This is a genomic window from Novosphingobium umbonatum, from assembly GCF_004005905.1.
In the GTDB taxonomy this organism is placed as follows: domain Bacteria; phylum Pseudomonadota; class Alphaproteobacteria; order Sphingomonadales; family Sphingomonadaceae; genus Novosphingobium; species Novosphingobium umbonatum.
This window is the reverse complement of the sequence record NZ_SACO01000002.1, coordinates 114330-172000: the sequence shown is the minus strand read 5'-3', so window position 1 is coordinate 172000 and position 57671 is coordinate 114330. Positions and strand designations below refer to the sequence as shown.

General features: G+C 62.3%; 50 protein-coding genes (2 of these 50 cut by a window edge). 20 read left to right on the top strand and 30 right to left on the bottom strand.

The window, feature by feature from the left end; translation table 11 throughout:
- A protein-coding gene (locus EOE18_RS03125) for an MFS transporter (RefSeq protein WP_127706138.1) crosses the window boundary here: on the top strand, positions 1–277 show its end. 956 nt of this gene lie to the left of the window's left edge; 277 of the gene's 1233 nt are visible here — the last part of the coding sequence; the start codon falls outside the window, past its left edge; it ends in the stop codon at positions 275–277.
- A 2-nt stretch (positions 278–279) separates the two neighbouring features.
- Here EOE18_RS03125 and EOE18_RS03120 read toward each other — a convergent pair whose 3' ends face one another.
- The 5 genes from EOE18_RS03120 to EOE18_RS03100 form a co-directional block, all read right to left on the bottom strand.
- Positions 280–888: a malonic semialdehyde reductase gene (locus EOE18_RS03120; RefSeq protein WP_127706136.1), complete on the bottom strand. Its 609-nt coding sequence runs from the start codon at positions 886–888 to the stop codon at positions 280–282.
- 75 nt (positions 889–963) lie between these two features.
- Complete coding sequence (gene rutA / locus EOE18_RS03115; protein ID WP_127706134.1) at positions 964–2046, bottom strand: pyrimidine utilization protein A; 1083 nt, start codon at positions 2044–2046, stop codon at positions 964–966.
- Between the two features lie 13 nt (positions 2047–2059).
- Positions 2060–3433, bottom strand: a complete 1374-nt coding sequence (locus EOE18_RS03110) for an amidase (protein WP_127706132.1) — start codon at positions 3431–3433, stop codon at positions 2060–2062.
- Positions 3430–3630: a hypothetical protein gene (locus EOE18_RS03105; protein ID WP_127706130.1), complete on the bottom strand. Its 201-nt coding sequence runs from the start codon at positions 3628–3630 to the stop codon at positions 3430–3432. The genes EOE18_RS03110 and EOE18_RS03105 overlap by 4 nt, the downstream gene beginning before the upstream one ends.
- Before the next feature lie 99 nt (positions 3631–3729).
- A complete protein-coding gene (locus EOE18_RS03100) occupies positions 3730–4737 on the bottom strand; it encodes a LacI family DNA-binding transcriptional regulator (protein WP_127706128.1) in 1008 nt (335 codons plus the stop codon).
- A 408-nt stretch (positions 4738–5145) separates the two neighbouring features.
- Between EOE18_RS03100 and EOE18_RS03095 the strand changes: the two genes are divergently transcribed.
- Positions 5146–7257 carry a TonB-dependent receptor gene (locus EOE18_RS03095; RefSeq protein ID WP_164852645.1) on the top strand — a complete coding sequence of 704 codons (2112 nt, stop codon included), beginning with the start codon at positions 5146–5148 and terminating at the stop codon, positions 7255–7257.
- A 115-nt stretch (positions 7258–7372) separates the two neighbouring features.
- Here the strand turns inward: EOE18_RS03095 and EOE18_RS03090 are convergent, their stop codons facing one another.
- From EOE18_RS03090 to EOE18_RS03055, 8 genes are all read right to left on the bottom strand, one after another.
- Positions 7373–8974 (bottom strand): GMC family oxidoreductase, encoded by a 1602-nt coding sequence (locus EOE18_RS03090; RefSeq protein ID WP_127706124.1) that lies wholly within the window; start codon positions 8972–8974, stop codon positions 7373–7375.
- Positions 8975–8989: 15 nt separating this feature from the next.
- On the bottom strand, positions 8990–10297 hold the full coding sequence (locus tag EOE18_RS03085) for an MFS transporter (protein WP_127706122.1): 1308 nt from the start codon (positions 10295–10297) through the stop codon (positions 8990–8992).
- A gap of 42 nt (positions 10298–10339) precedes the next feature.
- Complete coding sequence (locus EOE18_RS03080; protein WP_127706120.1) at positions 10340–11284, bottom strand: sugar phosphate isomerase/epimerase family protein; 945 nt, start codon at positions 11282–11284, stop codon at positions 10340–10342.
- A gap of 208 nt (positions 11285–11492) precedes the next feature.
- Positions 11493–13895 carry a TonB-dependent receptor gene (locus EOE18_RS03075; protein WP_127706118.1) on the bottom strand — a complete coding sequence of 801 codons (2403 nt, stop codon included), beginning with the start codon at positions 13893–13895 and terminating at the stop codon, positions 11493–11495.
- Between the two features lie 387 nt (positions 13896–14282).
- Complete coding sequence (locus tag EOE18_RS03070) at positions 14283–14918, bottom strand: isochorismatase family protein (RefSeq protein ID WP_127706116.1); 636 nt, start codon at positions 14916–14918, stop codon at positions 14283–14285.
- A gap of 3 nt (positions 14919–14921) precedes the next feature.
- Positions 14922–15551, bottom strand: coding sequence for a 3-isopropylmalate dehydratase small subunit (gene leuD, locus EOE18_RS03065; protein ID WP_127706115.1), 630 nt, complete (start codon positions 15549–15551; stop codon positions 14922–14924).
- Positions 15548–16975, bottom strand: coding sequence for a 3-isopropylmalate dehydratase large subunit (gene leuC, locus EOE18_RS03060; protein ID WP_220445961.1), 1428 nt, complete (start codon positions 16973–16975; stop codon positions 15548–15550). Before leuC ends, leuD (EOE18_RS03065) begins: the two co-directional genes overlap by 4 nt.
- A gap of 5 nt (positions 16976–16980) precedes the next feature.
- Positions 16981–17985, bottom strand: a complete 1005-nt coding sequence (locus tag EOE18_RS03055) for an alpha/beta fold hydrolase (protein WP_127706113.1) — start codon at positions 17983–17985, stop codon at positions 16981–16983.
- Positions 17986–18264: 279 nt separating this feature from the next.
- Between EOE18_RS03055 and EOE18_RS03050 the strand changes: the two genes are divergently transcribed.
- The 4 genes from EOE18_RS03050 (at position 18265) to EOE18_RS03035 (ending at position 23449) form a co-directional block, all read left to right on the top strand.
- Positions 18265–19737: a flavin monoamine oxidase family protein gene (locus EOE18_RS03050; RefSeq protein ID WP_246027235.1), complete on the top strand. Its 1473-nt coding sequence runs from the start codon at positions 18265–18267 to the stop codon at positions 19735–19737.
- A gap of 135 nt (positions 19738–19872) precedes the next feature.
- A complete protein-coding gene (locus EOE18_RS03045; protein ID WP_127706111.1) occupies positions 19873–20802 on the top strand; it encodes a polysaccharide deacetylase family protein in 930 nt (309 codons plus the stop codon).
- Positions 20799–21950 (top strand): FAD-dependent monooxygenase, encoded by a 1152-nt coding sequence (locus tag EOE18_RS03040; RefSeq protein WP_127706109.1) that lies wholly within the window; start codon positions 20799–20801, stop codon positions 21948–21950. The genes EOE18_RS03045 and EOE18_RS03040 overlap by 4 nt, the downstream gene beginning before the upstream one ends.
- The gene (locus tag EOE18_RS03035) at positions 21947–23449 is read left to right on the top strand and encodes an aldehyde dehydrogenase family protein (RefSeq protein ID WP_127706107.1); all 1503 of its coding nucleotides are present in this window, start codon (positions 21947–21949) and stop codon (positions 23447–23449) included. Before EOE18_RS03040 ends, EOE18_RS03035 begins: the two co-directional genes overlap by 4 nt.
- A 59-nt stretch (positions 23450–23508) precedes the next feature.
- Here the strand turns inward: EOE18_RS03035 and EOE18_RS03030 are convergent, their stop codons facing one another.
- The 5 genes from EOE18_RS03030 to EOE18_RS03010 all read right to left on the bottom strand — a co-directional run bounded on the left by EOE18_RS03030 (position 23509) and on the right by EOE18_RS03010 (position 30411).
- On the bottom strand, positions 23509–24303 hold the full coding sequence (locus EOE18_RS03030; protein ID WP_127706105.1) for an IclR family transcriptional regulator domain-containing protein: 795 nt from the start codon (positions 24301–24303) through the stop codon (positions 23509–23511).
- Between the two features lie 116 nt (positions 24304–24419).
- Positions 24420–25535, bottom strand: coding sequence for a zinc-binding dehydrogenase (locus EOE18_RS03025; RefSeq protein ID WP_127706103.1), 1116 nt, complete (start codon positions 25533–25535; stop codon positions 24420–24422).
- Between the two features lie 13 nt (positions 25536–25548).
- Positions 25549–26403, bottom strand: coding sequence for an isocitrate lyase/PEP mutase family protein (locus tag EOE18_RS03020; protein WP_127706101.1), 855 nt, complete (start codon positions 26401–26403; stop codon positions 25549–25551).
- 66 nt (positions 26404–26469) lie between these two features.
- Complete coding sequence (locus tag EOE18_RS03015; protein ID WP_127706099.1) at positions 26470–28347, bottom strand: hydantoinase B/oxoprolinase family protein; 1878 nt, start codon at positions 28345–28347, stop codon at positions 26470–26472.
- 15 nt (positions 28348–28362) lie between these two features.
- On the bottom strand, positions 28363–30411 hold the full coding sequence (locus EOE18_RS03010; protein ID WP_127706097.1) for a hydantoinase/oxoprolinase family protein: 2049 nt from the start codon (positions 30409–30411) through the stop codon (positions 28363–28365).
- A gap of 255 nt (positions 30412–30666) precedes the next feature.
- Between EOE18_RS03010 and EOE18_RS03005 the strand changes: the two genes are divergently transcribed.
- Positions 30667–32148 (top strand): aldehyde dehydrogenase family protein, encoded by a 1482-nt coding sequence (locus tag EOE18_RS03005; RefSeq protein WP_127706619.1) that lies wholly within the window; start codon positions 30667–30669, stop codon positions 32146–32148.
- A 59-nt stretch (positions 32149–32207) separates the two neighbouring features.
- On the opposite strand, the gene EOE18_RS03000 is transcribed toward EOE18_RS03005, so the two are convergent.
- Positions 32208–33557: an MFS transporter gene (locus EOE18_RS03000; RefSeq protein ID WP_127706095.1), complete on the bottom strand. Its 1350-nt coding sequence runs from the start codon at positions 33555–33557 to the stop codon at positions 32208–32210.
- Positions 33554–34411 carry an alpha/beta fold hydrolase gene (locus EOE18_RS02995; protein ID WP_127706093.1) on the bottom strand — a complete coding sequence of 286 codons (858 nt, stop codon included), beginning with the start codon at positions 34409–34411 and terminating at the stop codon, positions 33554–33556. Before EOE18_RS02995 ends, EOE18_RS03000 begins: the two co-directional genes overlap by 4 nt.
- A gap of 102 nt (positions 34412–34513) precedes the next feature.
- On the opposite strand from EOE18_RS02995, the gene EOE18_RS02990 reads away from it, so the two are divergent.
- The 9 genes from EOE18_RS02990 to EOE18_RS02950 all read left to right on the top strand — a co-directional run bounded on the left by EOE18_RS02990 (position 34514) and on the right by EOE18_RS02950 (position 43566).
- Positions 34514–35836 carry a M24 family metallopeptidase gene (locus EOE18_RS02990; RefSeq protein WP_246027234.1) on the top strand — a complete coding sequence of 441 codons (1323 nt, stop codon included), beginning with the start codon at positions 34514–34516 and terminating at the stop codon, positions 35834–35836.
- 41 nt (positions 35837–35877) lie between these two features.
- Entirely contained in the window at positions 35878–36669 is a 792-nt protein-coding gene (locus EOE18_RS02985) for an LLM class flavin-dependent oxidoreductase (RefSeq protein WP_246027233.1), read from the top strand.
- On the top strand, positions 36669–37898 hold the full coding sequence (locus tag EOE18_RS02980) for an LLM class flavin-dependent oxidoreductase (RefSeq protein WP_246027232.1): 1230 nt from the start codon (positions 36669–36671) through the stop codon (positions 37896–37898). Before EOE18_RS02985 ends, EOE18_RS02980 begins: the two co-directional genes overlap by 1 nt.
- Entirely contained in the window at positions 37895–38863 is a 969-nt protein-coding gene (locus EOE18_RS02975; RefSeq protein WP_127706088.1) for an alpha/beta fold hydrolase, read from the top strand. The genes EOE18_RS02980 and EOE18_RS02975 overlap by 4 nt, the downstream gene beginning before the upstream one ends.
- A gap of 242 nt (positions 38864–39105) precedes the next feature.
- On the top strand, positions 39106–40341 hold the full coding sequence (locus EOE18_RS02970; RefSeq protein WP_342772628.1) for an FAD-dependent oxidoreductase: 1236 nt from the start codon (positions 39106–39108) through the stop codon (positions 40339–40341).
- Positions 40342–40399: 58 nt separating this feature from the next.
- A complete protein-coding gene (locus EOE18_RS02965; RefSeq protein WP_127706084.1) occupies positions 40400–41146 on the top strand; it encodes a maleate cis-trans isomerase family protein in 747 nt (248 codons plus the stop codon).
- A 144-nt stretch (positions 41147–41290) separates the two neighbouring features.
- Entirely contained in the window at positions 41291–42505 is a 1215-nt protein-coding gene (locus tag EOE18_RS02960; protein ID WP_127706082.1) for a methyltransferase domain-containing protein, read from the top strand.
- Positions 42502–42861: a hypothetical protein gene (locus tag EOE18_RS02955; protein WP_127706080.1), complete on the top strand. Its 360-nt coding sequence runs from the start codon at positions 42502–42504 to the stop codon at positions 42859–42861. The genes EOE18_RS02960 and EOE18_RS02955 overlap by 4 nt, the downstream gene beginning before the upstream one ends.
- A 27-nt stretch (positions 42862–42888) precedes the next feature.
- Entirely contained in the window at positions 42889–43566 is a 678-nt protein-coding gene (locus EOE18_RS02950) for a hypothetical protein (RefSeq protein ID WP_220445960.1), read from the top strand.
- A 187-nt stretch (positions 43567–43753) separates the two neighbouring features.
- Here EOE18_RS02950 and EOE18_RS02945 read toward each other — a convergent pair whose 3' ends face one another.
- The 10 genes from EOE18_RS02945 to EOE18_RS02900 form a co-directional block, all read right to left on the bottom strand.
- Positions 43754–44662 (bottom strand): hypothetical protein, encoded by a 909-nt coding sequence (locus EOE18_RS02945; protein ID WP_127706078.1) that lies wholly within the window; start codon positions 44660–44662, stop codon positions 43754–43756.
- Between the two features lie 22 nt (positions 44663–44684).
- Positions 44685–45863 (bottom strand): CaiB/BaiF CoA transferase family protein, encoded by a 1179-nt coding sequence (locus tag EOE18_RS02940; RefSeq protein WP_127706076.1) that lies wholly within the window; start codon positions 45861–45863, stop codon positions 44685–44687.
- Complete coding sequence (locus EOE18_RS02935; RefSeq protein WP_127706074.1) at positions 45860–46777, bottom strand: hydroxymethylglutaryl-CoA lyase; 918 nt, start codon at positions 46775–46777, stop codon at positions 45860–45862. Before EOE18_RS02935 ends, EOE18_RS02940 begins: the two co-directional genes overlap by 4 nt.
- Positions 46774–47361, bottom strand: a complete 588-nt coding sequence (leuD, locus tag EOE18_RS02930) for a 3-isopropylmalate dehydratase small subunit (protein ID WP_127706072.1) — start codon at positions 47359–47361, stop codon at positions 46774–46776. The genes EOE18_RS02935 and leuD (EOE18_RS02930) overlap by 4 nt, the downstream gene beginning before the upstream one ends.
- Positions 47358–48740, bottom strand: coding sequence for a 3-isopropylmalate dehydratase large subunit (locus EOE18_RS02925; protein ID WP_127706070.1), 1383 nt, complete (start codon positions 48738–48740; stop codon positions 47358–47360). The genes leuD (EOE18_RS02930) and EOE18_RS02925 overlap by 4 nt, the downstream gene beginning before the upstream one ends.
- Complete coding sequence (locus EOE18_RS02920; RefSeq protein WP_127706068.1) at positions 48737–49753, bottom strand: zinc-binding dehydrogenase; 1017 nt, start codon at positions 49751–49753, stop codon at positions 48737–48739. The genes EOE18_RS02925 and EOE18_RS02920 overlap by 4 nt, the downstream gene beginning before the upstream one ends.
- Positions 49750–51351 carry an FAD-binding oxidoreductase gene (locus EOE18_RS02915; protein ID WP_127706066.1) on the bottom strand — a complete coding sequence of 534 codons (1602 nt, stop codon included), beginning with the start codon at positions 51349–51351 and terminating at the stop codon, positions 49750–49752. The genes EOE18_RS02920 and EOE18_RS02915 overlap by 4 nt, the downstream gene beginning before the upstream one ends.
- Before the next feature lie 109 nt (positions 51352–51460).
- A complete protein-coding gene (locus EOE18_RS02910; RefSeq protein ID WP_127706064.1) occupies positions 51461–52837 on the bottom strand; it encodes an FAD-dependent oxidoreductase in 1377 nt (458 codons plus the stop codon).
- On the bottom strand, positions 52834–53199 hold the full coding sequence (locus EOE18_RS02905; RefSeq protein ID WP_127706062.1) for a hypothetical protein: 366 nt from the start codon (positions 53197–53199) through the stop codon (positions 52834–52836). The genes EOE18_RS02910 and EOE18_RS02905 overlap by 4 nt, the downstream gene beginning before the upstream one ends.
- A complete protein-coding gene (locus EOE18_RS02900; RefSeq protein ID WP_127706060.1) occupies positions 53196–54428 on the bottom strand; it encodes a class I SAM-dependent methyltransferase in 1233 nt (410 codons plus the stop codon). Before EOE18_RS02900 ends, EOE18_RS02905 begins: the two co-directional genes overlap by 4 nt.
- Before the next feature lie 194 nt (positions 54429–54622).
- On the opposite strand from EOE18_RS02900, the gene EOE18_RS02895 reads away from it, so the two are divergent.
- The 4 genes in view from EOE18_RS02895 to EOE18_RS02880 are tightly spaced (each overlapping or abutting the next) and all read left to right on the top strand, a layout consistent with a single transcriptional unit that may run on beyond the window.
- Positions 54623–54931 carry an REDY-like protein HapK gene (locus tag EOE18_RS02895; RefSeq protein WP_127706058.1) on the top strand — a complete coding sequence of 103 codons (309 nt, stop codon included), beginning with the start codon at positions 54623–54625 and terminating at the stop codon, positions 54929–54931.
- On the top strand, positions 54928–55755 hold the full coding sequence (locus tag EOE18_RS02890; RefSeq protein WP_127706056.1) for an SDR family NAD(P)-dependent oxidoreductase: 828 nt from the start codon (positions 54928–54930) through the stop codon (positions 55753–55755). The genes EOE18_RS02895 and EOE18_RS02890 overlap by 4 nt, the downstream gene beginning before the upstream one ends.
- Entirely contained in the window at positions 55755–57116 is a 1362-nt protein-coding gene (locus EOE18_RS02885) for an MmgE/PrpD family protein (RefSeq protein WP_127706054.1), read from the top strand. Before EOE18_RS02890 ends, EOE18_RS02885 begins: the two co-directional genes overlap by 1 nt.
- Positions 57113–57671, top strand: partial view of a VOC family protein gene (locus EOE18_RS02880; RefSeq protein ID WP_127706052.1) — the 5' portion only. 323 nt of this gene lie beyond the right edge of the window; 559 of the gene's 882 nt are visible here — the first part of the coding sequence; the start codon lies at positions 57113–57115; its stop codon lies beyond the right edge, outside the window. Before EOE18_RS02885 ends, EOE18_RS02880 begins: the two co-directional genes overlap by 4 nt.

The following is a 57671-nucleotide window of genomic DNA, read 5'->3' as shown; positions in this document are numbered from 1 at the left end:
CTTTTTGGGCTTTTGCCTGTCGGGCTGGAACGGGGTCTGTATGTCGGAAATCGCCCGCAGCGCCGCTGCGCAAGACACTGGCCGCGTGATGGGCGGGGCGTTGGTCTATACTTTCATCGGGGTGATGATCGGGCCTGCGGCCTATGCGCTGATCTTTGAACGGCTGCACCGTTATGACAGCACCTTTGTCGTCGTTTCGCTGGCCATGCTGGCGGGTGCATCGATCACCGCATGGCAGGCTTGGCGGGAGAACAATGCCCCCGCCAAGCTGGCGTAAAATTACAGCAGCGAACAGGCTTCTTCGAAAGGCAAGCGCGGCAGGCGGTCTAAAGGCTCGTCAATGCCATGGCCCAGCGCGCAGAGGAAATTGCTCTGTACCCGCGTGCCGGCAAAGAAATCGGCGTCCAGCGCCGCCGCATCATAGCCTGACATCGGCCCGCAATCGAGGCCCAGCGCGCGGGCGGCCAGCATCAGATAGGCGCCCTGCAAAGTGCCATTGCGGAAGGCGGTGTCGGACTGCACCTTGGGATTGCCGAACCAGTGCTTTGCGCCCGGATTATGCGGGAAGAGTTGGGGGATCTTTTCGGCGAAATCCAGATCCTGCGCGATGATCACAATGGCGGCGGCATCGCGGCTCTTGGCCGCATTGGTGCCCGACATATATTGGCACACGCGGGCCTTGGCTTCATCCGACACGCAGAACACGAAGCGTGCGGGCGAGACATTGGCCGAGGTCGCGCCCATTTTCACCAGATCATACAGCTGTTGCCAGATGGCCGGATCAAGCGTTTCGGGCTTCCACGCATTGCGCGAACGGGCGGTCAGGAACAATTGGTCTAGCGCCTCGGGGGGCAGGGCATCACGCATGAAGGGCATATCCTTGGACATGAAAAGGCAAGCCTGAACCCTAAAGGCTCAGGCTTGCTAGGGTGGAGTTCAGATGGCGGTTGGCCGCCAGATGGATTATTCAGCGGCTTCCAGTACGTGCTGGCGGCATTGCATCAAGGGCTGCACTTTCTGGGCGAATTCATCGATGCCGGTCAGGAATTCGTCAAAGGTCAGCATGATGCCCTTGGTGCCCGGAATGCTGGCGGCTTCATCCAGCAATTTGGCCACGGTGGCATGGCTGCCGATGAAAGTGCCGATGTTGAAATTGATCGCGCCTTCGGGCAGGTTGATATGGCGCGAGGTGGAATTGGCGTCGGCGGTGGTGTCCTTCGATCCCTGATCGGCCATCCATGCCAGCGCGCCCATATCGGCGCCTGCCTTGTAATGTTCCCACTTGGCCATGGCTTCCTCATCGGTCTCGCCCATGATCACCATGCACAGGATATAGGCGCCCACATCGCGGCCCGACTTCTTGGACGCCTCGACCAGTTTCTCCACCGTGCCCTGATGCTGATAGGGCTTGTTGATCCCGCCGCAGGTGACAAAATTATAGTCGCCATAATTGGCCACGAAATCCATGCCGCGTTCGGACTGGCCCGCTCCCACGATCTCGATCTTGTGGCTGGGCTTGGGCCCCAGCTTGCAATCATCCATGGTGAAATACTGGCCCTTGAAATCGGACGAGCCCTTCTCCCACAGGTCCTTCATCACCTGCACATATTCTTCGGAATAGTCATAGCGATAGCCGAAATAGGCATCGCCCGGCCACAGGCTCATCTGGTCATATTCACCCTTGGCCCAGCCCGACACGATGTTCATGCCGAAACGGCCCGGTGCGATGGAATCGATGGTGATGGCCATGCGCGCGGCAATCGCGGGCGGCAGGGTCAGAACGGCGGTGGTGGCGAAAAGCTTGATCTTGGTGGTGACAGCGGCAAGGCCCGCCATCAGCGTGAAGCTTTCCAGATTATAGTCCCAGAACTCGGTTTCACCGCCAAAGCCGCGCAGCTTGATCATCGACAGGGCAAAGTCGAAACCGTGACTTTCGGCCTTTTGCACGATCGCTTTGTTCAGTTCGAAGCTGGGCATATATTGCGGGGCATTCTTGGAAATCAGCCAGCCATTGTTGCCGATGGGCACGAAAACACCAAGATCCATGGAGTTTCTCCTTTCAGGAGGGTTGGGCAGTTGTGAGAAGAGGGTTTCGGATGAGGCATGTGGCGCGCTCAAAAGCATGGCCCACGCGGCACAGCAGGGCCTCGGCACGCGGGCGGCCCACCAGTTGCAGCCCGATGGGCAGGCCGCGCGGGTCATAGCCCATGGGCGTGCTCAGCGCGGGCAGGCCCAGATAGGAAAAGCCCCGCGTCAGCGCGGAGAGGCCGCCGATGATCTGATCCATTTCCGGCCCGCCATCGGCATCGGCGTGCTGGGCCAGCGGCGTCAAAATGCGGCAGACCGGCAAGGCGATCACATCGCATTGCGCCAGCGGGCCAGCCATTACCTCGGCCAGATCGGCGGCGCGCAGGCGGCGCGCCTGCACATAGGTGGTGGCGGCCATGGATAGGCCATGCAGCAGGCGGTTGCGCACTTGCGGGCCGAAATCCTGTGGGCGATGGCGCAGGTGATCGAGGTGGAGCGCGGCGGCTTCCGGTGCCCAGACCAGACCTGCCATCGCCGCATAATGATCCAACGCAGGCAGGCGCAGCGCGATGATAGTCGCGCCCAGATCGCGCAGGGCAGCGGCGGCCTCGTCCAGCGCGGTGAGGGTTTCGGTCGCGCAATCGCCCAGATCCTGCTCCACCACCACGCCGATGGTCAGGCCTGTTAGCGGCAGGTTCAGCCCGCTTTCCATCGGCTCGCCGGTCAGGACGGACATTAGCCGTGCCACACTGCGTGAGGAGGTTGCCAAGGGCCCTGCCGTGTCGAGGCTTTCCGACAGCGGCATCATGGCGGCCGGTGTCAGCCGCCCATGGGTGGGTTTCAGCCCCACCACGCCGCAGAAAGAGGCAGGCAGGCGCACCGAACCACCGGTATCCGAACCCAAGGCCCCCGCCACAATCCGCGCGGCCACACTGGTCCCGCTACCTGATGAGGAGCCGCCGGAAATGGCATCGGGCAACCAGGGATTCTGGCAGCGGCCCAGATGGGCGTTATGGCCGGTGGGGCCCATGGCGAATTCGGCCATATGCAACTGGCCAATCTCGATGGCGCCCGCGGCGTCTAGTGCGGATAACAAGGTGCAAGTCTGGTCGGGGCGGAAGTCCTGCCGGATTTTGGAGCCGCAGCCGGTGATCTGGCCTGCGCGATAGAACATATCTTTATGCGCCAGCGGAACGCCATGCAGCGGGCCGAGTGGTTGGCCCGCAGCGCGGTGTTGATCGGCGGCGCGGGCGGCCTCCATCGCGGCCTCGGGTTGAATGCGGACAAAGGCGTTGAGGTGATTGTTCTGCGCGCGGGAAAGGGCGGCGGCGGTGGCCTGTTCGGCACTGATGTCGCCCGCTGCGATGGCCTCGGCCAGACCGACCAGATCGAGGTTGTCGATCATGGCTTGAGCATCCGGTCAAACGCGCCCATCGCCGTATCAAACAGCGCGGCTGCATTGGGGCGAGCGGCGGCGTGATCGAGCAAGGCGCGGTCGGCCTGCCAGTGGCGGGTGATGCGGGCGCTGTCCTTGGCGGCCTGTTCAGAGCAGGCGGGGGCTATGCCCTGCGCGCAAAATAGCCAGTTTTCGGGCTTGTCCATCGACCGTCACATCCTTTGCAACGCTTTTGATAACGTTTACATAGTGACGCGCGCCAAGAGTCGGGCAATTCGCAGTTTTACGCATAAGCAGGCATGGGGTCAGCCGCGGTAGGGGCGAGTGCTGTCGCGCTCAATCAATTGATGGGGCAGGATAACTTCGCGGCAGGCGCCATCGGCATCAATGGCGAAATCCAGCATCAGCCGCATTGCCTGTTCGCCAATCTGTGTGGTGGGCAGCGAAACCGTGGTCAGCGAAGGGTTGCTGAAAGCCGAGAAGCGGAAATTGTCGATGCCGATCACGCTGACGTCTTCCGGCACGCGCAAGCCCCGCGCGCAAAGCGCATGGATAGCGCCCAATGCCATCTCGTCATTTTCGCAAAGCAGGGCGGAAAATTTCTCGCCACGGTCCAGCAGGGCAAAGGCACCCGCAGCGCCTGATTCCAGCGAATAATCCCCCGCCGCGATCAGGTTTTCGGGCAACTCCAGTCCCGCGCGGCGCAGGCCAAGCCGGAACCCGCGCTGGCGGTCGCGGCTCATCCGCTGGGCGGCGGGCCCGGCGATACAGGCGACCTTTTTATGCCCCAGTGCCGCAATATGGGCGGCAACATCGGCGGCGGCATCGACATCATTGACGCGCACGCGGGGCTGGTCAAACCCCTCGCCATATTCGCAGGCCAGCACGACTGGCGGAGGGGGGGCGCCTTCCTTGCGGGCCAAGAGCGCGGATGGCACCGCCAGATCGAGCAGGATCATGCCATCGGCCTGTTTGCCCGCGATCATGTCATAATGGCGGTCGAGGATTTGCGTGTCGCCTTCGGTCAGCGCCAGCAGAACCTTGGTGCCATTTTCCCGCGCCACATTTTCCACCCCCTGCACAAAGGCCGAGGTGAAGGGGTTGTGGATGGATGGCACGGCAATGATCACCGCATCGGCCTTTTGCCGCCGCAGCGAGGCCGCCACCAGATTGGGCGTATAATCCAGCTCGCGGATGGCTTCTTCTATCCGCTTGGCGGTCTTGTCTTTCACCAGCGCTGGCTGGCGCAGGGCGCGGGATACGGTGGCGATGGACACGCCTGCCTTTGCGGCAATATCCTTGATGTTGGCCATAGTCCCACTGTCTCCTGCCGCGCTTTTTGCGCAAAGCGGGCCGATGGGCAAGGGGGGAGTTGGAAAGGGGCAAGCTGGCTGTGGCCGGTGGATAAATGAGATTCGTTTACATGGATTCGGTGAGGCCTTGGTCTAAATCCACGCTTTGAAACCCCGATCAGAGATATTTGCCCGCATTTCTGTTGATCATTTGGCCACACTAGCCAAATTGCGTATGCATTCAAGACGCAGAAAAGCGGGCTATTTGCGGGATTTTCGCTCCGAACCTGCCTCGCCTGTTGCATTCGCGCGCAAAGGCCATATGCTCATGAAAACGTTACCACCAAAAAGGCGCCATCCATGCCAAGAGCGTCGGCCCATTCGCAGGAGCCACCGGAACGTCTAAACGATAAGCCATGGGGAATATCGATGTTGATTAAAACCGCATTTGCTACTGGAACCGCGCTTGTCGCTCTGGGGATCACCTTGGCGCCAGTTGCCGCCTCGGCGCAACAGGCTGCTGCTTCGGGTCTGGGCGAAATTGTCGTTACGGCGGAAAAGCGTGAAAGCACCGCGCAAAAGACTCCGATCGCCATGACGGTCGCCACCGGCGCGGCGCTGGTGAAGGCGGGCGTGACCGATGTGAACGGCCTGTCCAATATCGCGCCGACGCTGAACATCGCCCAGAACAACCAGAACACGATGATCACCATTCGCGGCGTTTCCAGCCGTGACTATACCGAAACCGGCAATCCGGCGGTGGCGATCAGCATCGACAATTTCTATCTGCAAAATGGCACGGCGCTCAACGTCGGCTTCTTTGACCTTGACCGCATCGAAGTGCTGCGCGGGCCGCAGGGCACGCTCTATGGCCGCAACGCCACGGCGGGTGCGATCAATATCCAGACCGCCAAGCCGACCAAGAAGCTGGAAGGCTCGATCACCGGCGGTTTTGGTTACAAGAATGCGCTGGTGCTGGAAGGCATGATCAACGTGCCGGTCAGCGACACTTTGCGCGTGCGCGGCGCTTTCGCGGTGCATCAGCGTGACCCCTATCGCAACAATGGTTCGCTGACCACCAATGGTGGTCTGGTGACGCGCGGCGGGAATGATGATGTCAGCCAGGCCGCCCGTCTGCATGCGCTGTGGGAGCCGACCACTAATTTCAGCGCGCTGGTTACCGGCGAATATACCCATGTCGGTGGCGTGGGCGCGGTGCTGAAGGGCATTCTGGCCGGTCAGGAAAATGCTGATGGCACGCTGAAATTGGGCGATACCAAGAATTGGACGTTGAACAATCAGGGCTTTATCGACCTGACCATCCAGAACATCCGTGGCACGCTGAAATATGACTTCGGCGGGGCGAGCCTGACCTATATTGGTGGCTATCGCACGCAGCATCTGCGCCGCAACAATGATCAGGATGGCGGCACGGCCTATAATTATGGCTTCCCCACCGATGGCAAAACCGCCACGCAGAACCACGAATTGCGCCTCGCTTCCAATGGCGACGGGCCTTTCAGCTGGCAGGGCGGTCTGTATTATTTCCGTGAAGGCGGTCCGGCCACCACCTATTTTCAGGTTTTGGGCGGGGCCACGCCCTTCAATTTCTACACCTTTGTCTATGACACCAACGCCAAATCCTTCGCAGGCTTTGGGCAGGTGGCTTATAAGCTGACCGATACGCTCAAGCTGTCGGCCGGAGCGCGTTACACCGACGAGCGCAAGAGTCAGGTGGGTTACAGCGACATTGCCGGCACCTATAGCAAGGTGAACCAGCACTATAGCGGCGGCAAGGATACCTATCACCTTGGCCTCGACTGGCAGGTCGCCCCGCGCAATCTGGTCTATGCCAAGTTTGACACCGGCTTTAAATCGGGTGGTTTCCAGAATGGCTACAACTATGGCCCCGAAAGCATCCGCGCCTTTGAAGCGGGCAGCAAGAACCGCTTCCTCGACAACCATCTGGAGTTGAATGTCGACGGTTTCTATTATGACTACACCTCGCTTCAGGTGCAGCAGAATGATCCCGTTACCGCCATCAGCCGCATCTATAATGCGGGCAAGGCGCGGGTCTATGGTCTGGAAGGCGAGGCCAGCTATGCCATTACTCCGCAGGACCGGATCGATGCGAATATCAACTGGGTTCACGCCCGCTATACCGACTTCCTGAACAATGGCGTGCAATATGCAGGCAATAGCCTCGCTCAGGCGCCGGACTGGAGCTATGGCGGCGGTTATGCGCATGATTTCGAGCTGAACAATGGCAAGATCACGGCCCGCGTGCAGAGCCGTTATCAGAGCAAGAGCTATTTCGGTTTTGAAAACAAGAATTTCCAGTTGCAAAAGGCCTATACCAAAACCGACCTGATCCTTAGCTATACGCCTGAGGGCAAGGGTTTCTCGGCCTCGGCCTATGTTTATAATCTGGAAAATTCCACCATCCTGACCACCTCGGAAGCGGCTGGTTATGCCGGTGGCTATCTGGTGCAATTTGCTGATCCGCGCACCTATGGTGTGCGTCTGAGCTACAGCTTCTAAGCCGGAAGGGGCGGGGCCTGATATCAGGTTCCCGCCCTATCTTCTGGGTCGCAAAGAAAAGGCGCGTGAGGTTTGATCCCTCACGCGCCTTTTTGTGCCTGTAGGTTGGGCGGGATCACCCTTGAAGGATAATCTCCGCCGCGCGCCAGGCCACCGCCATGGCGGGGCCATTGGTATTGCCCGAAATGGGCGTGGGCATCACGCTGCAATCCACCACGCGCAAGCCCTCTACGCCATGCACCCGCAATTGCGCGTCCACCACGCTGTTCTGTCCGGCCTCGCCCATGCGGCAGGTTCCGGTGCCATGTAGGCCGGTGGACAGCATCCACCACAAGGCCTCGGCCAGGTCCTCATCGCTCTGCACCGCAGGCCCGGGCACGGTTTCCTCACCCACATAGGGCGCCAATGCGGGCGTGCGGGCAAAGGCGCGAATGGTTTTGACCATAGCCAGCGCGGCTTCCTTGTCGCGCGGATCGTCCAGCCATGCGGCATCGACCTGCGGCGGGGTGGCGGCGTCGGGACCGGTGATCTCCACGCGGCCACGGCTATGCGGGCGCAGATAGAAACCGACCATGGTGATGCCCGGCTGATCCTCGGTGGTGCCGCGACCAGCCTCTGGCTTGTCCTCTGCGCTGGTCTGCATGGAGAAGGGGGCGATGCCGATCTGCACATCGGGCCAATCGCCTTCGGCCATCACCGGCACCATGGCCGAAACATCAGGCACCAGTCGCGCCATCAGGCCGGTTCCGGTGAGGAAATAGCGCAAGGCATTCGCATAGAGCCGCCAGCCACGAAACTCCCGATTATGCCCCGCCATACCATGCAGTCGCCAGCTGAGCGAGACCATCATATGCTCGCTCATATTCGCGCCGACAGCGGGATTGTCCACCAAGGGGGTGATGCCATGGCGAGCCAGCAGATCGGCAGGGCCAATGCCGGAAAGTTGCAGCAGTTTGGGGCTGGTGAGCACGCCGGCGGACAGGATGACTTCCTGGGCCTTGATGATGCGCTCTTGCCCGCCCTCGATCACGGCAACGCCGGTGGCACGGCCATGCTCGATCACCACGCGTTGCACCAAGGCATCGGTGCGGATGGTCAGGTTCCGCCGCCGCGCCGCATCGCGCAGGAAGGCGGTATAGGCGGTCACGCGCTGGCCGCGCCGGTCCACCGTCATTTGCGACAGGCCAATGCCAGCCTTGGCGGGTGTGTTGACGTCGTCCAGCACATCCAGCCCGAATTCGCGCCCCGCCTGCATCAGGCTTTGCGTCAGGGGTGAAGCATCCGTGCTGGCGATCACCTCCAGCTTGCCACCCTTGCCGCGCTCGGCATAGCCATTGGCACCCTGATAGGCCTCCAGCTCGCTGTAGCAACGCTCGATCTCGGCCCAGTTCCAGCCTGCTTGGCCCCAGCTGTCGTAATCCTTGGGCTGGCCGCGATAATACCATGTGCCATTGACGGCGGACGATCCGCCCAGACCCTTGCCATAGAACCATGTCTCGCCTGCGGGGCGCTTGGGCTGGGGTTTGACAGGGAAGGGCCAGTAATATTTCGCCTGCATCCAGATCTTGGCCATGCCGCGCGGCATGGAGATCAGGGGCGAGTCATTGCGCCCGCCTGCTTCGAGCAGCAGCACCTGTTTGGTGCCATCGGCAGAAAGGCGGTCGGCCAGCACGCAACCGGCCGAACCGGCGCCAACGATGATATAGTCATAGGTCACGAGGGTGGTCCTGCCTCAATTATCGGGATGATCAAAACCGGCGTCAAAGCGGAAGGCCAGCAGGCTGGCGCCCATGGCCACATAGGACAGGGCGGGGATATAGGCATGGCTCCAATGGATGGCGCGGATGATGGCATCATCGGCCACCATGCCCGCCACATAATGCGCCTGCGCCAGCGCCCATGCGCCCGCCGCGCCGCCAATGCTCATGCCCAGTTTCACGCCAAAGCTGCTGGCGGCAAACAGAAAGCCCTGCGCGCGAAAGCCGCTTTTCCATGCACCATAATCCACCGCATCGGCCATCAGCGCGAACAGAAGGCCGCCGATCAGGCCCAACCCCGCATAGCCAAGGGCATTCATCGCCATCAGCCAGCCAAAGCCGGAGGACAGCGGCAAAGCGGCTGTGGCACCAGCGGCGATGCCTGCGCCGATGATGCCGGTGGCGCGTTTGCCAATCCGGTTGGCGACCAAGGCGCTACACGCCGTGCCCGCCAGCACCACCAGCATCATGCCCATCAAAGGCGCCACCCAATCGGCATGGCCCGCCACATCGCGCGCATAGTAAAGCGTGGATTGCACATGGCCGGTAAAGCCGATCCAGAAACAGAGATTGACCCCCATGGTGGCGATCCATGGCCAATTGCCCCGCGTGGCTTTCAGCGATTGCGCGGTGGTCAGGCGCTGCAAATCGCCCTCCACCTGCACTCTTTCGCGCGTGCCCAGAAAGGCCGCGCCAATGCCCACCAAGGTCATGGCCGAGAGCAGGATCGCGCAGAGCAGAAAACCGCGCTTTTCATCCCCGCCGCCCAGCGCGCCCACCATGGGCATCGTGGCATAGCCCACGCCCACTGTCGCCGCCGATCCCATGAATTCGCGGATGGCATTGGTGGTGTTGCGCGCCTTCACATCGCTGCTCAGCGTGGGCAGCATCGAATTGAGCGGTAGGCTGAGGCAGGAATAGAGCAGGCCGACAGCAGTATAGGTGGCATAGATATAGGCCAGCTTGCCTGCCTCGCCCAAGGGCGGGGTCCAGAACACGGCCACGCCGCAAAGCGCGAAAGGCAGAGCAAACCACAGGAGATAGGGTCGGTGCTTGCCCCAGCGCGTGCTGGTGCGGTCGATGGCCAGACCCAGCAAGGGGTCAAACACCGCATCCACCCCGCGTGCCAACAGGAACAGTTCGGCCACCACCGCGGGCGAGACGCGATAGACGTCGGTGTAGAAATACATCAGATAGGCGCTGGTGATGCCGAACAGCAGGTTCACGCCGAAATTGCCTGCCCCATAGCAGAGGCGCTCGCGCAGGCTGATTGTCTCACTCATCGACCGGTTCCTGTCTGCCTGTTTGGTGCGACCCAAAGGACGTTAGCCTAAAACGGGAATGATCTCTGCGTCCAGAAAGGCCAGCGAGGCCTGTACCTCGCCCACCGGATTGGCGGTGGCGTCGATTTCCACAATGTTCCATCCGGCAAAGCCTGCCCGTTCCAGCATGGCGCGCCAGCGCGGCCAGTCGACCTTGCCCTGACCCAGCGCGCAGAAGAAGGGGCGGTGCTGGGTGTGGATCAGATGGTCGATGGGCACGCGGATGGGGGCGGGGCCGGTGGCGTCTTTCCAATGGGTGGCCACCACACGTTCGACATGGCGGCTCACCACATCGACCGGATCGGCGCCGCCCAGCAGGATATGCGCGCTATCGGGGCAGAAATTGACAAAGACCGGATCGGTGAGCAGCATGAACAGATCAATGTCGCGCGCCAATGAAAAGACCGAATGCGCCTCGGTATGCAGCGCCAGTTTGACGCCATGGCGCAGGGTTACCGCGCCCAGCCGGTTGCAGAAATCGGCCATGGCCGATGCTTCGTTCAGGCCAAGGATGGGGGCAGGGGTGCTGTTCCAGCTTTGGCGCATGGGCAGGCCCATCACCATCACCTCGCCCCCGAAACTGGCCAGATAGGCGGCATAGGCCTCGCCCTCGGCCAGATGGGCGGCTTGTCTTTCGGGGTTGAGCAGGTCGCCCTGCACCGCCACGTCGGCGAAAAAGCCGGTGGCCAATTGCAGGCCGCGCTGGTCGAGTTGCGCGCGGAAAGCTTCTGCCGAACCATAGGCGGCCAAAGTGTCGCGCCAGCCAAAGGGGGAGAAGGTCAGCTCGATTCCCTTGGCCCCGCTTTGCGCCACGCCATCAAGCAGCCGGTCCCAAAAGGCGCGCGGGCTGGCATGGCCCAATGCGATGACGGCGGCTTCATCCTCTACGCCCCAATAGGAAGGGTGGAAGAAGGTGATGAGATCAATGGCAAAAGCGTTTTGCGACATGGTGCGTCCCGAAAATCGTGAAGCCGCCCGTTTGGCCTGCCTTGTGGGGCGGGGTTGGCGGGCAGCCGTCTGCCGGAATGTGCCGGCTTTAGTAAACGTTTTCATTTCTAGCCGAGCGCGGGTCGCTGTCAAGCGGCAGAATGGCGGGGGGCAAGAAAAAGGGCGCCGCACGGGTATGCGACGCCTCTTCAGGTTCAAGGTGCAGGCGTTAGAACTTCAGCGCCAGTTCCAGCCCATATTGCGCGCGTGCTCCGGGCGAGACAAAGGAGCCGCCAAATTCCACCGCCGGAATGACTTCGGCCAGATAGCGCTTGTCGAACACATTGGTGCCATAGGCGGTCAGGCTCCATGCCTTGCCCGACAGGCCAGCGCGCAGATCGACCACGCCAAAGGCATTGCGGCGGGTGCCGGTATAATTGCCCGGCGCGCCAAAGATGGTGGGGTTGGTCTGGGCCTGCACCACATGGAACCATGTCGGGCCGGTCAGGCGGTAATCGGCGCGCAGCAACAGGCCGACCTTGTCATTGATGGGCGTTTCAAACTGGCTGCCCAGATTGAGGGTGTAATCGGCGGTGTAGGGCGATTTGTTGCCCACGGTTGATGGGCGCACGCTGTTGGCCTTGATCTTGGAATCCATCACATTGGCCGAGGCAAAGGCGGTCCAGCCCTGACGTAGCTTGACGTTCAGATTGCCTTCCAGCCCTTTCAGATCGACCTTGTCGATATTTTCCACCACGCGCAGCAGGCCGAACGAGCCGACGAAAAATTCGAAGAACTGCATGTTGCGCACGCTGTTGTAATATCCGGCCAGCGCATAATCGACCGGACCAAGGCGGCCTTTGATGCCCGCTTCAAGGCTGCTGGATTTTTCCGCCTTGTAGATATCCTCGATCCGCGCTTCGGAACCGATGGCGCCGAAATAGCTGGCGATGATGGCCGATGCGCCCTGATTGTTGAAGCCGCCCGATTTGAAGCCTACGCCCCAATTGGCATAGGCAGTGGCTTCGGGACCAAAGCGATAGCGCAGGGTGACCTTGGGCTCGAATTGCTGGAAAGTGCGCGATTTGGGCGCGATGGCGGTGCAGGTGCTGCCCAGGCCTTGCCCCGGATTGAGGCAATGGCCGGTGAAGGGATCAAGCAGCAGCGGCACATTGTTGCGCACATGGCGTTCTTCGACGTCATAGCGCAGGGCTACGCCGAAATTGAGCGCCTTGGTGATGGAATAATCACCCGAGGCAAAGGGGGCATAGGCGTTGGTTTTGAAACTGTCGTCAAAAAGCTGGTTGGTCGGGCTGGTGCTGGTTGGGCTCTGATAGACTGCCTTGGCCGCGCCTTGGCCCATATCGGCCTGCGACTGCACAATGGCGCGGCGGTCGATATGGATGAAATAGGCGCCCAATTGCCAGTTGAGATCGCCGCCCGCGCGGCTGGCAAAGCGCAATTCGCCGCTGATGTCACGCTGTTCACGCCGCTGATACTGGCTGCCATCGCAGGTGGTGGGGCTATAGGCGCCGAACAGCGAGGATGCCGGGGTGGTGCTGATATAGGTCGGGCTGGCCATGGGATAGCCGGTCAGCGAGGCGACCGAGGCGGCGCAGGTGCTGGTCACCTTGGACACGGCGGGATTGACCGCGCTGGTGAACAGCTGGAAATCGGCCGAGGTGCCATCGGCCACCAGCCAGTTGCGGATGTCATTATAGGCCACCCATGCGGTCAGCGTGCCTGCATCAAAATCATGGGTCAGCTTGGAGGAGAGCTCCAGCGTCTTTTGCTGGTTCACCGGTACGATATTGTTGGTGAACAGGAAATTGTGGCTGTTCACATTTTCGTTGAAGGTGGAAATGCCGGTGGCGCTGGCAAAGGCGGGCAGGGCGAAGGCGGCGTTAAAGGCGATCGAGGCACCTTTGAGCTGTCCAAAATGCGCCTTGGTGTCCAATGTGGTGCCCGCGCCCAGATCGGCGACAATGCGGCCATGCAGGTTGTAGCCATGCTGGTAATCGACCAGCTTGGAATTGCCGAGATAGGCGTTGCGATAGAAGCCATCGGTGGTGGAATAATCGCCCGCCAGCACAAAGCCCACGCCCTCGGCCAAGGGGCCGGCCAGCCAGACATCGCCCTTTGCGGTGTTTTGCGTGGCATAGGACAGGCGCGCGCCACCGGACAGGATGTCGGTCGGCTTGCGGGTCTGGATCACAAAGGCACCGGCGGTGGCATTGCGGCCATAAATGGCGCCCTGCGGGCCTTTGAGCACTTCGACCTGAGTCAGCGAGCCTTGGGGCTGGTTGAGCGAGGCAGTGTTGGTTTTGAGGATGCCATCGACCACCAGAGCCACCGAACCTTCGGCATCGCGCGCACCATTGACGCCGCGGATGTTGATCTGGATGTCGCCAGCTTCCGACGTGCCCGAAACAATGGTGACGCCGGGGGTCAGTTTCACGAAATCATCGGCCTTGGATATGCCTGCCTTGGCCAGCGCCGCTTCACCCAGCACGGTGACCGAGGCGGGGACATCGCTGAGCCTTTCGTTCACGCGGCGGGCGGTGACGACCAGTTCGCCGCTGCTGTCGCTGGCCTGTTGGGCCATGGCGGGCGTGGCTATGGCAAGGGCCATGGTGCAGGCGCCAAATGAATAGAATGCTTGCCTCGATGATCTGCGCATGAAATTCCCCGTTTTTGATTTTATCGCACCCCGTTCAAGCGTTCTTCATCCCAAGTAGGCCGTCTTGTTCAACATCACCTGTTCGATGGATACAGGTCTACTCTGTCAGGAATCATGGGTGATGATTGCTGGCATTTGCGGCTTTTGGGGATTGAATGGTTTGGTTAATCTTGTGGCAAGTCTTTTCTGGCGCGCTGATCGGCTGTCGGAAAAGATAGATCGGATGCATCAATGAAATGCTTTTCATTGATGGTTTCCAGCAAGATTGACGGGGCTTTTTCGGGGTGGATCGGGGCGGTTGAAGGGGGGAGGGTAGCGCGTCCTCCCCCCGTAACAGAATCAGGCTTTGAGCGTCTGCAGGAATGCGATGGCCTCAGCCTCGCTGACCACATCGGCATATTTGGCGTTCATGTCGAACAGATTGGCCTCATGCGGAGCGGCATGACGGTCGCCGCAGGCATCGGCAATCACGGCGGTCTTGAAACCATGGCTCATCGCATCGACGCAGGAGGCGCGCACGCATCCGCTGGTGGACAGGCCGGTGAGGAACACGCTGTCCACGCCCATCGCGGTCAAGGTGCTGGCCAAGGAAGTGCCGAAGAAAGCGCTGGGATATTGTTTGGGGATCACCAATTCATCGTCAAAAGGCACCAGACCCGGCCCCCATTCGGCCATCGGATGGCCCTTCACGAAATAGCGCAAGGGAGCGGCCTTTTCAAAGAAGCGCCCGCCATCCACGCCGCTGGCATGATATTGCACACAGGTGAGGATCACCGGCACGCCCGCCTCACGCGCCACTTCGCGCACGCGCAGGGCGCTCTCGATGGCGTCAAACACCGGCTGACCGCAATAAAGGTCGCAATCCGGCTCGTAATAGCCGCGGCAGAAATCGATCATCACCAGCGCGGGCTTTTGGCCAAAGCCGACACGTGTGTTGTAGGCGCGCTTGTAATTTTCGAGCAGGTCGTCGCTCATGGCTCAATCTTCCTTGGCATAGAGCCATGGGCACATGGCTTGCTGGCGGGTTTCAAATGCGGTGATCGCATCGGCATATTGATGGAGCAGCAGGCCGGTTTCATCCCAGCCATTCATCAGGCTCAGCTTGCGTTCTTCCGCAATGTCGAAGGTGAAAGTCTGGTTGCCCACGGTCAGGCTCTGCGCGTCCAGATCGAGTGCGAAACGCTGCTGCCCTTCAGCCGCTTCCATCAGGCCCGCCACCACATCAGCGGGCAGGGTGATGGGCAGAATGCCGTTGCGCTGGCAATTGGCGTGGAAAATCTCGCCAAAGCCGGTGGCGATGATGCAGCGCACGCCCAGCCCCGCAATCGCCCAGACAGCCTGTTCGCGACTGGACCCCGATCCGAAATTGGCGCCCGCCACGATGAAGGGCGCTGCCTCGTCTTCGGGGCGGAAAGGGGCGCGGTTGAGGACATAGCCCTCCACCGGCGCGCCCGAGGCGTCAAAGCGGCGATCATGGAACGCATAGCGGCCCAGTCCCGCCTTGGCGGTGATCAGCAGGAAACGCGCGGGGAAGATGATGTCGGTGTCGATATTCTCTTCGGGCATGGCAATGGCATGGCCCGACAGGGTGGTGAGCGGCTGCGTCATGCGCCAAGGCTCCTTACATCGGCAATATGGCCGCAAATGGCGGCGGCGGCGGCCATGGCGGGGCTCATCAAATGGGTGCGCCCGCCCGGACCTTGGCGGCCTTCGAAATTGCGGTTGCTGGTGGAGGCGCAGCGTTCGCCCACCGCCAGACGGTCGTCATTCATGGCCACGCACATCGAGCAGCCTGCCAGACGCCATTCAAAACCGGCCTCGCGGAAAATCTTGTCCAGCCCTTCGGCCTCGGCAGCGGCGCGGGTGGCGGCAGAGCCGGGCACGACAATGGCTTTCACCCCCGCGGCCACTTTACGGCCATAGGCCACGCCAGCGGCGGCGCGCAGATCCTCGATCCGGCCATTGGTGCAGGAACCGATGAAGGCATGGGTGATCGGCACAGAGGCCATCGTCTGCCCGGCGGCAAGGCCCATATAGGCCAGCGCCTTTTCCGCCTGACGCTTGGCCGGGCCATCGGGCAGGGCGGCGGGATCGGGCAGGGGCGCATCCACTGGCAGGGTCTGGTCGGGCGTTGTGCCCCAGCTGACCTGCGGCGCGATTTCCGCCACATCGATCACCAACTCGCGGTCATAGGCCGCGCCTTCATCGCTGGCCAAGGTCTGCCAATAGGCGACCGCCTTGGTCCAATTTTCGCCCTTGGGTGCCAGACGGCGGCCCTCCAGATAGGCGAAGGTCACTGCATCGGGCGCAACCAGACCCACGCGGCTGCCCGCCTCGATCATCATGTTGCACAGGGTCATGCGCTCGGCCATGCTCATGGCGCGCACCACCTCGCCGGTGAATTCCACCGCATGGCCCGCCGCGCCATCCGCCCCGATGCGGGCGATGATGGCCAGCGCGATATCCTTGGCGAACACCAGCGGGTGGCGTTGCCCTTCCAGCGCGATACGCATGGTTTTGGCCGGTTTTTGACGCAGGGCTTGCGCGGCCATCACCGTGCCCTGTTCGGATGCGCCAATGCCAAAGGCCAGAGCGCCAAAAGCGCCATGGGTGGTGGTATGGCTATCGCCGCAGACGATGGTGGTGCCCGGCAGGGTAAAGCCGCTTTCCGGCCCGATCACATGCACGATGCCCTGTTCCGGCCCGTCCAACTCGGCATAGGGCACGGCAAAATCGCGGACATTGGCTTCCAGTTCGGCGATTTGCGCGGCGGCCTGTGCGTCCTCGATCGTACCATGGCGCACACCATCGGCGCGCGGGCTGCGGGTGGGCACAGCATGGTCGGCCACGCCCAGATGGGTTTCGGGGCGGCGCAATTTTCGCCCGGACTCACGCATGGACACAAAGGCCTGCGGGCTGGACACTTCATGCACGATATGGCGGTCGATATAGAGCAGCGCCTCGCCGCCCGGCAGGTCCGCCACGACATGCGCTGCCCACAGCTTTTGATACAGGGTTTGAGCGGTCATCATCTTTCTCAGAGTTTGGGCGTGCCCGCCTCGACATAGGCGGCGATCAACTGGGCGATGCGGTCGCCCACTTCCAGCGGCGGATAGTGGCCCACATCATTCATCAGCACGCGGCTGATCGTGGCGCTGCCCAGATAGCGGGTGATGGCATTGGCCGCCGCTTCGGGCAGCAGCGGATCGGCATTGCCCCAGAGCAAAAGGGTGGGGGCCTTCACCTTGGCCATTTCGATGGTGGCCTGTTTGCCATCGCCAATGCGGGCCACCAGCGCGATGGGATATTTTTCCGGCACGCGGCGGTTGAAATCATAATATTCGGCGCGGGTCTTGGCGCTGATCCTTTTGGGATCACCGGCAAAATAGGACAGGTAATTGTTCCAGAAATCCATGTCCTGAAAGCCATTGTTGGCCTTGGTCCGCGCGGTGGCATCGATAAAGCTTTGCGGCATCACCAGATGGTCATATTTCACCGGATCGGAAGGCGTGTTGGACAGGATCAGGCGTTCCACCAGTTCGGGGCGGTGTGCGGCCAGATACATGCCCATGGTGCCGCCGCTGGAAACGCCGACAAAGGTCAGTTTCTTGACCCCCAGCGCATCGACCAGCCCTTCGGTAATATCGAGCGGCTGCACATTGGCGGCCACCTCGTCAGAAATACGGCCCGACAGGCCATAGCCGGGGATGTCGAAACGGATGATGCGATAGCGGGTTTTGAGGCGCGCGGTGGTGGCGTCCCAAGTGCGCAGGGTGGACACCGAGCCATGCACCATCAACAGCACAGGGGCGCCACGCGGGCCCTCATCCTTGTAATGCACCTCCACGCCCTTGATGGTCATGAAGCGACTGGCCGGATCGCGGTATTTGGCGCGCAATTGCTCGACAGTCAGATATTCCGGTTTGGGCAGGGCAGCAGCGGCCGCGCCCTGCGCATGGAGCGGGGCGGCGAAAGATAGGGCGGCGAAAGATAGGGCCGGGCCCAGAGTGGAGGCCAGCGCCAGAGCAAGCAATCTCGACATTCTTCTTTCTCCACCAATTACTTTGTCACAAGCCATGCAGCGCCCTTGGCGGCCTGTCAGGTCGGGCCTATCCTTATGGGGCATAGCATTTTGCCTTGCGCAACCGAGGGGCAATCTATGGCCTTGCGCCCGCTTTATCGATACGCCGCTCAGCCTATCCGACAGGTGGTGAGGCGCATGGGTGTCCGGTCGCCGGAACGGGGCTTGGCTTATGCTTTGCGCTCGTAGAACTTGTGGCCCTTGATGCAGGGCGGCCCAGCCTAAGCGGGGAGAATTTTGGTGACGATCGACCGGCGTGGATTTGCTTTTGGCCTTGGTATGGCCGGCTTGATGGCGGGGATGCCGTCCTTGGCGCAGGCTGCGGCCAAAAAGGCGGCGGGCAAACCCTCCGCTCCGCGCGGGTTGGATGTGATCGTGCTGGGCGCGGGGATTTCGGGCCTGAACACGGCATGGATGCTGGAGCAGCAGGGGCTGAACGTGGCCGTGCTGGAAGGGCGCAACCGCGTTGGCGGGCGGATCATGACGCTGCTGGATCAACCCGGCTATCCCGAAATGGGCTTCAACTCGATGGCCGAAGGCTATGGCCGCGGGATTGATGCCGCCAATCGCGCGGGCGTGGCGCTGGAGGAAGTGGGCGCGCGCTATCGTATCGGCGGGGCGCCCGGCCTTTACATCAACGGCCAATTGCTGAGCCGCGAGGAATGGGCGCGCCATCCGGCCAATCCCTTCCCCGATGCGATGAAGAGCATGATGCCCGCCGAAGTGGTCAGCACCTTGATCGCCAAGCATACGCGCTTGAAAGACTGGACCCAATGGGCGGATGCGGCCAATGCCCCGCTCGACATCTCGCTGTATGAATGGCTGAAGGCGCAGGGCCTGTCGGATCAGGCCATCCATCTGGCCAATGATGTCTCGCCCTATTACGGCAGCAATGCCTATGATGTTTCGGCGCTGATGCTGGAATATAATGACGGCTTTGTGAAGGCGCAGTTCGCCGCCGGTCCCAAGTCGCTGGCGGTTAAGGGCGGCAATCTGTTGCTGCCCCAAGCCATGGCCAAGCAATTGAAGGGCGATGTCCTGCTGGGCAAGGAAGTGGTGGCGATTGAAACCACCGCCACCAATGCCACGGTCACTTGCGCCGATGGTTCGCGCTTTACCGCAGGGCGCGTGGTGTGCTCGCTGCCCTTCTCCACCTTGCGCCATGTGCATATCATGCCCGGCCTGTCGGGTGTTCAGGCGCGCAGCGTGGCGACCATGCCCTATCAGCCTTTGTCCATCGCCTTCCTCACCGCCACCTCGCCCTTCTGGGAAGAGGATAAGCAGTCGGCGGGCATGTGGACTGATGGCGTGGCCGGTGTGGTAACGCCCCAGCGTTTCGGTAAGACGCCGGAGGAAATCTCCGGTTTCATGGTGCAGGCGCGCGGGGCCATGGCCCATTATTGGGACGCCCTAGTGTCTCAGGGGGGCAAGGAAAACGCCCTTGCCGCCATCATCGCCCAGATCGAAGCCATCCGCCCCGCTGCCAAGGGCAAGCTGCGCGGCGCGGCCTATTTCAGCTGGGTGGGCGAACGCTTCAACCAGGGCGATTGGGCCTATTTCAGCCCCGGTCAGGTGGCCGGTGTGATGGGCGAGTTGGGCAAGCCTGCTGGCCGCCTGCATTTCTGCGGCGAACATACCGCCACCGGTGCGCGCGGATTGGAAGGCGCGCTGGAATCCTCCGAGCGGGTGGCGCTGGAAGTTCTATCCGCCTGATGCGCAAATCGGCCCATTGCGGCTGCGTTGATCAAGGGGAAGGGCTCTATTGATCGCCGACCCCCAAAGGCCAATTCTACACCGGCATCGATTCCGTCGCGGGCGGGGCCGGAACAGCTAAGCGAGTGACGTCTCATGGATTATGATTATATCCCTCTTCCCGCCCGCCAGCCCCTGAAGTGGCCCAATGGCGCGCAGGTGGCCCTGATCCTGACTTTCAACCTTGAGACGTGGGATCTGACCAAGGATAGCGACAAGCCCTATTACGCGGGCGGCCCTGCCATCCTGCCCGACTCGCTGCCCGCCAATACGCCCGACTTCCCCAATTTCACCTGGCGTGAATATGGCCAGCGCGTGGGCATCTGGCGCATGTTCGACCTGTTTGACGAGCTGGGCGTGAAGGCCAGTTGTACCACCAATGCGGTGACCTTTGAACGCCGCAAGGCGATGACTGATGCCGTGCTGGAGCGTGGCTGGGAATTGCTGACCCATAATTGGGAACAGGGCGAATTGCTGACCAGCTTTGCCCATCAACCGGAAAAGGAGCGCGACATCATCCTGCGCAGCCTTGACCAGTTTGAAAAATTCACCGGCCGCAAGAGCAAGGGCTGGCTGTCGTCCAGCTTGCGCGGCACGATGCAGACCGCCGATATTCTGGCCGAATATGGCTGCAGCTTTTACTGCGACATCATGAATGATGATCAGCCTTACTTGCTGAAAACGCCCAATGGTCCGATCGTCTCGGTGCCCTATTCCAACGAGATCAACGATTTCACCTTCATCACCCGCAAGAATTTCACCACCGACCAGTTCCGTGATGCGCTGATCGAGGAGCTGGACGTGCTCTATGCCGAGGGCGCCAAGACGGGGCGGATCATGAATGTCGGCCTGCACCCGCATGTGTCGGGCCGCGCCCATCGCATCCGCGCGCTGCGTGAATTTATCGAACATGCCAAGAGCCTGCCCAATGTGTGGTGGGCCACGCGCGAGGAAATCGCGGAATGGTATCTGGCCAATCATGAGTCGCATATCCCCGGCCAGTTGGGTGAAGGGGCCAAGGCATGAGCCGTTCTGAAACCATCCTGATCGTGGGCGGCGGCATTGCGGGCATGACTGCTTCCGCCGCTCTGGCCCAGCAGGGTTTCAAGGTGACGCTGCTGGAATCCGCGCCGCAATTTGGCGAGATTGGCGCAGGGCTGACCCTGACTCCGAATGCGATGAAGGGCTTGGACTTCATCGGCATTTGCGAGGAAGCCGCCGCCGTGGGCGTCGAACCGACCCGCCAGCGTATCCAGCACTGGGAAGACGGCCGCACCATCGTCGGCTTTGACCGTTCCACCCAGCGCGCAAAATATGGCGCGCCCTATATCACGGTCCATCGTGCAGACCTGCATGATGTGATGCTGGGGGCCGCGCGCAAGGCTGGCGTGGAACTGGTCGCGGGGGCGGCTGTTGTTTCCAGCGAGGGGACGACCGTCACCTGCGCCGATGGACGCCAGTTTTCCGCCGATCTGTTGGTCGGGGCCGATGGCGTCAAATCCATCATCCGCCAGCGTTTTGAAAATGCCGCGCCCCATTTCACCGGCCATGTCGCATGGCGCTGTCTGGTGCCGGTAACGCCGGAAATTCAGGACCTGTCCGATTATCCCGGCATCATCATCGGCCCGGGCGCGATGATGAACCGTTATAATGTGCGCGGCAGCAAGGTTATGAATTTCGTCTTCTTTGCGCGGCAGGAAGGCTGGAATCAGGAAGGCTGGACCACGCCTGCCGATCCGGCGGAACTGGATGCCATCTATGGCCACTGGTGCGATGATGCCAAGCGCCTGCTGGCCGCCGCCATCAAACAGCCCTTGTTCAAGTGGGCGATCAATGCGCGCAAGCCTTTGGACAATTGGGTGCTGGACGGCAATGTCACGCTGCTGGGCGATGCGGCCCATGCGATGACGCCTTTCCTTGGCCATGGCGCGGCCTGCGGGATTGAAGACGCTGTCGTGCTGGCCCGCGCTCTGGCGGCCAGCAACAGTCTGGCAGAAGGTCTGGAACGTTACCAGAAGGCCCGTCATGAACGCGCGACCTTCATCCAGCAGGAATCCAACGCCAATGCCGATCGCATGCAGGGGCAGGACACCAATCTGTTCGGCCTTGGCGAGATGAAGGACGAGGAATCGCTCGGCCTGTTCACCTATGACCCGCGGACGGTGGAAGTATGAGCGTGCTGCCTTTCGATGGCCATGCCATTGCGCCGCAAACGGCGGCTTTTCTGGCGCAGAAGCATCGCCTGCTGATCGACAACCAATGGGTTGATGGCAGCGGCGAGCATGGCACCAGCGATCCGGCGACGGGGCTGGAACTGGCGCGCTTTGCCACGGGTGGCGCCGCAGAAGTGGATCTGGCCGTGGCCGCCGCGCGCCGCGCGTTTGAAGGCGCATGGGGCCGCATGACCGTGGCCGACCGCACCGCCATCCTGTTCCGCCTTGCGCGGATCATGGAGAGCAATGCGCAACTGCTGACCGAGCTGGACATTATCGACAATGGCATGCCCGGCTTTATCGCAGGGCTGACCACCGCCAATTGCGTGGAGATGGTGGACTATTACGCGGGCGCGGTGATGCGGATCGAGGGCACCACCACTGCCCCTCCGCGCCATATCTCGGCCGAAACCGAAGCGCTGACCTATACTCTGCGCGAGCCGGTGGGCGTGGCGGGGCTGATCGTGCCTTGGAACGTGCCGCTCTCCACTGCCATTCTGAAGCTGGCGCCCGCGCTGGCGGCGGGTTGCACCGTGGTGATGAAGCCTTCGGAGGAAACCCCGCTGTCGGTGCTGGCGCTGGGGCAGATGATTCTGGACGCCGGTTTCCCTGCGGGCGTGGTCAATATCATCAACGGCTTTGGCCATGATGCGGGCGCGGCTCTGGCCTCGCACCCGCATGTGGACAAGATCAGCTTCACCGGCTCCACCGTGACCGGCAAGAAGATCGTGCAGGCCGCGCTGGGCAATCTGAAGAAAGTCAGCCTTGAGCTGGGCGGCAAATCGCCGGTGGTGGTGATGCCGGACGCCGATCTGGCTTTGGCTGTGCCCGGTGTGGCGCTGGCCACCTTCTTCCTTCAGGGGCAGAATTGCATGGCCGGCACGCGCATCTTTGCGCATGAGGCGATCCATGATGCGCTGGTGGAAGGGCTGGCCGCGTTTGCAGGGCATATGAAGCTGGGCCATGGGCTTGACCCCGCCAGCCAGCAAGGCCCGATGATCTCCACCACGCATAGCGCCAAGGTGATGGGCTATATTGCCAAGGGGCAGGAAGAAGGCGCGACGCTGGTTTGCGGCGGGCAAAAGCTGGATCGGGCGGGTAACTTTATCCAGCCCACCATCTTCACCGATTGTCGCCCTGATATGGCCATCGTGCGCGAGGAAATCTTCGGCCCGGTGATGGCGGTGCAGAAGTTTGGCGGCGATGATCTGGATGCGATTGCCGCCATGGCCAATGACACGCCCTTTGGCCTGTCAGGCAGCGTGTGGACGCGCGATTTGTCCACCGCGCATCGCTTGGTGAAGCGCATCCGTTCGGGCCATGTGTCGATCAATTGCCACGGGGGCGTGGGCACCAACATTCCGTTCGGCGGCTATGGCCAATCGGGCTGGGGCCGCGAATTCGGGCAGGAAGGCCTGGACGCCTATCTGGAAACCAAGGCGGTGACGGTGCGTTTGTAAAGCGCCATCACCGGCAGAGACACCGTGGGGCGGGCCATAATAGGTCCGCCCCTTTTGCTTTAGGCGCTACCTTGCGGGCCGCCGTTGGACAGGTCATGGCTGATCGCCGCAGCGGTCGCCTTCATATCGTCCAGATAGCGTTCCAGCGCGGTCGACAGCTTCATCGCCGCCACAAAGAAGGCCAGCGTCATCGCCGCTTCAAACTTGCCATTGCGGAAGATCGGCACGGCAATCGAAGAGGTCTTGCCGGGCGTCAGGTTATAGTGGTTGCGACCCTGCACGGCATAGCCATCGGCGCGGATGCGCTCCACATCCAGCCCCACTTCGGCGGTGGCCAGATAGTTGAGATCGATGTCCTGAGAAACGCGCATGAAGCGCAGGATCATCTCGCGCTCGTCATCATCGGCATAGGCCATGGAGACCTTGCCCGAGGCCGAATCGAGGATCGGCAGGGTGAAGCCGGGGTAGTAATGTTCGAAGGTGAGCGAGGAGTTGGCATGGGTCGAATCGCGCAGCATCATGTCGCGGCCCACGCGGATAGCCACCGATACCGGCCAGCCCACGCGCTTGGTCAGGCCCACAATATGCGGGCGAGCCAGACGCACCAATTCGTCATCATGCTGAAAGCCGGTGGCCAGCGTCTGCACCAGCGCGGTGGCGCGGTAGCGTTTGCGCGAAGGCTCCTGCTCGATCAGGCCTTCATACAGTAACGTCTGCACGATACGGCAGGCGGTAGGATAGGGCACCTGACTCGCTTTCGCGATTTCCATCATCGAAAGCGAGCCGTGGCGGTTGATGGCCTTCAGCGCCGCGATTGAGCGCGTGATCGACCGAATGGGAACACCCTTTTCCATGACGTTTTCTCCCTGAAACTCTCTGTGGGGAGAGAGTGTCAGGAGATTGTCATTTTTCCGAAAAGCGCGCCAGTTTATCCGACAGGCGGATACGCCATTTCACGTAGCGGTCATGATCAGGCAGGCACGATCACCTGCCGGATAGCCTGTCCGCTGGCCAATTTATCCATCAATTCATTGATTTGTCTTAAAGGGCTGACCGAGGTGAGCAAACGTTCCACCGGCAGGCGACCAGCGCGCCACAAAGCGAGGTAGCGCGGAATGTCCCGCGCAGGGATCGAGGAGCCCATGTAAGAGCCCATCAGCGTCTTGGCATCGGCCACAAGGCTGAGCGCGTTGATCTCCAGCGACTCGGAAGGGTTGGGCAGGCCGACCGTTACAATGCGCCCGCCGCGCCGCGCGGCGCGATAGGCCGTGGCCAGCACAACAGCCTTGCCCACCGTTTCCACCACCACATCCGCGCCCATGGCAGGCGCTTCCTCGCCAGGCGCAAAAGCGCCCGCCGCGCCTAGCTCCAGCGCCAGAGCGCGCTTTTCGGGGCTGGGGTCCACGGCATAGACCGGCTGCGCGCCAGCGGCCAAAGCGCCCAGCACAGCGGCCAGACCCACGCCGCCCAGCCCATAGACCAGCACGCTTTCCCCTGCGCGCACAGCGGCGGTGTTCATCACCGCGCCCACACCGGTTAGCACTGCGCAACCGAACAGCGCGGCGGTTTCGGCAGGGATATCGCGGTCGATTTTCACCAGACTGCGGCGGTCCACCACGGCATGGGTGGCAAAGCCGGACACGCCCAGATGGTGATGGACATGCTCGCCCTTGCACGACAGGCGCGATCCGCCGCGCATCAATTCGCCGCGGCCATTGGCCGCCGCGCCATTGGGGCACAGATAGCCTTCACCCGAGGCGCAGGCCGTGCATTGGCCACAGGCGGGCAGGAACACCAGCACCACCTGATCGCCCACCGCCAGACCGCGTTCGTCCGGATCGCCCAGCGCCAGCACGGTGCCTGCCGCCTCATGGCCCAGCGCCATCGGCATCGGGCGCGGGCGGTCACCATTGATAACCGAGAGGTCGGAATGGCAGATCCCCGCCGCGTCGATCCGCACCAGCACTTCGCCCGGCAAGGGATCGGCCAGATCCAGCGTGGTGACGGCCAGCGGTTGGTTTTCCGCATAAGGCGCGGGATTGTTGCCGCTTTGCCCCAGAACGGCGGCGGTGATCTGCTTGGTCATCCTCGGGCCTCCCTTACTTTGCCCATTTCTTGTCGAAATCCCACACTTCCTGAAAACCGATCAGGCCGCAGAATTCCTTGAAGTTGAAAATGCCTTCCGGTTCGCCGATTCCGTGGTCTTTCAGGTCACGCAGGCATTTTTCCATGGCCGTGGCCGCCACCAGCGAGGTGAGCGAGGGATAGATGGCATAGGCATAGCCGATCTCTTCCAGCACGCTGGCATTGGGGATCGGGGTCGATCCGCCATTGGCCATATTGGCCATCACGGGCTTGTCGAGATTGGCGCAAGCCTTGGCCATTTCCTCTTCGCTTTCCAGCGCTTCGGGGAAGAGCACATGGGCGCCAGCCTTGGAATAGGCTTCCATGCGGCGCATCACACTGTCAAAGCCCTCGCTCTGGCGGGCGTCGGTGCGGGCAAGGATCAGGAAATCGTCGGATTCGCGCGCTTCGACCGCCACCTTGATCTTGTCGACCATGTCTTCGATCGGAACGCAGCGGCGGCCCGGCGTGTGGCCGCACTTTTTGGGGAATTCCTGATCTTCCAGCTGGATCGCGGTAACGCCTGCGGCCTCATAGCCCTTCACGGTATGATGCACGTTGAGCAAGCCGCCATAGCCGGTATCGCCATCGGCAATCACCGCGCTGTTGCTGGTGCGCACCAGCGTGCTCATGCGGTTGAGCATTTCGGTATAGGTGGCGATGCCCGCATCGGGCAGGCCCCATGCGCTGGCAGTCAGCCAATAGCCGGTGCCATAGACCAGATCAAAGCCGACCTTGTTGGCGATGGCCGCGGTGATCATGTCCTGAATGCCGGGCACGACGAAGAATTTGCCGCTTTCCAGCTTTTGGCGGAAAATAGGGTTAGCCATGATGGATTGTCCTGCAAGATAGATTGGCCCCGAAGGCGGTTAATGCCTTCGGGGCCAGTAGGTTGTTTATTCGGCTGCTTCGGCCAGAGGCACAGCCCATTTGGGCGCCTTGGGAGCGGGAAGCCCCGTTTCGGCCAGACAATTGGCCCGCAGCGTTTCAATATCGGGGCCAAAGTTGAACGTGCTGATGGGGCCGCGCTTTTCGCGCATTTCAGCGCGGAGCTTTTCGGTGGCTTCGGCGTCAACCGCGCCATCGACCAGCACCACGCCATAGCGCAGAGCGCCCGCCACGGTGACCAGACCCTGTTCCAGTTCCTTCACCAGCAGCGCGGGGTCGCGTTCCAGCGGGTCGCCCCAGCCGCCGCCGCCCCAGGTGATGAATTGGAGCTGTTCGCCCGCTTCCACCTTATAGTCCTCGATCTTGCTGGGCAGCACGATTTCGGTGCCGTCATTCTTCACCAGGATCTTCTTGGCGCGCATGCCCGGTTCACCACCGTTCACGCCCCATGGCGGAACGAACCAGCGGTCGTCGTGAATGGCGATCACGCCGTCCTCAAGGAAGCGATAGACCATGTTGATGCCATTGCCGCCGCGATGCAGGCCAGCGCCGCCGCTGTCGGCCACGGTTTCATAACGCTCGATCCGCAGCGGGAAATAGCGTTCGAGGAATTCGTTGGGGACATTGGTGAAGCCCGGCCACAGCGAGTGACCATCGGGACCATCGCCCATCGGACGGCCCGGAATACCGCCAAAGCCGATCTGGAACAGCTGGAACCACTTACCATTCTTGTCCGTACCAGCATAGAACAGGTGGGGCGAGGAGGAGAAGCCAGCGGCGTTCAGGAATTCCGGCGTCTTCTGACCCAGCAGACCGCCCAGAATGTCGAACAGGCGACCCAGAGCATGGGTGCGGCCCGACAAAGCGGCGGGGAACTTGGGCTTGAGCAGCGAGCCTTCGGGGATGCGGACCTCGATCAGCGGATAGTAGCCATCGTTGAACAAGATCTGCGGATCGAAGACCATGATCATGTAGATGCCGAAGAACATCTTCATCATGTTCTCGTTCAGCAGGAAGTTGATCGAGGCTTGGCTCTGCGGATCGGTGCCGTCAAAGTCCAGAATGACCTGACCGTTTTCGCGCCACATCGTGCATTTGATCTTATACGGGCCATAGCCCATGCCATCATCGCAGATGTAGTCTTCAAAGCTGACCTTTTCCTCGCCGATCGAGGTGTTGATCAGGTGCTGCATCGCGCGATAATTGCGCTCCAGCAACAGGTCGGTGGCGGCCACGAAAACATCGTCGCCAAAACGCTCGGCCATTTCCTCCACGCGGCGGGCGGCCACGCGGCACGAAGCGATCAGGGCGTTAAGGTCGGCCGTGCACCATTCGGGCGTGCGGCTCTGGTGCATCACCAGCTTGACGAGGTCTTCGTTATAGAGGCCATTCTTGTAGATCTTCACCGGCGGAATGCGCACGCCTTCCTGAAAGATGCTGGTGGCATCAATCGGCATCGAGCCGGGCACCTTGCCGCCAATGTCGCTCTGGTGGCCGAACATCGAGGTATAGGCGATCAGGCGGCCGTCCTTGAACACGGGCAGCAGCACCAGCCAGTCGTTGCAGTGCGAGATCGCCCCGCCGACCGAATAGGGGTCGGACAGGAAGATCATGTCGCCTTCTTCGACCGTACCGGCGTAGCCTTCAAGGAAGGGGCCGATATAAGAGCCGAACTGGCCCACGATCATGCGACCCTTGTAGTCGGCGATCAGCGGGAAGGCGTCGCCCTGTTCGCGGATGCCCGGCGACATGGCGGTGCGCACCAAAGTGGCGTCCATTTCGATACGGGCATTGCGCAGGGCGTTTTCAATAATGTCCAGCGTGACGGGATCGACGCTGACGGGGTTGAACGGGGCCTCGTTGGCCTGAATGATCTGTGCGGTCATGGGTTTTGCTCCCTATCAGGCGAGATTGATGAGGATGTTGCCGACATGGTCGACCGTGCCGACGCAGCCCGCTTCGATCAGCGTGGTCGAATCCATTTCCACCACGATGGCAGGGCCGGGGATCACGTCGCCGTTGAGCAGCTTGGAACGGTCATAGATCACGGCAGGAACCATGGCGCCATCGGCCCAGAGTTCATGGTCGCGGATCTTGGCGCGGGTCACATCGCCATCGCTGTCGGCCAGCGGCGGAGCGGGCAGTTCCAGCGCAGGGCCCATGGCCACGGCGCGCAGGTTGACCAGCTCGTGCGGGCTTTCCATGTTGAAGGTGAACAGACGCAGATGCTCGGCATCGAAACGGTCGGTCACGGCCTTCAGACCATCGCGACGCAGGGTTTCGGGGTCGATCGAGAGCGGCACTTCAAAGGCCTGACCTTCATAGCGCACGTCCAGCTCGAACTGGCTGGTGATGTCGGCCTCGTTGATGCCTTCGGCCAGCAGTTCGGCGCGGGTCTGGAGGGTCATTTCTTCCAGAATGGCGATCACCGCTTCTTCATTGGTGTCGATCACGCGCTGGCTGAAGCTGCGGGCGGTTTCGGTGCGCATGCGGGTGGTCGCATCGCCCAGAGCGCAAAGTACGCCCGGCGAAACCGGCGAGATGGCAGGCCACGAACCCGTCAGACGCGCCACAGCATTGACATGGAGCGGGCCAGCGCCGCCAAAGCCCATCAGGGCAAAGTCGCGCGGGTCATAGCCCTGCTGCACCGAGATCATGCGGAGCGCGCCGAACATATTCTCGTTCACAATGTCGATGATGCCGCGGGCCGCTTCCATCAGGCCAATGCCCAAAGCATCGGCGATGGTCTGCACCGCCTTTTTCGCGCCTTCGCGGTCCAGTTGGAACGTGCCGCCCAGCAGGTTTTCGGGCAGATAGCCCAGCACCACATTGGCGTCGGTCACGGTGGGCAGCGTGCCGCCCTTTTGATAGGCCACGGGGCCGGGCACCGCGCCTGCCGATTGCGGACCAACGCGCAGGGCCTTGGTCAGTTCGGGCACATAGGCGATCGAGCCGCCACCGGCGCCCACGGTCTTCACGTCCAGAGCCGAGGCGCGGACCTTCAAATGGCCCACTTCGGTATCACGCTGGCGGCGCGCTTCGAGGTTTTCGATCAGCGCCACGTCGGTCGAGGTGCCGCCCACGTCCAGCGTCAGGATATTCTTGATGCCCGCATTGCGGCCCACCCAGATCGCCCCGGTCACGCCGCCTGCGGGGCCGGACATCAGCAGCGAAACGGGCTGCTCTTCCGACTTTTCGGACGACATCAAGCCGCCATCCGAACGCAGCAGGCTGAGCGAGCCAGCCATGCCCGCACCGCGCAGCTTGTCGCGCAGGTTGCGGATATAGCGGCGCATCACCGGACGCACGCTGGCATTGGCCACCGTGGTCAGGGTGCGTTCGTATTCCTGCATTTCGGGCAGCACTTCATGGCTGAGCGACAGGGGAACATCGGGCATGATTTCCGCCGCCAGTTCGCCAATGCGCTTTTCATGGGCGCCATTGAGATAGGCGTTGATCAGGCTGATGGTCAGCGCCTGCACGCCGGAGTCGCGCAGACCTTCCAGCACCGAGCGGATCTGCGCCTCGTCGATGGGCGAGACTTCGTTGCCCTGTGCGTCCATGCGACCGGCCACTTCGAACGTGTCCTGCAGCGCGGCCAAAGGCTCGGGCTTGGGCCATACGATCCAGCCAGCCAGACCGCCGGGCACAAAGGAGCGGGCGATCTGCATCACCTGACGATAGCCCTCGCTGGTGATCAGGCCCACGCGCGCGCCCTTGCCTTCCAGCACCGCATTGGTGGCGACCGTGGTGCCATGCAGGAAGAATTCCACGTCAGCCGGGCTGATGCCCGCCTTTTCGCAAATGGCGCCCACGCCGTTCAGAATGCCTTCCGAGCTGTCGTGGGGCGTCGAGGGCGTCTTGTGGCGCCAGAAATTGCCGCTGCTCTGGTCGAAAAGGAGGAGGTCGGTGAAAGTGCCCCCTACGTCTACACCCAATCGATAGCTCATGGTGTCCCCGGATGTTGGAATTGCAACGCATGGCGCGGGATGCGCCACGGGTGGAAATCAGTCTATGAAAACGTTATCATTATGCAAGTGCTGATAGGCTCTGCTTAGCTGTTTGGCGTATCCATGGGATTGCGCCGCCCGTTCTATCCGCCCTGCGATTTTTCGTTGGCCAGACGTGGTCAAAAGCGCCGGTTCAAGGCCATGTGGCGGTAAATAGAGGAGTGTGGCTCAGTGGCTTTCGAACTCGATCAATTGATGGCGGAAAACAAGGCGTTTCTGGCGCGGCGCGGGGCGGGCGAGGGCCTGTTTGTGGGTGGCCAGTGGCGCCATGCGGAAGGCGGGCGCACCTTGCCCACGCTGGACCCGGCCACGGGCAAGCAAACGGCCGAAATCCCCATGGCCAGCGCGGCGGATGTGGATGATGCGGTGGCGGCGGCCCGCGCGGCTTTTCCTGTTTGGCGGGCGACGGTGCCGGTGGAACGTTCGCGCATCCTCTGGAAGATTGCCGATCTGATCGAGGCGCATATTGACGAGTTGGCCGAGCTGGAATCGCTCGATCAGGGCAAGCCGCTCTATGTTGGCCGTTGGGCGGAGATCCCCGGTGCCATCAACCAGTTCCGCTTCTTTGCGGGGCAGGCCATGACCATCGAGGGCAATACGATCGAAAGCTCGATCAATTATCAGCCCGCTGGCAAGCAGATGCGCAGCTGGACCCTGCGCGAACCCGTTGGCGTGGTGGCGGCGATTGTGCCGTGGAACTCGCCTTTGGTGCTGACCGCGATGAAGCTGGCCCCTGCCTTGGCCGCCGGTTGCACCATCGTGTTGAAACCTGCCGAGGATACTTCGCTCACCGCGCTGCGTCTGGCCGAATTGATGGCGGAGGCGGGCCTGCCTGCCGGTGTGCTCAATGTGGTGACGGGTCTGGGTAGCGAGACGGGCGCGGTGCTGGCCAATCATCCTCAGGTCAACAAGGTGGCCTTTACCGGATCGACCGTTACGGGCCGCGCGATTCTGGATGCGGCAAAGAGCAATTTCAAGCGTGTGACGTTGGAACTGGGCGGCAAGTCGCCCTCGATCGTGCTGCCCGATGCGGATCTCGATCTGGCGATCCCGGGCGTGGCCAATGCCATTTTCTTCAACGCGGGGCAGGTCTGCATCGCGGGCAGCCGTCTTTATGTGCACCGTTCGATCCATGATCAGGTGGTCGAAGGCGTGGCCAATTATGCCAAGTCGATCAAGCTGGGGCATGGCCTGCTGCCCGATACGCAGATGGGGCCGGTGGTGTCTTTGCGCCATGCCGAAAGGGTGGAAGGTTTCCTGCAACGCGCCAAGGCGCAGGGTGCGACCATGCTGGCCGGTGGGGAACGCACTGGCGAGGCGGGCACTTTCATCACGCCGACGGTGGTGGTGGACGTAAAGCCCGATTTCGAAATCGTGCGCGAGGAAGTGTTTGGCCCCGTTTTGGTGGCGCAGGCCTATGATGATGTGGAGGAAGTGGTCGCCGCCGCCAATTCCAGCGAATATGGCCTTGCCGCCAGCGTCTGGACCGAGAGCCTCTCTCACGCGCATCGTATCTCCAGCGATGTTCATGCCGGCACGGTGTGGATCAATTGCCATGCGATGTATGATGCCAGCCTGGCCATTGGCGGGGTAAAGGCCTCGGGCTGGGGCCGCGACTCTGGCAAGCAGGCGATGGACAATTATCTGGAATGGAAGACCGTTTGCGCCGTGGTGTGATCGCCAAGGTTTAACGCAGAAAGGGCGCGGGAGGCAGTCAGCTTCCCGCGCCCTTTTCGTTACGCCGCTTGGGCTTGCGCCAGCTTGGCCTCGTCCAGATCATAGAGCCAGAGGAACACGCCATTGGCGATGAACATGGCGGCGGGAATTGCCGTATAGCCCATGGACAACGCCAGCACCGCGCTGTCGGGCTGGGCCACCAATTTGCCGCCGGTGGTGGGAATGTAATGGGCCATGCGCAGGAAAATGCCCAGCACCGCCACGCCCAGCGCAAAGCTGGCCTTTTCCACCACGGCTACGGTGGAGGACAGTAGCCCTTCGCGCGCCATGCCGGTGATGGCGCGGTCATAGACCATCGTGTCGCCCAGCATCGAGATCGACATCAGGATCAGCGCGCCCGAACCAAAGCCGGAACCAATGCCGCGCAGCACGATGCCTGCCGTGCTGACCCCATGGCCGACGAGCAGCCAGCTGAGCGCGGTGGCGCAGAAAAGGAAAACGCCGATCAGATAGGTCTTGCGCTTGCCCATGCTGGCGCCGGTGCGCACCCATAGCGGCATGGAAAGCGCCGTGGCGATATTCTGCACCGCCGTCAGCAGGATCTGGCCGTCATAGCCCAGCCCCAGCACATTGAGCATGAACAGCAGGCCGGTCGAACCCATGCTGGCAAAGGCCAGAAACTGGAACACTTTGGCCCCCAGCAGCAGGCGATAGGGCCGGTTGCGGCCCATCAACGCGATCTGGCGCGCCAGCGACAGGGCAGGGGCATCGCCTTCCTTGCGTTCCTCGCCATGGGTGGTGGGGACCGACAGGACGGTCGCCGTCATCGCGCCAAAGATCACCAGCGCCATGACCAGCCCCATCGTGGCATAGGCAGAAGCGCCTGCGCCGCCCGCTTTGACAATTGCCGCCGTGCCCGCCGTGGCGAGCATTTGCCCGATCGACACAAACACCGTGCGGAAAGAGAGCAGGCGGGTGCGCTCGCCAAAGCCTGCGGTCAATTCGGCGGGCAGCGCCATATAGGGCACGGCAAACAGCGAATAGGCGGTGGAATAGATCACCTGTGCCGCGATCATATAGGCGATCAGGGCGCTCTGGCTGAGCGCGGGGGGCGCGAAAAGCATCAGGAAGCTGATCGCCGAGAGCAGCGCGCCTGCCAGCATGAAGGGGCGGCGGCGGCCCCAGCGGCTGCGGCTTTTGTCGCTCATCGAACCGATGATGACATCGGCCACCGCATCATACAGCTTGGCCCCCATCATCAGATAGCCCGCCACTTCGGGCGATTGGCCCAAGACGGTGGACATGAAGGCGGGGTAATAGGAGGTGACGGCATTGAGCATGATCGACATGCCTACCGTGCCAATGCCAAAGCCAAGGCAGGTCTTGATCGGCAGACGGGCGGCGGTCATGCGTTTTCTCCGGCAAGGAAGCGGGCGATGGACTCGGCCTTGATGGCTTCACCGGGGGGCAGGGCCAGTTCGCGCGCATCGGGCAGGATTTCCAGCGCGCGGGCGACCGAGGCATTGAGCAGGGCCAGCTCGCTTTCCGGCTTGAGCAACAAGGTCGGCGCCTGCACCAGCCCCATCCGTTCAAAGGCGCGATATTCAAACGCGGCGATATAGGGTTTGGAATAAGTGTCCATGGCTTTCAGCACATCGAGTGTAATCCGGTGCAGGATTTCGGGCGGCGGCATAGGCACGCTCAAGCGGTGCTGGGCATCCTGCATGAAATGGGGGAAGAACAGCGCCTGATCGCGGCAGAAATTGAAGGCCCAGATCAAATGGCGGCCATAGGCATCCGGCTCTACCTTGGGGGCATAGTTGGACACCACCGCCTCGCGCATGGCATCATCATATTCGGTGATGCCATCCAGCACCAGACGGCGGCAGCGTTCAGGATAGGCAGCGGCAAATTCGCAGGCGATGCGCGCGCCGGTATGGGTGCCGTAAACATCGATCTTTTCGATCCCCAACGCATCCAGCATTCGCGCCATAGAGCCAGCGAAATAGGCAATGTCGGGATGGTCGGGCGCGGGGGCGGCGCTGTCGCCATTGCCCAGAGTGTCGGGGGCCAGAATGGTCGCGCCATGGCCTGCCTTGCGCAGCGCCAGCATCATCCCCTGCATGAACCAGCTGGAGGCGGGCGAGGCATGGAGCAGCACCAGCGGCACGCCATCGCCTCCCGGCAGGCGGCGCAGATGCAGTTGCCCTTCGTCCAGAGTGACAAATTCGCGGGTGACGGGGGGATTCTTGATCTGGATCATGGAAGGCAGGCTAACCCTCGTGCGTTTGCGGAGACTGGGCATGATTTGCCTATCCAGCAGGCGGATAGTTTACGCTTTGCCCCAAGGCGTGGCCTTTATGCCATGTTCAAACTTGCAGGCATGAACCGCCTTCCCTCCCTTTGCGATGATGACCTGCTCGACCGGCTGAACGAGGCTGGCCCCTATCATGTTGGCGAGGCCGCCGCTGTGATGGAGCGCTGGGGGCTGGATGCCATCGTGATCGCACAGCCGGTCAATGTGTTCCACACTTTGGGCCATTGGCCGCAGATCGCCCGCACCCGTATGGGCCAACCTGCGGGCACTTTCGCCATCCTTACCGCGCGCCAGCCCGACCGGCCGGTGCTGGTGACTAGCCGTTTCCTGCATTTCTACACCTATGCCGACGGGCGCGGGCCAAGAGATGCATTTCTTTACGATGACTTGGCCGATACGGGCGATCTGGGCCGCAATGGCGATTTTCCGCTCTGCCCCGACAAGGGCGCGGCGCCGCTGTCCACCATGGAGCAGCATCGTTTTGCCACCAGCGCCAAGGCTTTGCAAACCCGCGCGGCGTGGCGCAATGCGGGCGGCGCGCTGGTGGGCGCTTTGCAGGAGCTGGGCGTGTGGGGCGATGATCTCCATGCCACGCGCATCGGTTGGGATGATCCTTTGCTGGCGGGTGTGCTGGCGCGGCATGGTTTTACAGGTGAATCTTTGGCCGCGGACAATGCCCTGCGCGAGATCCGCCTGATCAAATCGCCGCTGGAGCAGGATTTGATGGCGCGGGCGGCGCAGGCCAATGTTGATGCCCTGTCCGCCGTGGGCCATGCGGTGCGGGCAGGGGCCAGCTACCGCGAGTTGCACGCCCTGTTCCGCGCCGAGGCGGCCGCGCGTGGCAATACGGCGGTGTTTTTGAATGTCGACCGCTCCTCCTCCGAAGCCAGCCCGCATCGCATTGCCGATGGTCAGGCGCTGTTTCTGGACGCGGTGAGCCATTTCCAGAATTACCATGGCGATTTTGCCCGCACTGTCTTTGTGGGCGAACCCACGCGCGCCGCCGCCCGCGCCGCAGAGGCTGCCGCTTTCGCATGGCAATCCGTGCGCGAGGCTTTGAAGCCGGGCGTTACCTTTGCCGATATCACCGCCATCGGGCAGCAGGCGCTGCACAAGGGTGGCTATGATGTGATGATCGGCTTTGGCCCGCATTCCTGCGGGCTGGCCCATACGGACGAGCCGGGCGAGGATGCCGGTGGCTTCTGGCGCAAGCCCAACATCGCCCTGCGCGAAGGCATGATTATCTCGGTCGATTGCCCTGTGCTGGATAGCGGCATCGGCGGATCGGCCCATTGCGAAGACCTTGTTCTCATCACCGCCGACGGTTGTCGGCAGATCCATAGCACCCACGAACCGGTGATTGTCGTATGACCAGACGCTTTATTCTTTCTGCATCCGTGGCGGCCTCCGCCATGGCCGACCCTGCCTTTGCCGCAAGGGTGATCACCGCCGCGCAGGATGCGGGGCTTGACCTGCTGTTGATCGGCCAGACCGCCAATCTGACGCTGGACCCGCAAGTGATGGCCGCATGGGCCGCGCCGCGTGCCGGAGGGCTGGGCATTGTGCCTTTGGTCTCCACCCGCATCGCCCATCCGTTCCATACCGCCCGCGCTCTGTCGGCGGTGGATTATCTGTCGGGCGGGATGCTGGGCTGGTGCCCCGTGGCGCAAGGTGGGCCTGCCGAACAGGTGGCCGATATGGTGCGCGCCACCCGCGCCCTGTGGGATGGCTGGGACGAGGATTGCCTGATCATCGACAAGGCCAGCGGCCATTATCTGGACAGCAGCAAGGTGCGGGCCAGCCACTATGTCGGCACCCATTACCGCACGCGCGGGCCGGTCAATGCCATGCGGCCCAAGCAAGGCCATCCCCTGCTGGTGGCCGATGCAGACAGCCCCTTTGCGGTGCAGGGCGTGGATGTGGCCATTGTGCGCGAAGGGCAGGCTTGCCCTGCGGCCACCAAGGGCCTGCGCCGCGATACCTTGTCCGCCGATCCGGCAAAGCTTGGCGAGCAATTTGCCAGCGGCCTGATCGACGGGCTGCATTGCGATCTGGCCCAGCCCTTGCCCGAACTGGCGCAGATGGCGCAGCGCTTTGGCGCGCTGGCCGGTGAACGCCTTGCATCGGGCACTCTGCGCGAAAGGCTTGGCTGCCCCCTGCCTGCCGTATTGGCCCCCAAAACTGCCCAAGAGGAGAACGCCTGATGTCCCGCCCCATCCATCTCTGGGCCTTTTTGCAGGGCATCGGCCATTATCCCAGCGGCTGGCGCCACCCCAATGCCGATCCTGCGGGCGTGTTCACCATGGATTATTATGCCAAGGTGGGCGCTCTGGTGGAAAAGGGCCGGTTTGACGCGATTGTCTTCGGCGACCAGTTGCAGTCGCGCGGGGCAGGCGGGCGTACGCCCGAAAGGCTGGCCATGCCCACGCTGGACCCGATGGCGCTGCTTTCGGCTATCGCCTCGGTCACCAACCACGTCGGCCTCGTCAACACGCTTTCCACCACCTATTGGACGCCCGAAGGTTTGGCCGAGCGTTTCAGCACGATGGACCGCATGAGCGGCGGGCGTGCGGGCTGGAACATCGTAACCACCGCCCATCCCGACACGGCCCCCAATTTCGGCGATGATAATCTGCCTGAAAAGAGCCTGCGCTACAAAATGGCCGCCGACACGGTGGCACAGGCGCAGGAAGTGTGGCGCGGGCTGAATGCCAAGCTGGGCGGTTCGCCCCAGTTGCGCCCCGTGTTCGTGCAGGCGGGCCAGTCGGCTGACGGGCGCGATTTCGCCGCCCAAGTGGCCGAGGCGATCTTCTGCTCCGCCCCCACGATGGAAGAGGGCATTGCCTTCCGCAAAGATATGCGCGAGCGTGTTGCCAAGGCTGGCCGCAACCCCGATGCGGTGCGGATCATGCCGGGCCTGTCTTTCATTCTGGCCGAAAATGAAGCCGCCGCCATTGCCAAGGACGAGGCTCTGCTCGATCTGGCCGATGAGGCTTTGGCGATGGAATATCTCTCGGAATCGCTCTGTTGCGATCTGACCGCCTATGATCCGGCGGGGCCGATCCCCGTAGATGCCATTCTGGAAGCCACCATCCTGCCGCGCGCCGATGTGGCGCGGGCGCTGGAAAAGCCGGTAGCTGGCCGCGTGCCTTTGGGCCGCTTTGCCGCAGGCTATTTGCGGACGCCGCGCGGGCATAATGTGTTCCGTGGCTCGCCCTCGCAACTGGCCGATATGATGCTGCGCTGGATCGAGGCAGGGGCCTGCGACGGCTTTACCCTGCAACCGGCCTATATGCCCGGCGAGCTGGAGATCTTTGTCGAGGAAGTGGTGCCGATCCTGCAAGCGGCGGGCGCCTTGCGCAAGTATTATCCGGGCACGACCCTGCGCGAAACCATGGGCCTGCCTTTGGTGCCTGCGGATATGGTGGCATGATCGCGAAGGCTTTGGTCGCGGGATTGCTGGCGATTGCCGCGCCCGCCATGGCCATGGGGCCCGAAGTGCCCAACCAGCACACAGATTACGCCGCCGCCAAGGCGCGCTGGGCCGTCGCGCCCTCGCGTTTTGTGCAGGTGGATGGGGTGGACATCCATGTGCGCGAGGAAGGGCGCAAGGGCGCGCCGGTGGTGGTCCTGCTGCATGGCTCCATCGTCAATCTGCATGAATGGGATCTGGTGGCGCCTATCCTCGCCAAATCCTATCGCGTCGTGCGGTTCGACTGGTCGCCCTATGGGCTGACAGGGCCGGATGCCAAAGGCTATTCCACCGCCCGCGCGGCGCAATTGATGGACGGCTTGATGCAGAAGCTGGGCCATGGTCGCTTTGCTCTGGTGGCCACCAGCAACGGGGCCAATGTGGCGCTGGAATATAACCGCGCCTATCAGGGGCATGTTACGGCCATGGCCTTGTCCATCGTGCCGCTGGAACGTCCCAGCCAGACCCGCAAGATTGGCGAGCGCATGCTGGCCCTGATCGCCGAGCAGAAGGCCAAGACCCCGCAATGGCGCAGCCACGCCTTTTTCCGCGAAGTGTTGAAGGACACTACGCCGCCCACATTCGAACCTGCCGACTGGATGGTGGATTCGATCTTTGACGCGGACAATCTGCCCGGCGCGTGGGAAAGGCAGGCGGCCTATATTGCCAGCAATGTGCCCCTGTTCGCCACCGATCTGATCCAGCGGCAGGCCGATGCGGTGCGTGTGCCTCTGCTGTTGCAATGGTGCACCTATGACACGGTGATCAGCCAGAGCGCGGAAAGCAGCAAGGGCCGCTTCCCCCATGCCAAGGTGGAATTCACCGAATATCCCACGCTTGGCCATTTCCCCATGTGGGAGAATCCGGCGCTGTTTGGCGGGGACCTGAAACGCTTTCTCGATCGGAGTCGACGCAAGGGCGCCTAGGCGATTCTATCGCGCGACAGACTGTTTTACCTTCATGCCGCTGGCGCCATGCGCTGGCGGCATCGGTGTTTTTGCCCTCGAAAACGCCGGAAATATGCGAAAATGCGCAAGGGCTGATGCTTTGCCACGCGGCCTCGCACAGGGTTGCGCTCCTGTCGGCGCGCTAGCCAAGGCTTATTCCCCACTGTGCGGATAGTTCCACCACTTGCTGCCCCATCCCCCGCATCCGGCTTCATACCCCGATGCAGAAGAAGGTTTGGAGTATTTCGGCTATGACAGGGGTAGAACGGTGCCAGGTAGCTATCGTGGGGGCTGGGCCTGTCGGCACGGTGATCGCGACGCTGCTGGCCAAGGCCGGCTATGACGTGGTGGTGTTTGAAGCGGGGCTGGATTGTGCGCAGGATTTGCGCGCCTCGACCTTCCATCCCTCCACGCTGGAAATGCTGGACGAAATCGGCATCACCCAATTGCTGCTCGATCGTGGTTTGAAGGCGCCGGTCTATCACTGGCGCGACCGCAACAGCGGTGACGTGATCGATTTCGATCTTTCGGAAATCGCGGACAAGACGCGCTATCCTTTCCGCATCCAGTGCGAGCAATATCACCTCTCGCGCGGGCTGGCCGAAGGGCTGGAACAATATTCCAACGCGCAGGTGCGCTTTGGTCATCGCCTGTTGACGCTGGAGCAGGACGATACCGGCGTTGACCTGTGCTTGGAAACCATGACCGGCATTAGCCGTATGCGTTGCGACTATCTGATCGGTGCCGATGGCGCCAATTCGGTGGTGCGCAAATGGCTGGGCATCGAATTTGACGGTTTCACCTATCCCGAACGTTTCCTCACCCTGTCCACCAAGCTGGAACTGGCGGATTATCTGCCCAATCTGGCCTATGTGAACTATGTGTCGAATCCGGAAGAATGGCTGGTACTGCTGCGCGTGCCTTCGGTGTGGCGCGTGCTGGTGCCGACCGATGCCTCGCTGGGCGATGATTACCTGAAGTCGGATGAAGTGAAGGACGGTATTTTCCAGCGTCTGCTGGGCACGGACCTCCATGTGGAAACCGGCCACCGTACCCTTTACCGCGTGCACCAGCGCGTGGCCAAGAGCTTTGGCAATGGCCGCGTCTATCTGGCTGGCGATGCCGCGCATCTCAACAATCCTTTGGGCGGCTTTGGCATGAACTCGGGCGTGCATGACGCGTTCAACCTGTTCGAAAAGCTGGAGCCTGCGCTGAAAAGCGGCAAGCCCAATGGCAGCCTCGAACTCTATGACCGCCAGCGCCGCACGGTGACCCATGCGTTCACCCAGGCACAGACGATCGAGAACATGGCCTATATCAAGGGCGGTTCGGACGAGGCGCATGAAAAGCGCCGTCAGGCCATGCTGGCGTTGAAGGCGGATGATGACAAGCGCCGCGCCTATCTGCTGCGTCAGGCTATGTATGAAAGCCTCGATCAGGCCGCTGCCGTAAACTAATTGTCGCGGCAGGACCCCCGTCTGCCGCCCGTAACCCCAAGAGTAATGGAGACACAACATGGGTGACGTTCTGGGCTGGCGCAAATTGATGGGGGTCATCGCGCCGTCGACCAACACCACGGTGCAGCCGGACATGGAGCGTATGCGCCCCGTTGGCGTGACCAACCATTTCAGCCGCATCTATGTGGAAGATCCCTTGGCCCTGTCCAACGAGGATTTTCTGGTTGGTACGCAGGCCATTTCCGATGCCACACTGGACGCGGTGCGCAGCGTGATGACCGCCAAGGTGGATTATCTGGTGCTGGGCATGTCCGCTGTCACCTTCTACGGCGGCATCGAAGGCAGCAAGAAGTGGAAGGCCAATGTGGAGGCCGTGGCTGGCGTTGGCGCCAGCACCGGCGCGGAAAGCGTGGCCGCTGCATTGAAGGCCTATGGCGGGGTGAAAACCGTCAGCTTTGTCTCGCCCTATTATCCGGTGGCTAATGCCGAAGTGCGCCGCTTCCTTGAAGAATCCGGCTTTGAGGTCAAGCGCGACAAGCCGCTGCAGTGCAAGCGCTGGACCGACATTGCCAAAGTCTCGCCCGACGAGCTGCGTCCCGTGCTGGACGAGCTGGATGGTGATGATGTGGATGCTATCGTGCAGGTTGGTACCAATCTTTCCATGGTTGATCTGGCGGTTGAGTATGAAAATAAATTGTCCAAGCCCGTAATTGCTATCAATACGGCAACATATTGGCATGGACTTCGCGCTTGCGGAATCCATGATAAGATTGATGGCCTTGGGCGTTTGTTAAAAGAATTTTGATTTTATTCAAATCGCTTGAAAAATTGTTTAAAAGATTGACGCAGGTCAACGTTCAATAATCAAACTCATGGTGGGATACTCAAGCCGGTAAACGGCGGCACGGCGCGGGAGCAGCAGCTCCGCCCCTCTCATGGAGGACCCATCATGAGTTCTGACCTACCCCCTCCCTATACCGCGCTGGAACGGCACCCGATGATGCCCGTCACCAGCCATGACGAAGCCGCGCGCTTCAATTTCCTCACCCATATGAACCGCTATATTTCCGGCACTTTGGGCAAGGGGAACAAGCTGGCCTATGAAGGCCGCGTATTGCCGGCGTTCAAGGCGGTGCATGGCCGCGATCCGGAGCATCGCGAGGAAGTACGCGTGGCGATGAACGAGGATCCGTTCCATCGCATGTGGTCGGCTCTGAAACGCAACACGATGGAAATGCGCCAACAGAACGGCCGCCAATGCGTGCTGCGTCAGCTGGACGAGCTGGACGCCATGGCCCGCCAGTTCAACGAACATTCGGGCCTGTTGCAGTTGGACGCCAGCGTTGAACAGCCGATCTACAACACCTGCGTCGACATCCATTGCCAGCCCGGCGGCTATCACGGTGGTGAACGCGAAGGCGATGTGACCGTGGGTGCCAATTATGACGTTGGCCTGTTTGCCACCACCGGCGGCGCGCTGGGGCGTTTGAACGATGGCGGCGGTCAGGCGGTTGTCGCCCATATCAAGCAGGTCATGCCCGATTTCGCACCCAAGCGCATTCTGGATATTGGCAGCACGGTGGGCCATAATGCGGTGCCCATCGCGCAAGGCTTCCCCGAAGCCGAAGTGACCGCGATTGATACAGCGGCGGCCTCCTTGCGCTATGGCGCGGCGCGTGCGGCGGGGCTGGGCGTCAAAAACATCCGCTTTGTCCAATGCAGCGGCGAGGATCTCTCGCGCTATCCCGACAACCATTTCGACTGGGTGCAGACCACGATGTTCCTGCATGAATTGTCGTCCGATTCCATGCCGCGCATTCTGGCAGAGGCCCATCGCGTGCTGCGTCCGGGTGGTTTGATCCTGCATGTGGAACAGCCTCAATATGGCCCCGATATGCCGCTGCTGGAGCAGATGCTGCGCGATTGGGACGCCTATAACAACAACGAGCCTTTCTGGTCGGCCATGCATGGGCTGGACCTGAAGGGCGAGATGGAAGCGGCAGGCTTTGCCCGCAAGGACCAATTTGTGGTGGGCGTGCGCGCCGTGGCCGATCCGGAAATCTTCCCCCCTTCGCCCGATGGCGGACAGGAAGATTATGGCCGCGCGGCCATCTGGAATGCCTATGGCGCCATCAAGGCCCCCGTTGAGGAGACAGTAGCATGACCGAAGGTATCGATTGGGTCACGCGCAGCGGTGCGCGCGCCAAGGGTGGCCGTCCCTTGTTCTTTGAAGACCCTGCCGTAGACCGCCTGACCTCGCTGGCGATGGCGCTGGCGGCGGAATTGTCGGCCACGCGCGAAAGGCTCGATACGGTGGAACGTCTGCTGGAGGCGGGCGGCACGCTCAGCCGCGAGGCGATCGAAGTCTATGCGCCTGACCGACAGGCGGGTGAAGAGCGCGGCCTGTCTACCCGTGCCTATATCTCCCGTGTCATGCGCGGGTTTCAACAGGAGGTCGAGGCGATGGAATACCCCGACCCGCCCGTTACCGACTGGGTGGATCGGCTCTCCCGCCGCTGATCCGTCCGCGCTGCTAGGGAGTTTATCGTGATCCAGGAAGTTCTTGTGCTACGTTGGGTGCACATCCTCTGCATGGTCTATTGGCTGGGCGGTGAATGGGGTGTGTTCCAGACCAGCTACAACATTCTCAACCGCAAATTGTCGATGGAAGAACGCCGCCGCCATATGGAGACGGCCTATCGCATCGACATTCTGGCCCGTACCGGCATCATCACCCTGCTGCCTTTGGGCCTGCACATGGGCAATATCTATGGCTTGCAGCCCTATGGCGGCAATTTCCTGACCTTCATGTGGATCTTTGTGGCTTGCTGGCTGGGCCTGTGCTGGGGCGCGTTCATCAAGCGTGAAACCGACATTGGCATCAAACTGACCAAGATGGACGAGGCGGTGCGCTATGTGCTGATCCCCACCATCTTCATCGTGGGCATTTCCTCGCTGATGGGGCATGGTCCGTTCGAAGCGGGCGAGGGCAGCCGCTGGTATGCCACCAAGTTCACGCTTTATGGCTTTACCCTGTGCATCGGCCTTGGCCTGCGCTGGATCATGCGCCGCTGGACCACCGCGTTCCGCATTCTGGCGCAGGGCCCCAACCCCCAGATCGAAGCCGTGCTGGAGCGCGACTTCTTCCTCGGGCGCTGCATGGCCTATGTGTACTGGATCACGATTTCCAGCATCTGCTTCCTTGGCACGGTCAAGCCGTTCTAAGATTGGGCAGCATCAAGTTGTAGCAAGGCGGCGGGGGGCAACTCCCGCCGCATTTTCTATGCGCCTTTTCCGCGTGGGGCAGGCAAATGGCCATAGTCATAAAAAGCCCCCCGATCCGGGCCGGAAGGGTCGCATCTCCGGCCAGATCGGGGGGTGTTTGCTGCACCGTCAAGTGCAGGGGGAAGCCTTAGTTGCGATAGGTTTCCGCAGCGCGCTTCAACACGGCCATCGGATCGGCGGCCATGGCAGGATCGGCCTTGGCCACCATGTCGCGCCAATCTTGCGGCATGTCATTATAGCGCGCTTCTTTGCGGCCAATGCTGCGCAAGGTCTGCGAGCCGGCACCTGCGGGCATTTTCAGCCAGCGGGCATAATCGGTCACATCCCCGCCATGGGCCCATGCGCTGGCAAAGGCGCGCTTGGGGTCCAAGGCCTCGGCAGCCGGGCTGCAGATCATGCTCATGTCGTTGAGGTTGCGGTCCAGCTGACCGGGCGTTTTGACCACAGCGGCCGAATGGGTCTGGAAACAGACCAGATCGCCAATGTTGTAAAAGATTTCCGGCACATGTTCGGCGGTGATCACCGAACCGCCCATGTTGGGATCAAATTGCAAAGTATTATTGGCGTCATAGGACACTTTGCTGGGCCCGACCGGCGCGAAGGGCACGTCCACCATCACGCCGGTAATCGGGTTGAGCAGCTTTTCGGCACGCATGCCGGTATCCAGCGCGCAGCGGAAGCCCAGCTCATACTGGCTGATCAACAGGCCGCCGTCCGCCGTGGGGCGCACATCCATCAAAGCGCCAAAGATCAGATCGCACATCGGGATCAGCTTGGCGCCTTGCTGGGCATAATTGCGGCCACGGAACCACCAGAACACCGGCCCCGCATCGGCGCGCATCCGCATGCGGCGCATCATGGCAATGCGCGCCGCCTTGTCGGTGGGCACGCCAGCGTCACGGGCGGGGTAGGGATGGTCTGCCGCCGCGCCAAAGGCAGGCACAGCGCCCGCCATGGCCGCAGCGCCCAGCGCCACACCGCCCACCATCAGGGTGCGGCGGCTGAACAGCGCCATTTCATCGCAAGTGTCGGTCATGGTTTTCTCCCCTTGTTGTCGTTCAAAGGGCGCCAACCGCCCCCGATCCGATCATGTTTTCGATTGTCTCGGCCTCGTAACCCAGCGCCTCCAGCACGGCGCGCGTATCGCGGCCCGGCTGGGGCAGGTGGGTCTCGCCCCCCGGACGCAGGCCTGCCATTTCCAGCGGCACGGTGGGCAGCTTGGTCTCGCGCCCATCGTCAAGGAACACCGGCTCCAGCCCGCCGACGGCCAGCTGGGGATCGTCGAACAATTCCTCCGGCTTGGATACGGGCGCAAAAGGAATGCCGGTGCCTTCCAGACGTTCAAGAATTTGCGCGCGGGTGAAAGTCGCGATCTTTTCGCGCACCTGCGGCAACACGCGGTCACGCGCCAGCACGCGCTGGTTATTGGCGCGCAGGCTTTCATCCGCCCACAATTCATCAAAGCCCAGCAGCTTGCAGAATTTCTCCCACAATGTGTCCGACACCACGCCGATGAACACCGGCAGATCCTGCGTTTCAAACACGTCATAGATCGCCCATGCCGAAATGCGCGCGGGCATCGGGGCGGCGGGTTTTCCGGTCACGGCAAATTGCGCCATGTGTTGCCCCACCAGATAGGCGGTGGTTTCAAACAGGCTGGCCACCACCTTTTGCCCCTTGCCGGTTCGATGGCGTTCTTCCAGCGCGGCCAGCACGCCGATCACGCCAAACATGGCGCCGGTCACGTCGATCACGCTGGAACCGGCGCGCAAGGGGCGGCCCGGAGGTCCGGTCATATAGGCAAGGCCGCCCATCATCTGCGCCACTTCATCCAGCGCGGTGCGGCTTTCATAGGGGCCGGGCAGAAAGCCCTTTTCGCTGCAATAGATGAGGCGCGGATTGGCCTCGCTCATCTTTTCATAGGACAGGCCCATGCGGTCGAGCGCGCCGGGGCGGAAATTTTCCACCAGAATATCCGCGCCCAGCACCAGATCGCGGGCCACACCCACGCCAGCCTCGGATTTCAGATCAAGGCAGATCGACTGTTTGCCGCGATTATACATCGGGAAATAGCCGCTGCCCGAACCCAGCAGGCGGCGAGTGTTATCGCCGCCCATCGGTTCGATGCGGATCACATCGGCACCAAGGCTGGCCAGAATATGGCCCAGCGCGGGGCCCATCACCATGTGGGTGAATTCAATGACGCGCAGGCCTGCCAAAGGGGTGGGCTGGCTCATTTCGCGATCCTTTCGTTGTAATCCAGCATCACGCCCGCATCGGGGGTGAAACCATAAAGCGGTTCATCGGGCAGGGCATCGGCCAGAATGGCGCGCACTTTCAGCAGCTTTTCCAGATCAATGCCGGTGTTCAGCCCCATGGCATTGAGCATCAGCACCAGATCCTCGGTCACCAGATTGCCCGAAGCGCCCGGCGCATAGGGGCAGCCGCCAAGCCCGCCCAGCGAGGCGTCCAGCGTGGTGATGCCTTCCTCCAGCCCCGCCAGCGCATTGGCCAGACCCAGCCCGCGCGTATTATGCAGATGCAGCGTGGTCAGCTTGTCGCCCACTTCGGCGCGGACGGCGCGCACCAGACGCTTGACCTGCGCCGGATCGGCATAGCCTGTGGTGTCGGACAGGCTCAATTCCATCGCGCCCGCCTCGATACTGGCCACCGCATTGCGCACGACCACGGCTTCGGACACTGCACCTTCAATGGTGCAGCCAAAGGCCGTGGCAAGGCCTACCGCGAAATGCACGCCCGCTTCCTTGGCCATGGCACCCATTTCGGCGATGGATTCCAGCATTTGCGCATGGGTCTTGCGCACATTGCGGATCGAGTGCGTTTCGCTCTGCGAGAAAGGCGCGGAAAAGCCATGCACACCCGCCTCGATGGCGCGGGCGGCGCCTTTGGCATTGGGCACCAACGCCACCACATTGAGCCCCTCGATCCCGCGGGCAAAGCGCACCAGTTCGGCGGTATCGGCCATTTGCGGCAACAAGCTGGGGGGCACAAAGCTGCCCACTTCGATCTCGGGAATGCCACAAGCGGCCTCGGCGGCAATCCATGCCTTTTTGGCTTCCAAGGGCATGACGGGCTTGATCGACTGCAACCCGTCGCGTGGGCCGACTTCGGAAATGGTGATGAAAGTCATAGATAGATCCATGGCCGCGCGGCGCGGTCGGTTTGCGTCCACGCATCAATCGCGGCGCCGAATTTCAGGGTGAGGTCGATGGCATCCAGCCCTTCGAGCAGCATGGCCTTGGCCTCCGCATCGATGGCGAAACTGTGGGTCTCCCCGCCGCAGGACAAGGTTTGCGCGGCGAGGTCGATGGCCACGCTTTGCCCTGCGATCTGCGCCACCACTTCGGCGGGCAGCACCATGGGCAGCAACCCGTTGCGGATGCAATTGGCGGCAAAGATCGGCGCAAAGCTGGGGGCGATAATCGCGCGAATGCCATATTCGGCCAAGGCCCATACGGCATGTTCGCGGCTTGATCCGCAGCCGAAATTGCTGCCGCCCGCGATGATCTGCGCGCCCGCATAGGCGTCTTGGTTCAGCACGAAATCGGGATTGGGCACGCGCCCTTCCACATAGCGCCATGGGGCGAACAGCCCTTCGGCCAGACCCGTGCGGCCGGTCGATTTCATCTCGCGGCTGGGGATGATCGCGTCGGTGTCCACATTGTCGATGAGCAGCGGCGCGGCGACGGCGGTGAGTGTGGTGAACGGGGTCATGCCTTCTCTCCCGCCAGCTCACGGGGATCGGCAATCACGCCCGCGATCGCGCTGGCCACCACCACTTCGGGGCTGGCAATATGGGTGCGGATGCCCGGCCCCTGACGGCCTTCGAAATTGCGGTTGGTGCTCGAAATGCTGCGGCTGCCTGCGGGGAAGGCCTCGCCGCCGGCAAAGAAGCAGAGCGAGCAGCCGCTTTCCCGCCATTCAAAGCCTGCCGCGCGGAAGATTTCGTCCAGCCCTTCGGCTTCGGCGGCGCGCTTCACCGCGCCGCTGCCGGGCACGACCAGCGCTTTCCGGATGCCGGGGGCAATCTTGCGCCCCTTGATGAGCGCGGCGGCGCGGCGCAGGTCGGACAGGCGCGCATTGGTGCAAGAGCCGAGGAAGGCCACGTCGATCTTTGTGCCTTGCAGCCGTTCGCCAGCGGCAAGGCCGATGTAATCATGCACACGCTGCGGGCCTTGGGGCACGGGCGCATCGATGGGGATGGCATGTTGCGGGCTGGTGCCCCATGTCACCATCGGCTTCAGGCTGGCGGCGTCCACGATGATCTCGCGGTCAAACACTGCGCCTTCATCGCTGCGCAGATTGTCCCAATAGGCGCCATCAAACGCGGCGGGCGCATAGCGGCGTCCGGCCAGATAGGCATAGGTTTTGGCATCGGGCGCGATCAGGCCCGCCATGGCCGAAAATTCGGTGGCCATGTTGCACAGGGTCATGCGGGCCTCGATCTCCAAAGCCTCCACCGCAGGCCCGGCAAATTCCACCACATGGCCCGCGCCGCCGCCCGCGCCATGGGCCGCGATCAGCGCCAGTGCCATATCCTTGGCGGTCACGCCCACGGGCAGTTCGCCGGTGAAAGTAACGCGCATGGTCTTGGGGCGGGGCAGGCGCAGAACGCCGGTGGCCATGGCATGTTCTGCCTCGGACGAGCCAATGCCCCATGCCAGCGCGCCCAGCGCCCCTTGCGTGCAAGTATGGCTGTCGGGCGCGACCAAAGTGCAGCCGGGCAGCACAATGCCCAATTCGGGCGAGATGACATGGGTGATACCCTGATCGGGGTCGGTCACGTCAAACAGGGTGATGCCTGCGGCATGGGCGGCGGCGCGGGTTTCGGTGATGAAGGCCTGACCGCCTTGCATCAAGGTCTGGTCTCCGCGTCCGATGCGCGTGTCGACAATATGGTCCATCACCGCAAAAACGCGGCGGGAATCGCGCACGGGGCGGCCTGCGGCGGCCATGCTTTTGAGCGCCGAGGCACCGGTACGTTCATGCAGGAACACGCGGTCAATCGCGATCAGGTCTGATCCGGCCGCCGTGCTGGCCACGCGATGCGCGTCCCAGATCTTGTCGGCAAGGGTTTGCGGCTTGGCGGTCATGCGCTTCTCACATCGACAATGATCTTGCCCATCGAGGCTCCAGCCAACATGCGCTCCACCGCGTCATAAACGCTTTCCAGCCCCACGCCGACAGGCTGGTCCAGACGCACGGTCAATTCGCCCGCCTGATACATGGCGGCCAATTTGGCGCGGGCTTCGGGCCAGTGCTGGGTGAGCAGGCCGTTCATGAAACCGCGCACCGAGGCGCCCTTCAGATAGATGGAATGGCCGATGCGGGGGCACAGCACCTTGGGCGGGCCGCCCTCCACGCGGTCCGATGCCACGCCGCCGATCACCAGCCTGCCGCCGCGCGCCAGATTGGCCAGCAGCGCGTCATGGGTGGGGCCGGAGACGGTGTCCACCGCCACATCCAGCTTTTCGGGATATTCCTCGGCCAGAACCTGCGCCAGATCCTCCGCGCGATAATCCACCACGCGATGGGCGCCCATGGAGCGCAGATAGTCCGCCTTCTCCGGCCCGCCCGCAATGGCCACCACATGGCAGCCACGGCGCAGCGCGATCTGCACCATGAATTGCCCCAGACCGCCTGCCGCCGCGCTGATCGCGACGGTTTCGCCCGGTTGCAACTGGCCGGTCACATCCAGCGCCACCATGGCCGCTACGCCGGTGCTATAGAGCGCCAGCCAATCGGGATGGGCTGCGGGTACTTTGACGAAATGGCCGACAGGGGCGATGTTGATTTCCCGATAGCCACCGGGGAAGCGGGTGGTGACCACCGCATCGCCCACGGCCAGATCGGTGACGCCTGCGCCCACTTCCTCCACCACGCCCAAGGCTTCCACGCCGGTAAAGCTGGGGTAGTTGATGGTGACGTAATCGACCTTTTCCTTGGCAATATGCGTGTCGAAAATGCCGTTGATGCCACAATAATGGTTGCGGACCAGCACTTCACCCGCTTCCAAGGGGCGGGTGGTCAAGGTGCGGATCGCGCTGGCGGCGCGGAAACTGTCGGCCTGGCCCTCCAGCATGATGGCGCGATAGGTCTGGCTCATTGTTCAAACCCCAGACAGCCGGGGTTGAACTGCCCCTTGGGGTCCACCACCGCTTTCACCGCATCCAGCACGCGCAGGAAGGCTTCGTCGCGGCTTTCGCGATATTTATAGGCGCGGCCGATCTGGAAATGGGCGCAGCCATAGCTTTCACAAATGCGCTTCACCTTTTCGCGCGCCTCATGCACCACTTGGGTCGCTTCGGGCGCTTCGCCCAATTGCTTCAGGCGGGCCAGATGTTCCGGTTCCACCATGCTTTCATGGATCGGGCGATAGCCCTGCGGCCAGAAGAACACCGGTTCCATCACCACCGCATTGTTGTGCAGGGTGGAGAAGAGGAAGCCGGTGTGGATGCCAAGCCGGTCAAAGGTGCCCTGCATTTCGTCGAAATAGGCGCGGATATCGGCAAACATCTTGGGCGCGTTGGACAGGCTGACCTGACCATGCACCGGAATCCAGCTTTCGCCTTCGGGGCCAAGGATGGAGTTGGGCGGCGGGAAGGGCATGGCGCGGATCACCTTGGCGATCGTATTGGCAATCTCTACCCCGTCATAACGCGCGGCAATCTCGCGGGCGGTGGCCATGTCGGCGGCGACGGCTTCCCTGCAGCGGCCCTCGGCGGTGATGTGGAGGGGATATTCCTCCTCCTCGATAAAGCTGCGGCCTGCGGTGGCGATTTTGAGGCCGGCCTTGAGCGCGCCAAACACCGACTTTTCCTTGGCCATTACCGCGCCCAGCGCTTTGACATCATTGGTCATGCCCATGCGGCGCATACGCACCTTGGTCAGGCCGGGGTCAAAGCCGCAGGTTTCCGCCGCAATGCCCGCGCGGGCCATTTCGGCCAGAGCCTCCAGCATGATCGGGCCGGTCTTGAAGCTGAAGCTGGCGCTGTCTTCAAATTGCGGGCGGCGCATCATGCGGAAGGTGATCTCTGCCTTGATGCCCAAAGTGCCCGAATCCCCCATGAACAGCCCCGCCAGATCGGGGCCGAAATGGCGGTAGAAAGGCGTTTCGCCATCGGCCCCGCGCGCGCCGGTTTTCAGCACGCTGCCATCGGCCAGCACCACGGTAATCGCCACCACGCTTTCCGACGAGGTGCCATAATGGCCGCAACCGAACATGGCGTTGAGATTGGAAAGCCCGCCGCCAATGGTGGACCAGATCCCGCTCATCGGCCCCCAGAAGGGCAGGCGCAGGCCCATGGGTGCCAGCGTATCCTCGATCGCTTTCCACGATGTGCCCGCTTCCACGGTGATGGTCATATCATCGGGGCGCACGTTCAGGATGCGGTTCATCCGGCGCATGTCGAGGCTGATGGTCGTGTCGGTGGAGGGGATATAGCCGCTGGTGTAGCTCATCCCTGCGCCGCGCGGGGCGATGTCCACGCCCGCTTCGGCGGCGGCTTTCACCACAGCGGCCAGCTGCGCGGTGTTGGCGGGGGCCACGATCAGCATCACCGTATGGGGCGATGTGCTCCAGATGTCCTCGCTGAACAATTTGCGCGCGGCCAGATCCTCGGTCAGGTGTTCATCACCCACAATGGCGGCCAGTTGGGCGCGAAGGTCAGTGGAACAGGCGGTCAGGGTGGCTTCCAGCGTCAATGGTCTTCTCCAGCGGGGGCGAGGCATTTGTAGGCAGGGGAATTATAGGCGGGCGGATAAAGCGGGGCGGCGATGCGCTGGCTTTATCCTCCTGTCGGATGGTGGCGGTTCAGGCGACCTGTGCTGCGGCGGTGACCCCTGCAAGGCGGCCCAGCGTAACGGCGGTGCAAAGCCCCATGGCGGGCAGATAGCCCCAATGCGCGGGGCCAGAGACGCTACGCGCCGCGCCGCCACCGGCGAACAGGTTGGGCAAAGGCGTGCCATCCTCGCGCAGCACGCGGGCCTGCCCGTCGATCTGCAAGCCGCCCTGCGTATGGAAAATCGCGCCTACCACTTTGAAAGCGGCCAGCTTACCTGCGGGCGGGGGGGCGTCCTTGGGCCATCGGCGGCCCTGCGCATCGGGCGCGCCGGAATTGCAGGCGGCATGAGCCTGCGCCAAAGCCTGTGCCAAAGCATCGGCAGGCACGCCAATCGCAGCAGCCAGATCTTCGGCGCTGTCGCCACGCTTGGCCGCGTTCAATTCGGCCAGCGCCTGCATATCGGGCACATAGGACTGGCTGGCCTCGATCCTTTCATCCAGCACCACCCAGCAAGGCGCGCCTTGCGCCATCACCGGATGGACCATGCCGGCAATATCCTCGCTCTCGTCGCAGAAGCGCTCGCCTTGCGCGTTGACGATCAGGCCCCCGTCGATGATCACGCCGGGGCAGACCGGAATGCCCTGCGGTTCGGTCAACATGGCATAGCCCTGATAGGCGCCCATGTCGCCCAAAGCCGCGCCGAGCTTTTGGCCCAGCAGCACGGCGGTGCCATCATTGCCTTCATGGCCATTGTTGCGGGCCTTGGCCATGATGGGGATATGCTCTGCCAACAGATCATGGTTGGCCGCATAGCCGCCGCTGGCCAGAATGAGGCTGTCGCAGCCCACATGTTCCACCGCGCCATCGGGACGGGTCAGGCTGACGCCCAGCACGCGGCCCGTCTCATCGGCATGGATCTGGGTCAGCTTGGCGCCCAGCATCACCATCACGCCTTCATCCGACAGGCGCTGGTGCAGCAGGTCCACCATGTCCTGCCCGTCATGCCCGTGCCAGCCATGCATGCGATAGGTGGACAGGCCATAGGCAGGCTTGAAGCCCATATCCAGTTCCCATGGCATGGCGAGGCGCTGCGTCATCCAGTCGACCGTGGGGCCGGAATGGTCGGCCAGAGCGCGGGCGATCACGGGATCGGTCTGGCCCTTGGTCTTGGCGATAATATCGGCATAGAGCGCATCGGCATGATCGCTGATGCCCTTGGCCGCCTGCGCCTGCGTGCCCGCGGCACAGATCAGGCCCATCGACATGCCGCTGGTGCCCATCGGGCGTTCATCGGCCTCCACCAGCAACACTTCGGCACCGGCATCATGGGCCGATAGCGCGGCGATGCAGCCGCAGGCCCCGCCGCCCACCACCAGCACGGGGACGGAAAATTCAAATTCCATCATGCGGCAGGCTCCGCCGCCAATTCGTCGCCAATCTCGCCGCTGGCCGCTTCGCCCTTCAGCAAGGCGGCCTCGTTCTCCTGCTGCACAATGCGCAGGATGCGGGCGATATATTCCTGATTCCACATCTGGCGCTCGGCGCTGGCGGCGGGATCGGGGGCGAAATCATCGATCTCGCCTTCCACCAGAATGCCCTTGGCTTTGAGCAAACGCTCCAGCGTATCGGCGCGCTGGCGAGCCACGGCCAATTCTTGCGCGATGCTCATGGTGATGGCCAGAACCCGCTCCACCTGCGGTTCAAGGAAATAGGGGCGCTTGCCCGCAGGCTTGGCGCCTGCTTCGTTCAGGGCGTCGTTAAAGCTCATGCCACGGCTCCGATCACATGCCATGCGGCCTTGCGGCCATAATCCTCGGTGTTGTCTTCGGCCGCATCGGGGAAGATTTCGCGGTCCACCACGCCATAGACGCCGCCATGGATGATCTTGGCGCGGTCAAAACCGGCCCGTTCCATTTCCGCGTCCAGATCCATCTCGTGCATCCGGCTCCAGAAGGGCTCGTTGTTGTAGAAAGCATCCCAATCGCGCATGGCCTGTTCAAACAGGGGCATGTCGGGCGCATATTGGGGCTGTTCCACATGCAGCACGATGCCGCCTTCACGCAGCAGGCGATGGCTTTCGGCAAAGATCTTGCGCAGGGCGCTGGTGGACAACTCGTGCAGGAACATGGTGGTCTGCACCCAGTCGAAGCTACCATCCTCGAAAATGCCGGTCAGATCTTCCGCGCTGGCCTGAATGAAGCGGACATTGTTCAGCCCCAAAGATTTGGCGCGGGCCAGACCATAGCGCAAAACCGGCGCGCCCAGATCGACAATGGTCAATTCCGCATCGGGGAAAGCGGCGGCCAGAGGCAGGCTGGAATGGCCCACCGTGCCGCCGAACTCCAAAATCTTCTTGGGCGCGAAATCGGGCAGGTTTTTCTTCACCCACTGCACCACGGCCGCGCCGCCGCCATCGGAATATTTGCCCAGCAACCCGCCGGTGGTGACAAAACCGGCATGGTCATAATTGGCGCCATTGGTGAAATCGTCCGGAGCATATTCCATGTGATAGCTGCCGGGCATGCAATGGTGGTCCACCGCTGAAACATAGCGGGGGATTTCCAGCGCGGGATTGAGCACCAGACGGTCATCGCCCTCGATCAACGCCTTGCCGCGCGCGTTCAATTCCTCGCGCTGGCGGATGGCGGTCCAGCGGCCAGCCTGTTGGCGCTGCTCCATCGTCATGCGGCGCAGGGCCGACCAAGTGCAGAAAGCCTGATCTTCCAGCATCGCCTTGCGGGCTTCATGGCGGTTGGCCATGGGGCGCCCATGCTTGGCTTCAAAGGCGGGCACCACGCGGGCGTCATAGGCAGCCTTGACGCCGGGCACCACGCGGGCGGCCAGATGGCGGTTCATCTGCGCAAGGAAATTGATGCGCTCCACTTCATCATGGCTGGTTTGCGGGAAAACGCCATGGCGGCCGATCACGCGATAATCGGGCGGGCCGTCATATTCGGCCACGGGGCTGTTGGGGCGCTTGGTTTGGGGATCGGCCATGGGGCTGTTCCTTTGATCGGATAGGGCAGGGGCGAAAGATCGCCCGTTCATGGCGCCGGAAACTAAGCCCAAATGGCGCTTCATCCGAAATGCACCCTGATCCTGACCGACAGGCGAACAGGCTGGGCCAGAGGTGATGCAGCGCCCGCCCCGCGCCGCACATTCAACCCCGACTGATCTATTCTGGAGGCTTTATGCGGATCTTTGCCCTGTTCAATCTCAAGCCCGGCGTGGACGAGGCAGCTTATACCGAATGGGCCAAGACGGTGGACCTGCCCACGGCCAATGGCCTGCCCTCGATTGATTCGTTCCGCCTGTTCAAAACCACCGGCCTGCTGGGCAGCGAAGCCAAGCCGCCGTTCAGCCATATCGAAGTGCTGGACATCGCCGATATGGAGCAGTTCGGCAAGGATGTGGCCACCGAAGCGATGCAGGCCGTTGCCGCCGCGTTTCAGGGCATGGTGGATGTGACCTTCATCACCACGGAAGAGATCACGGCATGAGCGGGCGCTTCGCAGGCAAGGTGGCGGTCGTCACCGGCTCTGGCCGCAAGGGCGGCTTGGGCGAGGCGATTGCGCGGCGCTTGAGCGAGGAGGGGGCCATTCTGGTCATCTCCGACATTGGCGCAAGCCGCGATGCGGCCACGCCCGACACCATGATCGGCGGCACCGAAGAGATGAAGGCGATTGCGGCCAGCCTGCCATCGCCCGCCAGCACTTGCGTCTGCGATGTGCGCGATCCGGCCAGCGTGAAGGCTCTGGCCGATCATGCCGTGGCCACCCATGGGGGCCTCGACATCTGGGTCAACAATGCGGGCATCGGCTATATCATGAAGCCCTTGGCCGAGGTATCGCCCGATGATTGGCGCGCGGTGATCGATGTGAATCTGACCGGCGCGTGGTTCGGCCTGCAAGCCGCTGCCGAGATTATGGTGAAACAGGGCCGTGGTGGCCGCATCATCAATATCGCCAGTCAGGCTGCCAAATCCGGCTTCCCCCATGCGCAGGCCTATACTGCCTCGAAACATGGTCTGGTGGGCCTGACCCGTTCGGCAGCGATCGAGCTGGGCGAGCATGGCATTACGGTCAACAATGTGTGTCCCAACCATGTCACCACCGGCCTTGGCGCGTGGCAGAACGAGCATTTCGCCGAGTTGCAGGGCGTTTCGGTGGAGGAATATTTGAAGCGCATGGCTGCGCGCATTCCGCTGGGCCGCCCCGGTCTGCCGCAGGATACCGCAGGCGCGGTGGCTTTCCTGTGCAGCGATGATGCGGTCTATATGACCGGCGAGAGCATGAATGTCTCTGGCGGCGAGGAGCCGCATTGATGGCACAAAACCCTGCCGAGCGGTTGGTCGATCATGCGTTGAACCTGCGTTGGGCCGATGTGCCACAGGCGGCGCGGGATCGGGCGGCTACCTTCCTGCATGACTCGCTGGCCGTGGGTGTGTCCGGTGTGGGCGGGGCCCATGCCGACGCTTTGCTGGCCATGGCGCAGGGCTGGGGGCAGGGGAATGACTGCGGTGTGTTGGGCAGGCCGGATGTGCGCTTGCCCGCCGCCTCGGCGGCCTTTGTGAATGCCTATCAGATCCACGGGCAGGAATATGACTGCGTGCATGAACCGGCGGTTCTGCATCCGATGGCCACTTTGCTGGCGGCCCTGCTGGCTGAGGCCTCACGCGGCGAGCCGGTGAGCGGCGAGCGTTTCCTGACCGCGATTGTGGCAGGGGTGGATGTGGCGGTGACGCTGGGGCTGGCCGCGCCCGGGCCGCTCAAATTCTTCCGTCCGGCAACGGCGGGCATCTTTGGCTGCGTGGCGGGGATTGCCGCCTTGCGCGGGCTGGATCGGGATGTGGCGCTCGATGCCTTTGGCCATGCGCTGGCGCTGGTGTCGGGCACGATGCAGGCCCATCTGGAGGGTAAGCCTGCCCTGCCGGTGCAAGTCGCGGCGGCGGCGCGCAATGCTTTGGTGGCGGTGGATCTGGCGCGCGGCGGCATGCCCGGCGTGCGCGATCCCTTGTTGGGGCCTTTCGGCTATTTCCCCCTGATGGAAGTGCGAGAGGAATTGGACGCGGCCATCGCCTTGCTGGACCAAGGCCATCGCATTACCGAGGTCAGCTGGAAGCCTTTCCCTACGGGCCGCGCAGGCCATGGCGGAATTGTCGCGGTGCAGGCTTTGATGGAGCGCGGCCTCAAGGCCGATGATCTGGACAGGCTTGAATACCATGCCCCCCCCCTGATCCATCGTCTTGTCGGCCGCCCTGCCAAGCCCGCGATGGAACCGGGCTATGCGCGGCTCTGTCTAGCCTATCTAGCGGCGACCGTATTGGTGAAGGGGCAGATCGGCCTTGACGATTTCAGCCGGCAGGCTTTGGACGATCCTGCGGTGCTGGCAGTGGCAGAGCGTATTCGCGTGGTGGCCGACAGCAACCCTGACGCCGCCGCCTTTGTGCCCGCGCGCATGGTGGCCACGTTGAAAGACGGCGCGCAGATGTTTGAACATGTCACCGCGCAACTGGGCGCACCGGCATGGCCGCTGACGCCGCAGCAGCATGATGCCAAGGCGCGGGCTTGTCTGGCTTTTGCGGGGCTGGAAAGCCTGCATGAAGGTCTGGCCCAAACCATCAAGAATTTTGCCGAAGCGCCCGATGCGCTGGCGGCGATCCGTCAAACGGGAGTTATCGCATGACCTTGCTGAGCTGCGCCACTTTGGTGGTGGCCGATGTCGCCGCTGCCGCCGCCCGCTATGTCGAATGGATGGGCTACGCTGTGGTGGAACAGGGCGTGGTGAGCGAAGCACTTGCCGCCCTGTGGCTGTCGCCCGCCAGCGCGGGCAAGCCCTATGCGTTGTTGCAACCGGCCAGCGGGGCGCAAACCTTCCTGCGCTTTGTCGAAGGCACGCCGGTGAAAGGTTACGAGCCGATCCGGACCTATGGCTGGGCCGCCACAGAACTTTGCGTCACCGATGTGATGGCGGTGAATGATCAGATGATCGCCTCGCCCTTTGAAGTGATCGGCCCGCCCAAGAACCTTGATGGCTTTGCCACGGTCAAGCCGATGCAGGTGAAAGGCGCGGACAAGGAGGTGGTCTATCTGACCCAGATGCTGGTATCCGGTCCCGAACATGGCCTGCCCACCGCGCGCAGTCTGGTGGACCGGCCCTTCATCATGGTGCTGGCCTGCCCCGATCTGCGCCACACCACCGCATGGTTCCGCGATGTGCTGGGGCTGGAAGTGATCGAGC

Bases quoted from the DNA above. Each gene is read 5' to 3' on its own strand.
- EOE18_RS03095 (WP_164852645.1), top strand. From the start codon at position 5,146: ATGTTGATTAAAACCGCATTTGCTACTGGAACCGCGCTTGTCGCTCTG.
- EOE18_RS03055 (WP_127706113.1), bottom strand. From the start codon at position 17,985: ATGTCGAGATTGCTTGCTCTGGCGCTGGCCTCCACTCTGGGCCCGGCC.
- EOE18_RS03000 (WP_127706095.1), bottom strand. From the start codon at position 33,557: ATGACCGCCGCCCGTCTGCCGATCAAGACCTGCCTTGGCTTTGGCATT.
- EOE18_RS03080 (WP_127706120.1), bottom strand. From the start codon at position 11,284: ATGTCGCAAAACGCTTTTGCCATTGATCTCATCACCTTCTTCCACCCT.
- EOE18_RS03025 (WP_127706103.1), bottom strand. From the start codon at position 25,535: ATGACCAAGCAGATCACCGCCGCCGTTCTGGGGCAAAGCGGCAACAAT.
- EOE18_RS02890 (WP_127706056.1), top strand. From the start codon at position 54,928: ATGAGCGGGCGCTTCGCAGGCAAGGTGGCGGTCGTCACCGGCTCTGGC.
- EOE18_RS03070 (WP_127706116.1), bottom strand. From the start codon at position 14,918: ATGAGCGACGACCTGCTCGAAAATTACAAGCGCGCCTACAACACACGT.
- EOE18_RS03020 (WP_127706101.1), bottom strand. From the start codon at position 26,403: ATGGCTAACCCTATTTTCCGCCAAAAGCTGGAAAGCGGCAAATTCTTC.
- EOE18_RS03005 (WP_127706619.1), top strand. From the start codon at position 30,667: ATGGCGGAAAACAAGGCGTTTCTGGCGCGGCGCGGGGCGGGCGAGGGC.
- EOE18_RS03040 (WP_127706109.1), top strand. From the start codon at position 20,799: ATGAGCCGTTCTGAAACCATCCTGATCGTGGGCGGCGGCATTGCGGGC.
- EOE18_RS02925 (WP_127706070.1), bottom strand. From the start codon at position 48,740: ATGACCGCCAAGCCGCAAACCCTTGCCGACAAGATCTGGGACGCGCAT.
- EOE18_RS02940 (WP_127706076.1), bottom strand. From the start codon at position 45,863: ATGAGCCAGCCCACCCCTTTGGCAGGCCTGCGCGTCATTGAATTCACC.
- EOE18_RS02935 (WP_127706074.1), bottom strand. From the start codon at position 46,777: ATGACTTTCATCACCATTTCCGAAGTCGGCCCACGCGACGGGTTGCAG.
- EOE18_RS02990 (WP_246027234.1), top strand. From the start codon at position 34,514: ATGTTCAAACTTGCAGGCATGAACCGCCTTCCCTCCCTTTGCGATGAT.
- EOE18_RS02905 (WP_127706062.1), bottom strand. From the start codon at position 53,199: ATGAGCTTTAACGACGCCCTGAACGAAGCAGGCGCCAAGCCTGCGGGC.
- EOE18_RS03015 (WP_127706099.1), bottom strand. From the start codon at position 28,347: ATGACCGCACAGATCATTCAGGCCAACGAGGCCCCGTTCAACCCCGTC.
- EOE18_RS03120 (WP_127706136.1), bottom strand. From the start codon at position 888: ATGTCCAAGGATATGCCCTTCATGCGTGATGCCCTGCCCCCCGAGGCG.
- EOE18_RS03110 (WP_127706132.1), bottom strand. From the start codon at position 3,433: ATGATCGACAACCTCGATCTGGTCGGTCTGGCCGAGGCCATCGCAGCG.
- EOE18_RS02975 (WP_127706088.1), top strand. From the start codon at position 37,895: ATGATCGCGAAGGCTTTGGTCGCGGGATTGCTGGCGATTGCCGCGCCC.
- EOE18_RS03035 (WP_127706107.1), top strand. From the start codon at position 21,947: ATGAGCGTGCTGCCTTTCGATGGCCATGCCATTGCGCCGCAAACGGCG.
- rutA (WP_127706134.1), bottom strand. From the start codon at position 2,046: ATGGATCTTGGTGTTTTCGTGCCCATCGGCAACAATGGCTGGCTGATT.
- EOE18_RS03100 (WP_127706128.1), bottom strand. From the start codon at position 4,737: ATGGCCAACATCAAGGATATTGCCGCAAAGGCAGGCGTGTCCATCGCC.
- leuC (WP_220445961.1), bottom strand. From the start codon at position 16,975: ATGATGACCGCTCAAACCCTGTATCAAAAGCTGTGGGCAGCGCATGTC.
- EOE18_RS02945 (WP_127706078.1), bottom strand. From the start codon at position 44,662: ATGACCGACACTTGCGATGAAATGGCGCTGTTCAGCCGCCGCACCCTG.
- EOE18_RS02885 (WP_127706054.1), top strand. From the start codon at position 55,755: ATGGCACAAAACCCTGCCGAGCGGTTGGTCGATCATGCGTTGAACCTG.
- EOE18_RS03010 (WP_127706097.1), bottom strand. From the start codon at position 30,411: ATGAGCTATCGATTGGGTGTAGACGTAGGGGGCACTTTCACCGACCTC.
- EOE18_RS03045 (WP_127706111.1), top strand. From the start codon at position 19,873: ATGGATTATGATTATATCCCTCTTCCCGCCCGCCAGCCCCTGAAGTGG.
- EOE18_RS02920 (WP_127706068.1), bottom strand. From the start codon at position 49,753: ATGAGCCAGACCTATCGCGCCATCATGCTGGAGGGCCAGGCCGACAGT.
- EOE18_RS03085 (WP_127706122.1), bottom strand. From the start codon at position 10,297: ATGAGTGAGACAATCAGCCTGCGCGAGCGCCTCTGCTATGGGGCAGGC.
- EOE18_RS02900 (WP_127706060.1), bottom strand. From the start codon at position 54,428: ATGGCCGATCCCCAAACCAAGCGCCCCAACAGCCCCGTGGCCGAATAT.
- EOE18_RS03075 (WP_127706118.1), bottom strand. From the start codon at position 13,895: ATGGCCCTTGCCATAGCCACGCCCGCCATGGCCCAACAGGCCAGCGAC.
- EOE18_RS02965 (WP_127706084.1), top strand. From the start codon at position 40,400: ATGGGTGACGTTCTGGGCTGGCGCAAATTGATGGGGGTCATCGCGCCG.
- EOE18_RS03105 (WP_127706130.1), bottom strand. From the start codon at position 3,630: ATGGACAAGCCCGAAAACTGGCTATTTTGCGCGCAGGGCATAGCCCCC.
- EOE18_RS03030 (WP_127706105.1), bottom strand. From the start codon at position 24,303: ATGGAAAAGGGTGTTCCCATTCGGTCGATCACGCGCTCAATCGCGGCG.
- EOE18_RS02980 (WP_246027232.1), top strand. From the start codon at position 36,669: ATGTCCCGCCCCATCCATCTCTGGGCCTTTTTGCAGGGCATCGGCCAT.
- leuD (WP_127706072.1), bottom strand. From the start codon at position 47,361: ATGACCCCGTTCACCACACTCACCGCCGTCGCCGCGCCGCTGCTCATC.
- leuD (WP_127706115.1), bottom strand. From the start codon at position 15,551: ATGACGCAGCCGCTCACCACCCTGTCGGGCCATGCCATTGCCATGCCC.
- EOE18_RS02995 (WP_127706093.1), bottom strand. From the start codon at position 34,411: ATGATCCAGATCAAGAATCCCCCCGTCACCCGCGAATTTGTCACTCTG.
- EOE18_RS02910 (WP_127706064.1), bottom strand. From the start codon at position 52,837: ATGATGGAATTTGAATTTTCCGTCCCCGTGCTGGTGGTGGGCGGCGGG.
- EOE18_RS02895 (WP_127706058.1), top strand. From the start codon at position 54,623: ATGCGGATCTTTGCCCTGTTCAATCTCAAGCCCGGCGTGGACGAGGCA.
- EOE18_RS02985 (WP_246027233.1), top strand. From the start codon at position 35,878: ATGGCCGACCCTGCCTTTGCCGCAAGGGTGATCACCGCCGCGCAGGAT.
- EOE18_RS02960 (WP_127706082.1), top strand. From the start codon at position 41,291: ATGAGTTCTGACCTACCCCCTCCCTATACCGCGCTGGAACGGCACCCG.
- EOE18_RS02955 (WP_127706080.1), top strand. From the start codon at position 42,502: ATGACCGAAGGTATCGATTGGGTCACGCGCAGCGGTGCGCGCGCCAAG.
- EOE18_RS02970 (WP_342772628.1), top strand. From the start codon at position 39,106: ATGCAGAAGAAGGTTTGGAGTATTTCGGCTATGACAGGGGTAGAACGG.